The 56,279-nt window shown below is 64.8% G+C and carries 59 protein-coding genes (2 of these 59 cut by a window edge); 33 read left to right on the forward strand and 26 right to left on the reverse strand.

Annotation, left to right across the window (positions count from 1 at the left end; genetic code table 11):
* On the reverse strand, window positions 1-223 hold the 5' end (the start) of the coding sequence (locus CH274_RS02530) for a thiamine pyrophosphate-dependent enzyme (protein WP_094656655.1). It extends 458 nt beyond the left edge of the window; 223 of the gene's 681 nt are visible here — the first part of the coding sequence; the start codon lies at window positions 221-223; its stop codon lies off the left edge, out of view.
* A 149-nt stretch (window positions 224-372) separates the two neighbouring features.
* On the opposite strand from CH274_RS02530, the gene CH274_RS02535 reads away from it, so the two are divergent.
* The 8 genes from CH274_RS02535 (at window position 373) to CH274_RS02570 (ending at window position 5,815) form a co-directional block, all read left to right on the forward strand.
* On the forward strand, window positions 373-744 hold the full coding sequence (locus CH274_RS02535) for a VOC family protein (protein ID WP_094656656.1): 372 nt from the start codon (window positions 373-375) through the stop codon (window positions 742-744).
* 21 nt (window positions 745-765) lie between these two features.
* Entirely contained in the window at window positions 766-1,086 is a 321-nt protein-coding gene (locus CH274_RS02540) for a hypothetical protein (RefSeq protein WP_143546518.1), read from the forward strand.
* Between the two features lies 1 nt (window position 1,087).
* The gene (locus CH274_RS02545) at window positions 1,088-1,597 is read left to right on the forward strand and encodes a putative immunity protein (RefSeq protein ID WP_218829188.1); all 510 of its coding nucleotides are present in this window, start codon (window positions 1,088-1,090) and stop codon (window positions 1,595-1,597) included.
* A 40-nt stretch (window positions 1,598-1,637) separates the two neighbouring features.
* On the forward strand, window positions 1,638-1,973 hold the full coding sequence (locus CH274_RS02550) for a hypothetical protein (protein WP_141214688.1): 336 nt from the start codon (window positions 1,638-1,640) through the stop codon (window positions 1,971-1,973).
* A gap of 14 nt (window positions 1,974-1,987) precedes the next feature.
* The gene (locus CH274_RS02555) at window positions 1,988-2,461 is read left to right on the forward strand and encodes a GNAT family N-acetyltransferase (protein WP_094629061.1); all 474 of its coding nucleotides are present in this window, start codon (window positions 1,988-1,990) and stop codon (window positions 2,459-2,461) included.
* 23 nt (window positions 2,462-2,484) lie between these two features.
* Window positions 2,485-3,240 carry a class I SAM-dependent methyltransferase gene (locus tag CH274_RS02560; protein WP_094656659.1) on the forward strand — a complete coding sequence of 252 codons (756 nt, stop codon included), beginning with the start codon at window positions 2,485-2,487 and terminating at the stop codon, window positions 3,238-3,240.
* 90 nt (window positions 3,241-3,330) lie between these two features.
* Window positions 3,331-3,615 (forward strand): DUF1490 family protein, encoded by a 285-nt coding sequence (locus tag CH274_RS02565; RefSeq protein ID WP_094656660.1) that lies wholly within the window; start codon window positions 3,331-3,333, stop codon window positions 3,613-3,615.
* Window positions 3,616-3,634: 19 nt separating this feature from the next.
* On the forward strand, window positions 3,635-5,815 hold the full coding sequence (locus CH274_RS02570) for a heavy metal translocating P-type ATPase (RefSeq protein ID WP_373453901.1): 2,181 nt from the start codon (window positions 3,635-3,637) through the stop codon (window positions 5,813-5,815).
* A gap of 46 nt (window positions 5,816-5,861) precedes the next feature.
* Here the strand turns inward: CH274_RS02570 and CH274_RS02575 are convergent, their stop codons facing one another.
* The 7 genes from CH274_RS02575 to rpsF form a co-directional block, all read right to left on the reverse strand.
* Window positions 5,862-6,119, reverse strand: a complete 258-nt coding sequence (locus CH274_RS02575; protein WP_032396922.1) for a DUF3297 family protein — start codon at window positions 6,117-6,119, stop codon at window positions 5,862-5,864.
* A 76-nt stretch (window positions 6,120-6,195) separates the two neighbouring features.
* Window positions 6,196-7,590: a replicative DNA helicase gene (gene dnaB, locus CH274_RS02580; RefSeq protein ID WP_032396923.1), complete on the reverse strand. Its 1,395-nt coding sequence runs from the start codon at window positions 7,588-7,590 to the stop codon at window positions 6,196-6,198.
* Window positions 7,591-8,112: 522 nt separating this feature from the next.
* On the reverse strand, window positions 8,113-10,392 hold the full coding sequence (locus CH274_RS02585; protein WP_032396924.1) for a SulP family inorganic anion transporter: 2,280 nt from the start codon (window positions 10,390-10,392) through the stop codon (window positions 8,113-8,115).
* A gap of 233 nt (window positions 10,393-10,625) precedes the next feature.
* Window positions 10,626-11,081: a 50S ribosomal protein L9 gene (gene rplI / locus CH274_RS02590; protein WP_032396925.1), complete on the reverse strand. Its 456-nt coding sequence runs from the start codon at window positions 11,079-11,081 to the stop codon at window positions 10,626-10,628.
* A 15-nt stretch (window positions 11,082-11,096) separates the two neighbouring features.
* Entirely contained in the window at window positions 11,097-11,339 is a 243-nt protein-coding gene (gene rpsR / locus CH274_RS02595) for a 30S ribosomal protein S18 (protein ID WP_032396926.1), read from the reverse strand.
* Window positions 11,340-11,381: 42 nt separating this feature from the next.
* A complete protein-coding gene (locus CH274_RS02600) occupies window positions 11,382-11,933 on the reverse strand; it encodes a single-stranded DNA-binding protein (protein WP_032378699.1) in 552 nt (183 codons plus the stop codon).
* Between the two features lie 57 nt (window positions 11,934-11,990).
* Window positions 11,991-12,278, reverse strand: a complete 288-nt coding sequence (gene rpsF / locus CH274_RS02605; RefSeq protein WP_008711385.1) for a 30S ribosomal protein S6 — start codon at window positions 12,276-12,278, stop codon at window positions 11,991-11,993.
* Window positions 12,279-12,439: 161 nt separating this feature from the next.
* Here rpsF and CH274_RS02610 point away from each other — a divergent pair, with 161 nt between their 5' ends.
* The 4 genes from CH274_RS02610 (at window position 12,440) to CH274_RS02625 (ending at window position 15,451) form a co-directional block, all read left to right on the forward strand.
* Entirely contained in the window at window positions 12,440-13,843 is a 1,404-nt protein-coding gene (locus tag CH274_RS02610) for a glycosyltransferase family 87 protein (RefSeq protein WP_094646217.1), read from the forward strand.
* A 21-nt stretch (window positions 13,844-13,864) separates the two neighbouring features.
* On the forward strand, window positions 13,865-14,563 hold the full coding sequence (locus CH274_RS02615) for a response regulator transcription factor (RefSeq protein WP_094656661.1): 699 nt from the start codon (window positions 13,865-13,867) through the stop codon (window positions 14,561-14,563).
* Entirely contained in the window at window positions 14,563-14,958 is a 396-nt protein-coding gene (locus CH274_RS02620) for a hypothetical protein (protein ID WP_094646218.1), read from the forward strand. Before CH274_RS02615 ends, CH274_RS02620 begins: the two co-directional genes overlap by 1 nt.
* Window positions 14,959-15,085: 127 nt before the next feature.
* A complete protein-coding gene (locus CH274_RS02625; protein WP_032396930.1) occupies window positions 15,086-15,451 on the forward strand; it encodes a helix-turn-helix transcriptional regulator in 366 nt (121 codons plus the stop codon).
* Window positions 15,452-15,474: 23 nt separating this feature from the next.
* Here CH274_RS02625 and CH274_RS02630 read toward each other — a convergent pair whose 3' ends face one another.
* Together CH274_RS02630 and CH274_RS02635 are read right to left on the reverse strand one after the other, a co-directional pair.
* A complete protein-coding gene (locus tag CH274_RS02630; RefSeq protein ID WP_094629055.1) occupies window positions 15,475-16,572 on the reverse strand; it encodes a DUF475 domain-containing protein in 1,098 nt (365 codons plus the stop codon).
* Window positions 16,573-16,663: 91 nt separating this feature from the next.
* Window positions 16,664-17,239, reverse strand: a complete 576-nt coding sequence (locus tag CH274_RS02635; protein ID WP_032396932.1) for a TerD family protein — start codon at window positions 17,237-17,239, stop codon at window positions 16,664-16,666.
* A gap of 220 nt (window positions 17,240-17,459) precedes the next feature.
* Here CH274_RS02635 and CH274_RS02640 point away from each other — a divergent pair, with 220 nt between their 5' ends.
* From CH274_RS02640 to CH274_RS02680, 9 genes are all read left to right on the forward strand, one after another.
* A complete protein-coding gene (locus CH274_RS02640) occupies window positions 17,460-18,545 on the forward strand; it encodes a hypothetical protein (protein WP_032397328.1) in 1,086 nt (361 codons plus the stop codon).
* Between the two features lie 23 nt (window positions 18,546-18,568).
* A complete protein-coding gene (locus tag CH274_RS02645; RefSeq protein WP_094656789.1) occupies window positions 18,569-19,717 on the forward strand; it encodes an HpcH/HpaI aldolase/citrate lyase family protein in 1,149 nt (382 codons plus the stop codon).
* Complete coding sequence (locus CH274_RS02650) at window positions 19,714-22,047, forward strand: phosphoribosyltransferase (RefSeq protein ID WP_094656662.1); 2,334 nt, start codon at window positions 19,714-19,716, stop codon at window positions 22,045-22,047. Before CH274_RS02645 ends, CH274_RS02650 begins: the two co-directional genes overlap by 4 nt.
* Window positions 22,044-22,847, forward strand: coding sequence for an HAD family hydrolase (locus tag CH274_RS02655; protein WP_179275618.1), 804 nt, complete (start codon window positions 22,044-22,046; stop codon window positions 22,845-22,847). The genes CH274_RS02650 and CH274_RS02655 overlap by 4 nt, the downstream gene beginning before the upstream one ends.
* Before the next feature lie 40 nt (window positions 22,848-22,887).
* A complete protein-coding gene (locus CH274_RS02660; protein ID WP_094656663.1) occupies window positions 22,888-24,273 on the forward strand; it encodes a PPE domain-containing protein in 1,386 nt (461 codons plus the stop codon).
* 2 nt (window positions 24,274-24,275) lie between these two features.
* Window positions 24,276-25,022, forward strand: a complete 747-nt coding sequence (locus tag CH274_RS02665; RefSeq protein WP_094656664.1) for an ESX secretion-associated protein EspG — start codon at window positions 24,276-24,278, stop codon at window positions 25,020-25,022.
* Between the two features lie 81 nt (window positions 25,023-25,103).
* Window positions 25,104-25,703: a hypothetical protein gene (locus CH274_RS02670; protein ID WP_235386941.1), complete on the forward strand. Its 600-nt coding sequence runs from the start codon at window positions 25,104-25,106 to the stop codon at window positions 25,701-25,703.
* Window positions 25,703-25,930 carry a helix-turn-helix domain-containing protein gene (locus CH274_RS02675; protein WP_032396935.1) on the forward strand — a complete coding sequence of 76 codons (228 nt, stop codon included), beginning with the start codon at window positions 25,703-25,705 and terminating at the stop codon, window positions 25,928-25,930. Before CH274_RS02670 ends, CH274_RS02675 begins: the two co-directional genes overlap by 1 nt.
* A 90-nt stretch (window positions 25,931-26,020) precedes the next feature.
* Window positions 26,021-27,244, forward strand: coding sequence for a TerD family protein (locus CH274_RS02680; protein ID WP_256993458.1), 1,224 nt, complete (start codon window positions 26,021-26,023; stop codon window positions 27,242-27,244).
* Here CH274_RS02680 and CH274_RS02685 read toward each other — a convergent pair.
* The 3 genes from CH274_RS02685 to CH274_RS02700 form a co-directional block, all read right to left on the reverse strand.
* Window positions 27,219-28,682, reverse strand: coding sequence for a glycosyltransferase family 87 protein (locus tag CH274_RS02685; protein WP_045200639.1), 1,464 nt, complete (start codon window positions 28,680-28,682; stop codon window positions 27,219-27,221). The two genes, CH274_RS02680 and CH274_RS02685, sit on opposite strands and share 26 nt — an antisense overlap.
* 113 nt (window positions 28,683-28,795) lie before the next feature.
* Window positions 28,796-30,904: a transglycosylase domain-containing protein gene (locus CH274_RS02690; protein WP_032397335.1), complete on the reverse strand. Its 2,109-nt coding sequence runs from the start codon at window positions 30,902-30,904 to the stop codon at window positions 28,796-28,798.
* A gap of 678 nt (window positions 30,905-31,582) precedes the next feature.
* Window positions 31,583-32,014 carry a DUF5318 domain-containing protein gene (locus CH274_RS02700; protein ID WP_179273674.1) on the reverse strand — a complete coding sequence of 144 codons (432 nt, stop codon included), beginning with the start codon at window positions 32,012-32,014 and terminating at the stop codon, window positions 31,583-31,585.
* 189 nt (window positions 32,015-32,203) lie between these two features.
* Between CH274_RS02700 and CH274_RS02705 the strand changes: the two genes are divergently transcribed.
* Window positions 32,204-32,734, forward strand: a complete 531-nt coding sequence (locus CH274_RS02705; protein ID WP_094656665.1) for a GNAT family N-acetyltransferase — start codon at window positions 32,204-32,206, stop codon at window positions 32,732-32,734.
* 34 nt (window positions 32,735-32,768) lie between these two features.
* Here CH274_RS02705 and CH274_RS02710 read toward each other — a convergent pair whose 3' ends face one another.
* The gene (locus tag CH274_RS02710) at window positions 32,769-33,176 is read right to left on the reverse strand and encodes a hypothetical protein (RefSeq protein WP_094656666.1); all 408 of its coding nucleotides are present in this window, start codon (window positions 33,174-33,176) and stop codon (window positions 32,769-32,771) included.
* A gap of 121 nt (window positions 33,177-33,297) precedes the next feature.
* Between CH274_RS02710 and CH274_RS02715 the strand changes: the two genes are divergently transcribed.
* Together CH274_RS02715 and CH274_RS02720 are read left to right on the forward strand one after the other, a co-directional pair.
* Window positions 33,298-33,888, forward strand: coding sequence for a PadR family transcriptional regulator (locus tag CH274_RS02715; RefSeq protein WP_032396938.1), 591 nt, complete (start codon window positions 33,298-33,300; stop codon window positions 33,886-33,888).
* The gene (locus CH274_RS02720) at window positions 33,881-34,963 is read left to right on the forward strand and encodes an inositol-3-phosphate synthase (protein ID WP_032396939.1); all 1,083 of its coding nucleotides are present in this window, start codon (window positions 33,881-33,883) and stop codon (window positions 34,961-34,963) included. Before CH274_RS02715 ends, CH274_RS02720 begins: the two co-directional genes overlap by 8 nt.
* 103 nt (window positions 34,964-35,066) lie before the next feature.
* Here the strand turns inward: CH274_RS02720 and CH274_RS02725 are convergent, their stop codons facing one another.
* Window positions 35,067-35,417 carry a nuclear transport factor 2 family protein gene (locus tag CH274_RS02725; protein ID WP_094646224.1) on the reverse strand — a complete coding sequence of 117 codons (351 nt, stop codon included), beginning with the start codon at window positions 35,415-35,417 and terminating at the stop codon, window positions 35,067-35,069.
* 108 nt (window positions 35,418-35,525) lie between these two features.
* Here CH274_RS02725 and CH274_RS02730 point away from each other — a divergent pair, with 108 nt between their 5' ends.
* On the forward strand, window positions 35,526-35,945 hold the full coding sequence (locus CH274_RS02730) for an MmcQ/YjbR family DNA-binding protein (RefSeq protein ID WP_373453902.1): 420 nt from the start codon (window positions 35,526-35,528) through the stop codon (window positions 35,943-35,945).
* A complete protein-coding gene (locus tag CH274_RS02735; protein ID WP_094656667.1) occupies window positions 35,936-36,820 on the forward strand; it encodes a LysR family transcriptional regulator in 885 nt (294 codons plus the stop codon). Before CH274_RS02730 ends, CH274_RS02735 begins: the two co-directional genes overlap by 10 nt.
* Here CH274_RS02735 and CH274_RS29055 read toward each other — a convergent pair.
* Genes CH274_RS29055 through CH274_RS02750 form a run of 4 tightly spaced genes read right to left on the reverse strand, consistent with a single transcriptional unit; the run spans window position 36,804 to window position 40,133 of the window.
* Window positions 36,804-36,977 (reverse strand): hypothetical protein, encoded by a 174-nt coding sequence (locus CH274_RS29055; protein ID WP_176459187.1) that lies wholly within the window; start codon window positions 36,975-36,977, stop codon window positions 36,804-36,806. The genes CH274_RS02735 and CH274_RS29055 overlap by 17 nt on opposite strands.
* Window positions 36,974-37,795 carry a carbohydrate ABC transporter permease gene (locus tag CH274_RS02740; protein ID WP_094646227.1) on the reverse strand — a complete coding sequence of 274 codons (822 nt, stop codon included), beginning with the start codon at window positions 37,793-37,795 and terminating at the stop codon, window positions 36,974-36,976. The genes CH274_RS29055 and CH274_RS02740 overlap by 4 nt, the downstream gene beginning before the upstream one ends.
* Window positions 37,792-38,838: a carbohydrate ABC transporter permease gene (locus CH274_RS02745; RefSeq protein WP_179275619.1), complete on the reverse strand. Its 1,047-nt coding sequence runs from the start codon at window positions 38,836-38,838 to the stop codon at window positions 37,792-37,794. Before CH274_RS02745 ends, CH274_RS02740 begins: the two co-directional genes overlap by 4 nt.
* A 14-nt stretch (window positions 38,839-38,852) precedes the next feature.
* On the reverse strand, window positions 38,853-40,133 hold the full coding sequence (locus CH274_RS02750; RefSeq protein ID WP_032396943.1) for an ABC transporter substrate-binding protein: 1,281 nt from the start codon (window positions 40,131-40,133) through the stop codon (window positions 38,853-38,855).
* 189 nt (window positions 40,134-40,322) lie between these two features.
* Here CH274_RS02750 and CH274_RS02755 point away from each other — a divergent pair, with 189 nt between their 5' ends.
* The gene (locus CH274_RS02755) at window positions 40,323-41,141 is read left to right on the forward strand and encodes a DUF2786 domain-containing protein (RefSeq protein ID WP_094656668.1); all 819 of its coding nucleotides are present in this window, start codon (window positions 40,323-40,325) and stop codon (window positions 41,139-41,141) included.
* Window positions 41,142-41,597: 456 nt separating this feature from the next.
* Here the strand turns inward: CH274_RS02755 and CH274_RS02760 are convergent, their stop codons facing one another.
* Genes CH274_RS02760 through CH274_RS02780 form a run of 5 tightly spaced genes read right to left on the reverse strand, consistent with a single transcriptional unit; the run spans window position 41,598 to window position 47,579 of the window.
* Window positions 41,598-42,863: an MDR family MFS transporter gene (locus CH274_RS02760; protein ID WP_094656669.1), complete on the reverse strand. Its 1,266-nt coding sequence runs from the start codon at window positions 42,861-42,863 to the stop codon at window positions 41,598-41,600.
* Window positions 42,860-44,611, reverse strand: coding sequence for an ABC transporter permease subunit (locus CH274_RS02765; RefSeq protein ID WP_218829189.1), 1,752 nt, complete (start codon window positions 44,609-44,611; stop codon window positions 42,860-42,862). The genes CH274_RS02760 and CH274_RS02765 overlap by 4 nt, the downstream gene beginning before the upstream one ends.
* A gap of 3 nt (window positions 44,612-44,614) precedes the next feature.
* On the reverse strand, window positions 44,615-46,093 hold the full coding sequence (locus CH274_RS02770) for an ABC transporter substrate-binding protein (RefSeq protein WP_256993459.1): 1,479 nt from the start codon (window positions 46,091-46,093) through the stop codon (window positions 44,615-44,617).
* Window positions 46,090-46,857 (reverse strand): ABC transporter ATP-binding protein, encoded by a 768-nt coding sequence (locus tag CH274_RS02775; RefSeq protein ID WP_094656671.1) that lies wholly within the window; start codon window positions 46,855-46,857, stop codon window positions 46,090-46,092. The genes CH274_RS02770 and CH274_RS02775 overlap by 4 nt, the downstream gene beginning before the upstream one ends.
* Window positions 46,854-47,579 (reverse strand): ATP-binding cassette domain-containing protein, encoded by a 726-nt coding sequence (locus tag CH274_RS02780; RefSeq protein ID WP_094656672.1) that lies wholly within the window; start codon window positions 47,577-47,579, stop codon window positions 46,854-46,856. The genes CH274_RS02775 and CH274_RS02780 overlap by 4 nt, the downstream gene beginning before the upstream one ends.
* Window positions 47,580-47,677: 98 nt before the next feature.
* On the opposite strand from CH274_RS02780, the gene CH274_RS02785 reads away from it, so the two are divergent.
* From CH274_RS02785 to CH274_RS02805, 5 genes are all read left to right on the forward strand, one after another.
* On the forward strand, window positions 47,678-48,187 hold the full coding sequence (locus tag CH274_RS02785; protein ID WP_094656673.1) for a TIGR04338 family metallohydrolase: 510 nt from the start codon (window positions 47,678-47,680) through the stop codon (window positions 48,185-48,187).
* A 46-nt stretch (window positions 48,188-48,233) separates the two neighbouring features.
* Complete coding sequence (locus CH274_RS02790) at window positions 48,234-49,004, forward strand: LLM class F420-dependent oxidoreductase (RefSeq protein WP_179275491.1); 771 nt, start codon at window positions 48,234-48,236, stop codon at window positions 49,002-49,004.
* Between the two features lie 86 nt (window positions 49,005-49,090).
* A complete protein-coding gene (locus CH274_RS02795; RefSeq protein ID WP_094656674.1) occupies window positions 49,091-50,899 on the forward strand; it encodes an ABC transporter substrate-binding protein/permease in 1,809 nt (602 codons plus the stop codon).
* A 1-nt stretch (window position 50,900) separates the two neighbouring features.
* Window positions 50,901-51,629, forward strand: coding sequence for an amino acid ABC transporter ATP-binding protein (locus CH274_RS02800; RefSeq protein ID WP_094656675.1), 729 nt, complete (start codon window positions 50,901-50,903; stop codon window positions 51,627-51,629).
* 80 nt (window positions 51,630-51,709) lie between these two features.
* Window positions 51,710-53,767 carry a PhoX family protein gene (locus tag CH274_RS02805; protein WP_094656676.1) on the forward strand — a complete coding sequence of 686 codons (2,058 nt, stop codon included), beginning with the start codon at window positions 51,710-51,712 and terminating at the stop codon, window positions 53,765-53,767.
* 104 nt (window positions 53,768-53,871) lie between these two features.
* On the opposite strand, the gene CH274_RS02810 is transcribed toward CH274_RS02805, so the two are convergent.
* Complete coding sequence (locus CH274_RS02810; protein ID WP_094656677.1) at window positions 53,872-54,582, reverse strand: glycoside hydrolase family 25 protein; 711 nt, start codon at window positions 54,580-54,582, stop codon at window positions 53,872-53,874.
* Window positions 54,583-54,777: 195 nt separating this feature from the next.
* Here CH274_RS02810 and CH274_RS02815 point away from each other — a divergent pair, with 195 nt between their 5' ends.
* Window positions 54,778-55,464, forward strand: coding sequence for a thioesterase domain-containing protein (locus CH274_RS02815; protein WP_032396955.1), 687 nt, complete (start codon window positions 54,778-54,780; stop codon window positions 55,462-55,464).
* Between the two features lie 9 nt (window positions 55,465-55,473).
* Here the strand turns inward: CH274_RS02815 and ggh are convergent, their stop codons facing one another.
* A protein-coding gene (ggh, locus tag CH274_RS02820; protein ID WP_032396956.1) for a glucosylglycerate hydrolase crosses the window boundary here: on the reverse strand, window positions 55,474-56,279 show its 3' portion. It continues 532 nt past the right edge of the window; the window shows 806 of its 1,338 coding nt (coding positions 533-1,338); its start codon lies off the right edge, out of view; it ends in the stop codon at window positions 55,474-55,476.

The following is a 56,279-nucleotide window of genomic DNA, read 5'->3' on the forward strand; positions in this document are numbered from 1 at the left end:
ATCCCCGTGCCGCAAGCACGGCGTAGTACGCCATCGGCCCGTGACCCTTGGACAGGTAGAACCGATCACGGTCCGGGTCGTCAGGATCGGCTGGGTCCAGGCTCAGAATGTCGGAGTACAACACCCACAACACATCGAGTGTCGAAGTGGCGCTGGTGCTGTGCTTTTCGTCGCCCGTCATCAGAGTCATGAGCCGAGGCAACTCGTCGAATGTCATCTGCATGACCCCACCCTGCAACCTCGAGCGCACTCGAGGTCAAGCCCTGCGGGGGAGGTGATGTGAGTGTCCGACATTCCCGGGCGGGACGACGATTTCCGCTTCTCGAGCCGAATTGTGGACACTGACGGCACCACCGACCGTAGTCTCCAGATATGCCGCGAAACCCCCTCGCTATAGCGGGGACGTCCATCGACTGCGCCGATCCGGCGGAACTAGCGCGCTTCTATCTCGCGCTTCTCGGCGGCGAGTTGTTGTGGGAGAACTCCGAGAGCGTTGGGATCCGCACACAATCCGGCCTGAACATCGTTGCGCAGAAAGTCACGAACTACATTCCGCCCCAATGGCCGTCGACATCCATCGTGCACTTCGATCTGGACGCTGGAGCCGACCTGGCCGATTCCGTCGCCTACGCAGTCGAATGCGGGGCCAAGGAGGCAGCAGAGCAGCCGGACCCCCGATGGCGAGTTCTGCTCGACCCCGCCGGGCACCCCTTCTGCATCACCACGGAGGTGTACGACGGTTGACGAGGGCAATAGCCTGAGATGGTGCGCAATCTCGTCATCGTTCTGCTGCTGTTCGGATTCATCGTCGGATTGGTGCCGTTGGGCTGGTACCTGATCGGCGAAATGACGACGGACCCGAGCGACGTCGTTTACTACGGAAGCTACGAGCCGCTGTACGGAGCCACGATGACCGATGAAGCCATGGACAGGTTGAATAGACAGTTCCCCTGCCGGTCGCAAGGAGTGTCTGCCACGTGGCTGTATGTAGTCCCCATTGCTACTGCAGCTCTCGGTGCACTGTCCGGATTCGTTCTCGGCAAGTTCGGATTCGTGCTCACGCGCAGGCGAACTCGAGAGGCATGAGGTGGCTGGGCCTGCCGAAGTGGAGCTGAGCACCGACGACATTCGACGCGTGACGGCCTTTGCGACTACCTGCGCCCGACGGGCATTACCGATCTACGAGATGGCCCACCCCGGGGATGCGCGTCCACGCTCGGCGATCGAGGGTGCCGAGGCATTCGCCGAGACCGGCCACCGGACGGCGGAGTTACGCAGGCTCGCCTGGGACGCGCACAAAGCGGCCCGCGAGGTGCCGACTTCAGCGGCCACGGACGCAGCACTGTCCGCAATGCACGCGGCCGGCTCTGCGTTTCTCCATCCGCTGTACAGCCCCCATCAGATCAAACACATTCTCGGTTCTGCCGTGCACCTGGTGCTCGCCGACCCCGAATCTGCTGCAGAACAGATCGAATGGATCGACGCGCAGTCCGATGCGACTGTGCGAGCGGTTTTGCGTCGGTTTCCGCCACCGATCGCCGGGCGCACGAGGTTCGGCGTGCTCATGGCCCGACTCGATACCGAATTGCGCCGTTGAGCCGTTGCCTCGATTGGAGTGCGGTGACAGCATGGGAAAGATGAAGGCACATGAACGCCCGTGGAAGCGTTATGCAATTGCCGCGTTGCTGGCCTTCCTCGCATTCTCGACAATCAGCGACATCGTGTCCGATCCTTCTGCCTGGAACTGGTCGAAGCTGGCTGTGCTGGCTGTGGCCGCTGTGTTCATCTGGTACGGAGAGCGCCGAACCTGGACGTCTCCGGACAAGATCGGACCCGAAGCCGTACCCGCCGGGGATGTCGAAGCGGTGGTCGCAGAATCCGGCAGAACTGTCCACGCCATCAAAGCGTTACGAGAGATGCATCCCGGTCTCGGTCTGCGTGACGCCAAGAATCTCGTTCGACCGGATCACTGACCGAGGAGAAGGCGATGTCGTCAGTCAGCGGTACACGTGCCGTCCAGGATCCCGCCGGACTGACCGAGGCCGCAATCCTGTTGATCGACTTCAATCGCGAGTACGACTACCCGGTGCCCGAGTCGGATTGGCTTGCAGCTCATCTCGATACTCTGGTGAAATCCGGCGATACCAGCGTGCTGACATTCGGGACTCCCGCCATCGGTGTGGCGATTCTGCGATTTCGGGCCGGCACTCTGAGCGCAGATATCGAGGCCTATCTCGCCGAGTTCTACGTCCGGCCTGGCCTACGCGGGAAGGGCTACGGAACAACCTTTCTCGACGACGTCATCGAGCACGCACGCGGCAGGGGTGCCACCTACATGGACCTCAACACTTCCGAGGACGACGAGGCGGCGCGACACGTGTACGAAAAGCGTGGCTTCGACTGCCACGAAGGCCGTGGCGAGGGACCCAAAGCTCTGTATTACGAACTCGAGCTGAACTGACGCAAGAGATGTAGCCTGGCCATATGGTTAGCCGAGATAACAGCTCTACGTCGTTCGGGACCGTCGCCGACGTGTACGAATCTGCTCGCCCCGACTATCCGTCGGCCGCGGTCGAATGGCTGCTGAAACCCGTACTCGAGTCGAGCGGGCGGCCTCTCGTCGCCGACGTCGGTGCCGGGACCGGCAAGCTCACCCGCATCATCGCCGCCGCCGGGTGCGATGCCGTCGCGGTCGATCCTGATCCCGCCATGCTCGACGCCCTGCGCGACGCAGTGCCAGGAGTTCCCGCCCACGTCGGCACCGCCGAGTCCCTGCCGCTGGAGAACGAGAGTGTCGATGCCGTCCTGCTCGGACAGACGTGGCACTGGGTCGAGCCGGTGGCCGCGTCACGCGAGATCGGCCGGGTTCTCCGCCCGGGCGGCACGCTGGGACTGATCTGGAACATCCGCGACGAGTCGCACTCGTGGGTTCGGCGACTGAACTCGGTGGTCTCGCGCGGTGGAGCGCTGACCATGTTCGACGACGGTCCACCGCCGATCGCAGAACCGTTCCGCCGGCTCGACGAGGAGCGGTGGGCGTGGTCGCGCACGGTGAGCCGGTCCCAGTTGACCGATCTGGTTCGGTCGCGCAGCTTCTACATCACCGCGACCCCCGACGAGCGCAACCGCATCGATCGGGATCTCACTGCACTGTTCGACGAATTGGGTCTCGAGGGATCGAGGACGATCGAACTGCCCTATGTCACAAGGGCTTTCCGCACCACGAAGCCGAGCCGGTGAGACGCCCCAACCCCGGGAGTCGCCACATCCGAGCAAAACGAATATGATTCCCAATAAGTGGGTGCAGGTTCGACTTCGAGGAGCTACAACATGGCGTTTCCGATCATCGTCGCGAAAGCAGTATCGACGGTCGTAACAGGCGCGGTCGGCGTCGCCGCGTACAACGGTGCCAAGAAGCTGTACGACAAGGCTCCCGTCCGCAAGGTCGCGGTATCGGCAACCGAGCTCGGTCTCCGCGCCGCGCGAAGGGCCGAAATCCACGCCGAGTCAGCACGTCTGGCCGTGTCCGATGTTGTTGCAGAGGCGCGCGACCGGCTCGGCGAAGAAGTGCCGCCACCCTCGGCCACCGAAGTCGGCCACGGTCACTCGCACTGATCACGGCAGTCGGCCGAACATGACGATGCTCGTCGAAGATTCCCTCGATGCAGCTCCCGACCGCGCGGATGGCATCGAGATCCTGTCCGATGCCGCCGGCCGCATGCGGCTTCGCGTCGACTGGCTGCGATCGAGTCCGGGTCGCGCGGTCGCCGTCGAAGATCACGTCGACAAGATTCGCGGCGTTCGAGCTGTCCACGCGTACTCCCGCACCGCATCGGTCGTCATCTGGTACTCCCGCTCGCGCATCGACCGGGCCGAGCTGTTCGATGCGGTGAACGCAGGTCGTACCACCGACTGGGGACTTGTGCCCGTCCGAAGCCCACGCTCTGCGGACGTCACCAGCGGTGATGTCCTGCGCATGACCATCGGCGGCGCGGCCCTGGTCCTGCTCGGCTTCCGTCGCTATGCCTTCCGACGGCCGCCCCTCCTCGGACCCACCAGCCGCGTCGTGGCGACCGGAGCCACCATCTTCACCGGCTATCCATTCCTGAAGGGAGCGCTGCGCTCGCTGACCGGAAACCGGTCCGCCGGGACCGACGCACTCGTCAGCGCCGCCACCGTGGCCAGTCTGGTGCTCCGTGAGAACGTTGTTGCCCTGACCGTGCTGTGGCTGCTCAACATCGGTGAATATCTGCAGGAGCTGACGCTCAAGCGCACTCGTCGCGCGATCTCCGATCTCCTGACCGGCACGCAGGACACCGCGTGGATTCGCCTTCCGGACGGTTCCGAGATCTCCGTCGACGTCGATCGGCTGGAGATCGGCGACGACGTCGTCGTGCACGATCACGTCGGCGTGCCCGTTGACGGGACCGTCGTAGACGGCGACGCGGTGGTCGACCAATCCGCCATCACCGGTGAGACATTGCCGGTGTCGATAGCTGCAGGCGACAGGATCCATGCCGGGTCCGTCGTTGTCCGTGGACGCATCGTCGTCCGCGCGTCTGCGGTAGGCCGCGATACGACGATCGGCCGCATCATCTCGCGCGTCGAGGAGGCACAGGAAGACCGCGCCCCGATTCAGACTGTGGGAGAGAACTTCTCACGCCGCTTCGTACCCGCGTCGTTCATCCTGTCGGGCCTCACGCTCCTGGTCACCCGCGATGTCCGACGGGCGATGACCATGCTGCTCGTCGCGTGCCCGTGTGCGGTGGGTCTGTCGACTCCGACGGCCATCAGCGCCGCCATCGGAAACGGTGCTCGCCGGGGGATTCTCATCAAGGGCGGATCGCACCTGGAACAAGCAGGCAGGGTCGATGCCTTCGTGTTCGACAAGACCGGGACCCTCACCGTCGGACGCCCGGTCGTCACCAATGTCGTGTCATTCCAGGACGACTGGGAGCCGGAGCAGGTGCTGGCGTATGCCGCCAGTTCCGAGATCCACTCTCGGCATCCGTTGGCGGAGGCCGTGATTCGCAGCACCGAGGAACGCCATATCGTGATTCCTCCGCACGAGGAATGCGAAGTACTCGTCGGCCTCGGCATGCGTACCGTCGCAGACGGTCGGACTCTGCTGCTGGGCAGCCCGTCACTGCTGCGCAGCGAGAACGTCACCGTCTCCGACCATGCGGCCGAATGGGTTTCGCGCTTGCAGCGTGAGGCCGAGACTCCGCTACTGCTGGCGGTGGACGGCGTACTGGTCGGGTTGATCAGCCTGCGTGACGAGGTCCGATCCAATGCTCTGGACGTATTGAACGCGCTCCGCGCCGACGGTGTGGAACGGATCGTCATGCTCACCGGAGATCACCCGGAGACCGCCGCGGCCGTCGCCGCCGAACTGGGCATCGCCGAGTGGCGAGCCGAGGTGATGCCCGACGACAAACTCGACGCCGTCCGCAAGCTCCAAGAAGAGGGATACGTCGTCGCGATGGTCGGAGACGGCACCAACGACGCTCCCGCGCTCGCCGTCGCGGATATCGGAATCGCAATGGGATTGGCGGGCACCGATGTTGCCGTCGAAACGGCCGATGTAGCTCTGGCCAGCGACGACTTGACACGGTTGCTCGACGTTCGCGATCTCGGACGACACTCGGTATCGGTCATCCGGCAGAACTACGGAATGTCGATCGCCGTGAACGCTCTGGGCCTCCTGGTCAGCGCCGGTGGAGCACTCTCTCCGGTGCTCGCCGCGATTCTGCACAACGCGTCCTCGGTCGCGGTGGTCGGCAACAGCTCCCGTTTGATCCGATACCGAATCTGATCAGTAACGCCCCGACACGAGGGCGATCTGCTTGGTACCCAGTCCGCTATTTCGCGTCGCGGAAGTACGGTTCGACCGTGCCCTTGAGCTTGACGAGCATGGGATTTCCGTAGCGATCCTTCGCGGTGGGGACTTCGACTCGCACCCAACCCTCGGTCACGTTGTATTCGCGAACACTGGTCTTCTCGACGCCGTTGAAGCGAATACCGACGTCCCGGCGAAGAACCTCTTCGTTGTAGAAGGGGCTCCGCGGATCGATCGCGAGGTGATTCGGTGGAACGTCTGTGTGCTGGTCCTCTGACATGAATTACTTTCGTCGAATGCTGAGATAAGGGCGTGGTTGATTCCTGAAGAGAATACGCGACCCAGCGCTGTCGGCCCTAGCCCCGCGCCATGTCCACGAATCTGGACAAGTGAAGTTGGTGCGCCACAGTGATTGTCGCGGTCGGGCCGTTACGGTGCTTACCGAGAATCAGGTCGGCCTCACCGCCGCGGGGGTCGTCGCGCTCGATTGCGTCGGGGCGGTGCAGCAGAATCACCATGTCGGCGTCCTGCTCCAGTGAGCCGGACTCACGGAGGTCCGAGACCATCGGCTTCTTGTCGGTTCGCTGCTCCGGGCCACGGTTGAGCTGGCAGACCGCGACCACCGGGCATTCGAGTTCCTTGGCCAACAGCTTGAGCTGACGGGAGAAGTCCGAGACCTCCTGCTGACGGGATTCGACCTTCTTGCCGGACGACATCAGCTGAAGGTAGTCCACCACAATGAGTTTCAGTCCGTTGCGCTGCTTGAGGCGACGTGCCTTGGCACGGATCTCCATCATCGTCAGGTTCGGGGAGTCGTCGACGAAGAGCGGTGCTTCGCTGATCTCGCTCATGCGCCGGGCCAGCTTGGTCCAGTCGTCGTCGGTCATCTTTCCCGAACGCATGTCGCCGAGCTTGATCTTCGCCTCGGCGGACAACAGTCGCATGACGATCTCGGTGCGACTCATTTCCAGGGAGAAAATGACACTGGGCATGCCGTGCTTGATCGAGCACGAACGCATGAAATCCATACTTAGGGTCGACTTACCCACGCCGGGCCTCGCCGCCACGATGATCATCTGACCCGGGTGCAGGCCGTTGGTGATTTCGTCGAGTTCGGCGAATCCTGTTGGTACACCGAGGGATATGCCACCACGGCTGGCGATGGAGTCGATTTCGTCCATCGTGGGCTGCAGCAGTTCCTCGAGGGGCAGAAAGTCCTCGGAGGTGCGGCGTTCGGTGACCTCGTACACCTCGGCCTGCGCACGGTCGACCACCTCGGCCACGTCCTGGCCGTCGGCTCCGGCGTAGCCGAACTGCACGATGCGGGTACCGGCCTGCACGAGCCGGCGCAGAATCGACTTCTCCGCGACGATCTCGGCGTAGTACCCGGCATTGGCTGCCGTCGGCGTCGTCTGCGTCAGGGTGATCAGGTACGGGGGGCCGCCGATGCGTTTGAGCTCACCGCGACGGTCCAGCTCGGCCGATACGGTGACCGGGTCGGCAGGCTCACCGCGGCTGTAGAGGTCGAGGATCGCGTCGTACACGTTCTGGTGGGCCGGGCGATAGAAGTCGCCGGGACGAAGCACCTCGAGCACGTCGGCAATGGCGTCCTTGCTCAGCAGCATGCCGCCGAGTACGGACTGTTCGGCCGCCATGTCCTGTGGGGGCTGGCGACCGAAATCCTCGCCGGGGCCCTCGCTGGAGGAGGGGCCGGAGTAGTCGGACTGTCCTCGATCGTCCACAACTGCCACGCGAACCGGCCGTCCTCTCCCCATTGTCGTCGGCACCGTCGAATATCACCCGGCGGTGCTATGTAGCAAGTTCTACCCCCGGGCACCGACAGGTCCTGCTCGGCACCGGATACGCACTCTCCGGAGGCCGCTGCACGGCATCGAGAGAGACGCTGCACGGACGTTAAGCGCTATCGGCAGGAGTCACAACATGGCCTGTGGATGGAACTGTGGATGAAATGTGGATGGTGTTGAACAACGGTGTTGACCATCTGTGGACAACCTGGGTATAACTTTCCGGTTTTCAGGTTCTTCGCCAGGTCAAGGGGTGTACATAAAGTTTTCTTCCTGTGCATCGATTCGGGAGCGGCGTGTCGGCCGAATTGACAACTCGGGCGTGTTGAGTAAATACCGGGTGAACCCAGGGGTGAATTGGGTCACACCGACTGGGATCACTCACAGAAACAGACCACTCTCCCGTTTAGACGCGAGAGGCCCGATCCCATTCTTGGAATCGGGCCCCTCGGCACTCGCGCCGAGACGTCAGGAGTCACTCTTCTGCGGGCAGTCCGCCGGGTCGAGGACCGTGATCTCCTGGGTACCTATCTGCAGAACTCGTGCCGACGGAATGTCGAAGAAGAGGCCGGTGATTCGTAGGCGCCCCTCGGCGTTGGCACGACCGACGACTCGATGCCGCGTGAGCGTCTGCAGCTGCACTGCGACGTTCACCATCGCCAGTTGGTCTGCCTCTCCGAAACCGAGCTCCGCCGCCTGACGACCGACCACGTGCCCGCTGCGATACGCGTCGAGGCTTGCCATCCCGTAACCCAACCACTCGGCGACGGAGGCGTCCGCGGCGTTCTCAGGGCCGCTGAGTACCGCTTTCATGGCACCGCAGCCCGAGTGCCCACAGACCACGACCGACGAGGTCCCGAGTTGATCGACACCGAACGCCAGCGCCGCCTCCACCGAGCAGTCCTGCCCCTGAGCGGGAACGAGGTTGCCCATGTTGCGGACGGTGAACAGGTCACCCGGGCCGCTGCTGGTGATCGTGTTCGGCATGACTCGCGAATCCACACAGCACAGAAACAGAGTGTCCGGATCCTGGCTGTCGGTCAGTCCCTCGAGGTGCGGACGGATGTTGGGAGCATGCGTGCGGTGGTACTCCGCAACGCCGCTCAACACCGGCCGCAGCGCCGCGGGCGAGTCCTCCTGCGCGACATCGCTCTTGAGCTGCCAGGCACGCCACGGTGCCAACGAACTGCGTACCGTCGCCGATCCACGCTTGGGTGGGCCTTCGGCAGCCGCCGCCATGGACGCCGTACCCACTTCTTCGACTTTCACTGTGCCGCCGCCGAGTTCGTGCTGACGCATCCACTCGTTCAAGGCGTCGTGCACGGCATGGTCGAGGAAGTCGACGCCGAGGTGGACCGTGACGGCCGTGCCTGCCGGGACAGTGGACAGCACATGCGTCAACCGGGGGAGCGCGAGGAAGCTCAACGACCCCTCGGTGGTGACACGCCAGGTGCCGTCGACGGTTTCCTCAGCCCTGACCTTCGCCCACACCACCCGACGCAGCACGAGGATGATCGACAGTGCCAAACCGATCAACACACCCTCGAGCAGGTTGAGCGCCACCACTCCGACGACAGTGACCGCGTAGACCGCGATGTCTCCGGTCTTGTTCGCAATCTTGATGTCCGCCAGCTTGATCAGCTGCACACCGATCATCACCAGCAACCCGGCCAGAGCTGCGAAGGGAACCAGTTCGACGATCGAGATGAACAGTACCGAGAAGATCAGAATCCACACGCCGTGCAGAATCGCCGATGCCCGAGATTTGGCACCGACCTTGACGTTGGTGGCACTGCGCACGATCACCCCGGTGATCGGCAGACCGCCGATGGCGCCTGAGGCCATGTTGCCGGCACCCTGAGCCATCAATTCACGGTCGAAGTTGGTGCGCTCACCGCTGTGCATCTTGTCGACGGCCACCGCGGAGAGCAGACTCTCGACACTGGCGATCAACGCGATGGTGATGACGCCGGTGACGAACGCACTCCACTGCCCGTCGGGCATGACCGGCAGGCTCAAGGACTCGATCAGGTTGCCGGGCAATTCGATTCGTTCGACATCGAGTGAGAAGAAGATCGAGACCGCGGTGGCGGTGACCACTGCGACCAGGGCGGCCGGCACCTTGGTGACCTTGGCCAGCACGCCGGACAACTCGCTCAACCGTGGCCAGGCGAACATCAGCACGACCACAATTCCGCCGACGACGATCGACGGCCACTGGCCGTTCGCGACGGATGTAGGGATGGCGAGGACGTTCTGGACCGCAGAACTTTCGGATTCCCCGCCGAGAAGCACGTGAATCTGTTGCAGCGCAATGGTTATACCGATTCCGGCGAGCATCGCATGCACCACGACGGGCGAGATGGCCAACGCACTGCGCGCAATCCGGCTCATTCCCAGCAGGATCTGCACAGCACCGGCCAGGACGGTGATGGCGCACGTTACGCCCCACCCGAATTGGTTGACCAACTCGGCAACCACGACGGTCAGGCCTGCCGCGGGGCCACTGACCTGCAGCGGTGATCCGCCGAGTATGCCGGCAAGAATGCCGCCGACCACAGCGGCAATGAGACCGGCCATGATCGGCGCGCCCGATGCGACGGCGATACCGATCGAAAGTGGCACTGCAACAAGGAAAACGACCAACGAGGCCGGTACGTCGTATTTCAGGATCGACCCGACGCGAGACTGCGGCTCGAGTCGGGTCTCGGGACTGGGGTCGGAATCGGGTTCCACGGTCGTGGTCACGGCAGCGTTCCTCCGGGCGTCTAGGCGTCAGGTCGGGTGAATCCAGTTGGTGATGATGTTCGATGTCGCCCCGCCTAAAGAGTACGCAAAGCTTTGCTCACGAACGTCCGAAGAGAGATGCTTCACAAATCGGAACCCATTGCGACAGTTGATCTTTGTGAGAAGACACGAAAAAGCCCCACGAACCGAGGTTCGTGGGGCTTTGTTCGACCGAAACGGGCCGAAAGCTGAAATCAGCTTCCGACGACATCCAGCTTGAACTTGGCGGTCACGTCGGGGTGCAGGTTCACGACGATGTCGTGCTTGCCCGTGCTCTTGACGTGAGCCTTCGGCAGATCGATGCTGCGCTTGTCGACGACCGGGCCACCGGCAGCCTTCAGAGCAGAAGCGACGTCCGACGCGGTGACCGAGCCGAACAGCTTGCCCGAGTCGCCCGCGGTCTTCACGGAGAGCGTGACGGCCTCGAGGCCTTCGATGGCCTGCTTGAGCTCGTTGGCGTGCTCGAGGCCGCGGACGGCACGAGCTTCCTGAGCGCGGCGGATGCCGTCGACCTGCTTCTGAGCTCCACGGGTGGCCTGGATGGCCAATCCGCGGGGCAGCAGGAAGTTACGGCCGTAGCCGTCCTTGACCTCTACGGTGTCGCCAGGCGCACCGAGGTTGTCCACATCAGCGGTGAGGATCAGTTTCATACCAATCGCCCCTTTCTATCGAGCCGTCGCGGCGTAAGGCAGCAGTGCTACCTCACGCGAGTTCTTCACGGCAACGGCCACGTCACGCTGATGCTGGACGCAGTTGCCGGTGACACGGCGAGCACGGATCTTTCCGCGATCGCTGACGTACTTACGCAGCAACGTCGTGTCCTTGTAATCGATCGACGTGTTCTTTTCCTTGCAGAAGGAACACGCTTTCTTCTTGAGCACCTTGTCGCGCAATGGCGGTTTGGGCATGGGTCTTTCTCCGTTACATCTGGTTGTTCTCGATCGAAGGATCTAGAACGGTGGCTCTTCGTCTCCGCCACGTCCGCCGAAGGAGCCCGACGCCGCCGGGGCACTGCCCCAGGGATCGTCTCCGCCGGAACCGGAGTTGGACGAGGAGTTCGAGCGGCCGCCGCTCGATCCGCCGGAGGAACCGGAGCCGGAGCCGGAGTTGAAGCCGCCTCCGCCGCCACCTCCACCGCGGTTGGCCTTGTTGACCTTTGCGGTGGCGTAGCGGAGTGAAGGTCCGATCTCGTCTACCTCGAGCTCGACGACTGTCCGCTTCTCACCCTCACGCGTCTCGTACGAGCGCTGCCGCAGCCGTCCGCTCACGATCACTCGCGAGCCTCGGGTCAAGCTCTCGGCAACGTTCTCCGCTGCCTCGCGCCAGATGTTGCAGCGCATGAAGAGCGCGTCGCCGTCTTTCCACTCGTTCGTCTGACGATCGAATGTGCGCGGGGTGGATGCAACCGTGAAGTTGGCAACCGCCGCGCCGGCGGGGGTGAATCGAAGTTCTGGATCAGCCGTCAAGTTTCCGATGACGGTGATGACGGTCTCGCCTGCCATGGTTCCTCTTTCAGTAGTAAGCGTTGTAGATGCCAGCCTAGAGGCGGGCAACGACAATTACTTGCCCTGTCGCAGGACCTTCGTGCGCAGAACGGACTCGTTGAGTCCGAGCTGACGATCGAGCTCGCTGACGGTGGCAGGCTCGGCGTTGAGGTTCACAACGGCGTAGATGCCCTCGGCATGCTTGAGGATTTCGTAGGCCAGACGACGCTTGCCCCACACATCGACCTTGTCGACGGTGCCGCCATCCTTGCGAACGACGTTGAGGAACGTGTCGAGCGACGGAGCGACAGTGCGCTCGTCCAGATTGGGGTCGAGAATGACCATCAATTCGTAATGACGCATAAGACCTCATCACCTCCTGTGGACTAGTGAAAACGGCCACGGACTGTCCGTGGCAGGAGGGTCGTTGCGTCAGCAACCCCTCGAAGATACACGACAGGGCCCTGACCTGCTAATTCGCGTCGGGCGCACGGTCCGGCCCTCACGCGTCATACTCTTGCACCATGCGATCCGGGGTCCGCGCCAATCCGATGACGGTCGTCGTGGTCGTCGCGATGGCTGCGCTGGGATTGATTCTGGGATATCTGAACAAGGCCCGATGCGCGGTCGCGCCGTTCGACGCCTCCGGACGCAGCACGGTGTTCGACGCCATCAAGGATTCCTCGGTCTGCTACTCCGACATCCAATTCCTGTGGCTCGGCCGAGACATCGACAATCACATCTTTCCCTACATTCACGGAGCCATCACCAGCGACGGGATCCTCACCGGCGGGACGGTGGAGTATCCCGTCCTCAGTGGGTTGCTGATGTGGCTCGGAGCCATCCCGGCCCACACCGATGCACAGTTCCTGCTGACCTCGGCGTTGATTCTGGCACCGTTCGGTCTGCTCACCGCCTGGATGCTCGGGCGGATGGCCGGCTGGTCCGCGTTGCTGTGGTCGATCGGCCCACCTGTGGTGATGTACGCCTTCCACAACTGGGAACTTCCGGTCGTGGCCGCTGCCGTCGGCGCGATCTTCGTCATGACCCTGCCGATGCCGCTGCGGCGCAGAGCGATTCTCGCGTCGGTGCTGTTGGCCGTCGGCTTCTGCCTCAAGCTCTACCCGGGAGCTTTCGTATTGCCCCTGATCGCGTATGTGGTCACCGGCGGCATCGACGGGCGCGAGTCCGCCGACACCATCCGGGGTCGCTGGGACGTCCGTGGCGGTCTGATGGTCGCCGGTGCCGCGATCGGCACGGTGGTTGCAGTCAACCTGCCGTTCGCAGTCCTCGGTTACGAGGGGTGGCGTGCATCCTTCACCTTCCAGTCGCTGCGGCAGGCAGACCTGACGACCAACTCCATCTGGTACTGGGGACTGCGCCACTTCTACATCAGCGACCAGATGACTCCCGATGCCTACGCGGAGGCCGACGCGTCCTTCCAGGATGTGGTCGATGTCGCGTCGCCGCTGCTGGTGTTCGCCGCGTTCGCACTTGCGCTATGGCTCGGCTGGCGTCGGGCAAAGGTTGTCGGAACGTACCCGTGGGTCGCGGTGAGCGGGTCGATGCTGTGCGGATTCATGCTGCTGCACAAGGTGCACTCGCCGCAGTACACGCTGTGGCTGCTGCCGTTCCTGGTATTGCTTCGGGTCCCGTGGGCGCTCGTCGCCGCGTATCTCATCGTCGATCTGTCGATGGGAATCGGCGTGTTCAAGTACTTCGCCGCGTTGGCCTCCGGGGTGGACGCCGAGGACGAGGAGTTCTTCGTTCTGGTAGGGGTGTGGGGACGGGCGCTGCTGCTGGTGGTGCTGTTCGTGCTGTTCATCCGTACGCGCATGCGGATTCCAGTACGCGGCGAAACAGACCAGGAGTCGGTATCATCGCGCCGACCAGCAGCGACATCGCTGACGGGATCACCGGGGCAATAGGGCGCAGAGCGGGGCGGGGACATGACACAGGTGTCGCGATCACAGGAGAGCGCAGAAAATCGGGCCACCGAAGTTCGACGCGTCGGCCTCGTCGAGGACCACGAATCGGTAGCGCTCGGACTCAAGGCCATGCTCGCCGACGAACCCGACCTGGAACTGGTGTCCACCGCCGCCACCGTCGCAGAGTTGCTCGCCCAGCAGCCGACACTCGATCTGGTGGTACTCGATCTTCGGCTCGGTGACGGGTCCTCACCCCGCTCCAACGTGGAGCAACTGCACGCCGCCGGTGCGCGCGTCCTCGTCTACACCGGTGCCGAGAACGCCTTTCTGGTTCGCTCGGCAGCTCGTGCGGGCGTACTGGGCGTAGTTCGCAAGTCGGCACCGGCCGCAGCGATCGTCTCCGCGATCCGGCGCGCCGCGAGCGGGGGACAGGTCGTCACGACGGACTGGGCTGCCGCAATCGACGGCGATCCCCAGCTTCCGGACGTGGGACTCAGTCCACGCCAACGTGAAGTACTCGCCCTCTACGCGTCGGGCGAGAAGGCCGGACGCGTCGCCCGCCTGGCCGGACTGTCCGAGCAGACCGTCAACGACTACCTGGTACGGATCCGCAACAAATACGCCGAGGCGGGACGTCCGGCACCGACGAAGACCGATCTGTACAAGCGTGCGGTCGAGGACGGCTGGCTCCCGATGCCCGAGCTACCTCCACAGGATTGATGCAGGCCCCACTCGAGAAAATCGCGAGCGGGTCCGGTCTCGATACCGCCGAGCGGCAGGCCTGCGGACTTCACGCGGCAACTCTGCCGGATCGACTGCGGGCACCGGGACTGACGACGGACGAGGTCGCCGCGCAAGCGCGGGCTGCCAGGGCACGGAGTGTGCAGGTGATTCCGCTCGACGACGGCGGGCTCACTATGGCTCATCCCACAATTTCGGACCGAGTGAGCACCGCGGTTTCCGACGCGCTCAGCGGTGCGACAGACGGGGTGGTGACCGCTCGGATCCTGCCGCCTGGACGCGCGAAGATCGTATCCATACTGGTCAGCGACTCGAGCGCCGACGTGCGGATCGAACTCGATGCAGTCGGAGAGAAGTCTGTCGTAGCCCCGTGACACTCTGACAGGACGGTTGACGGTTCAATGCCCCAAATAATAAGGGCAGAAAACCTGCGAATTACCTGTGAGAATCGACCGCATTGGTTTAGTCGGTCTCAACTCACTTCGGCGTCCGGGAGATTAGATGTCTGCACTGCTCGAACCCTTGCCCTCCGCGAACGACTCCGGAGTCCCGACGACGCGCCGTTCACGCGGTCCGATCAGCCTCGTTCCACCCCCGATGCAGATACATCCCGTTCCCGCCGCCACGAGCCCCTTCCCGCCGCGACCGGATCTGACCGGCCGCGAGATCGAGGTGCTGCTCTGCTGGATTCGACACGACTCGAAGACCGAAGTGGCGAAGGCACTGTTTCTCTCGCTCGGCACCGTCAACACCCACCTCACCCGGATTCGGGCCAAGTACACCTCCGTCGGACGGCCGGCACCGACCAAGGCGGCCCTCGTCGCGCGCGCCCTGCAGGACGGGCTCGTCGATATCTCGGAGCTGTGAACCAGGGTCGGTGATGCCGTCGGTCAGACGCTGACGGCAGTGTCCACGCCCTCGTTCTCGAGGCGTTTGTTGCGTCGAATACTGCTCAGCAGGGCGGCCCCGATGAACAGGATTCCCACGAAGCCGGTGATCAGCTCGTTGATGTGTACACCGATCGAGACCAGCAGGATGATGGACAGCGCACCGATCGCCCAGTGCGCACCGTGCTCGAGGTACACGTAATCGGACAACGTTCCCTTGCGAACCAGGAAGACCGTGATCGAGCGGACGAACATCGCACCGATGAAGCCCAGGCCGAGCGCGATGATGATCGGGTCTGCGGTGATGGCGAACGCACCGATGACACCGTCGAACGAGAACGATGCGTCGAGCACCTCGAGGTAGAGGAACAGGAAGAACCCGGCCTTACCCGTCGCCTTCGCCAGTTCGCTCGGCCCGCCCGAGGACTCTTCGCCCTCTTCTTCGACGTGGAAGAGTTCACCGAGTCCGTTCACTGCAATGTAGGTGATCATGCCCAGCACGCCGGAGACCATGACGGTGGAGATCTTGTCGTCCTCGGCGAGGAATTCGGCGCTCAGGACCAGCAGCAGGCCTGCGACGACCACGGAGAGCTGATCGAGGCGACCGATGCGGGCGAGCGGCTTTTCGAGCCAGCTCAACCAGGTGATCTCGCGATCCTCGAAGATGAATCCGAGGAAGAGCATCAGCAGGAACATGCCACCGAATGCAGCGATCTGCGGATGCGCGTCGGTGAGGAGCGTCTCGTAGCTGGGTGAACCGTCCGGGAAAGTTGCGGCACCGTCGGCGGGCGGGTTGAGGGCCAGGTCGATCGCGGCGACCGGACCGAGGCCGGACGCAGCCCAGACGATGACCAGCGGGAACAGCAGCCGCATGCCGAACACGGCGATGATGATGCCGATGGTGAGGAAGATCTTCTGCCAGAACTCGCTCATGCGTCGCAACACGGTGGCGTTGATGACGGCATTGTCGAAGGACAGCGACACCTCGAGTACACCGAGGATGAGGACGAGGATCATCGCCTCGATCCCGCCGTACAGAAAAGCCACGATGACGGACACGATGGTGACCGCGATCGACCATCCGAAGATCTTGACAACCACAGTCGTGGCCCTTCTCGAGACAAAGACGGAAAAACCCCCGCCCATCATGGATGACGAGGCGGGGGTACTCCCAATCTTGAGGAGGCCTTTACTACACGTTTACTCCGAAATCGCGAGCGATTCCTGCGAGTCCCGAGGCGTAGCCCTGACCGACCGCGCGGAACTTCCACTCCGCGCCGTTGCGGTACAGCTCACCGAAGACCATGGCGGTCTCGGTGGAGGCGTCCTCGCTGAGGTCGTAGCGTGCGAGCTCGGAGTTGTCGGCCTGGTTGATGACGCGGATGAACGCGTTGCGCACCTGACCGAACGACTGCGAGCGTGCGTCCGCATCGTAGATGGACACGGGGAAGACGATGGTCTCGATCTCCGGCGGTACTGCGGCGAGATCGACCTTGATCTGCTCGTCGTCTCCGTCGCCCTCACCCGTGGTGTTGTCCCCGGTGTGCTCGATGGAGCCGTCGGGAGACTTCAGGTTGTTGAAGAACACGAAGTGCCCGTCGCTCAAGGCCTTCTTCGTCGAGTTCAGAGCGATGGCGCTGGCGTCGAGATCGAAGTCGGTGCCGGTCGTCGTGCGGATGTCCCATCCGAGACCGACCACGACCGCGGTCAGGTTCGGAGCTGCCTTGGTGAGCGAGACATTGCCACCCTTGCTGAGGCTGACGCCCATTGAGAGGTCCTTTCGCAATTGGTTTCCCGTTACGGGGTCAACCGTAGTGGGAATGTCCGGTTCTTGGACGTACTCAGCCAACGACTGCGACATCGCCAGGGTTCCCGTCAGTACTATCGAGCAGGTGACAAGTCGCTGGCCTGGGGTGTTCCGCCGGGGTGCCGAATCGGACGCCGCCGCGCGTCGATCCCAGGACAACGCTGTCGCCGCGTTCCTCGACATGGACAAGCGTCAGTCCATCGCGTCGGCCGGCGTCGAGGCCTCCACCGCACTGCGCCCTCAGGATCGACTCGCAGGCCGATGGTCCGACACCGAGAAGCAATGTTTCGACGCCGGAGCCGCCTACCTCGCCGCCGTCGAGCAGTTCGACGGAATCACCACCCCTGCCGCCAGATCGGCCTTCGACCGAGCAACCGCGCTTCTGCACGATGCCAGCACTGCCGTCGATCGGTTCTACGACGCCCATCGAGGCACGCTCGAGCAGGCATCTGCTCAGTTCGCCGCGACCCCGCGCCTGGTCCAGGACGCGTTGGCCGAGGCAGACGCAGCCCGCTCCACCGTCGACGAGCAGTTCGCCGCCTACCCCTCACTTCGCCAGGCGTGGCGCGAACTCGATTCGGCAACAACACAATTGCAGGCCGATCAGCGCGACCCTCTGCGCGCCCGAGAGCACGCCGCCCAAGTCCGCGACCGTGCGGCCGCGCTGCGTGCTGCCGTGGACTCGGCCCCGGGACGCCTTCAGGAGGCCCGAACCGCGCTGGCCTCCGTGCGCACCCGAATCGAGGCGGTGCGAACCAGATCCGAAGGTATTGCGCCTGCCTTCTCGAGCTTGCTTCGTGAATTCAACGCCAAGAGCTCGGCAGATCTGTCCCGAAACGAACGATCCAGTGCGCGCCACATCGAGCAGGCCGACGAGGACCTGCGCGCGGCGCGTTCGGCGCTCGATTCGGGCAATCCCGAGCAGTCACTGGATCTGGTCACCCAGGCGCGCCAACACCTGAGCGATGCCGAGCAACTGGTCGACGCGGTCACCGACCGAGTTCGACTGCTGCGCGCGGTCAGGGCCGATCCGAAAGAGACCGAGAACAAGGTGCGGTTCAAACTTCGTGACGCTCAACAACTCGCGATCAATCGTGGTCTGGTTGCCGAATGGGGCTCGGTGTTGGATGCTCAGCTCGCCCGGATCGACAGGGCGAGCACGGCGCTGACGGGTACCCACCCGGACTACTGGTCATATCTGCAGGATCTGGATACCATTTCGGACTTCATCGCAGGCGTGATCGACCGCATGCGAACCTCGCACTGACTACATTCACACGAAGGACAGTGGTGCAACACTTTCGCCATCTCGACGCAGACACTCGCCGACGAGTGTTCTTCATGCAACCGGAAGACATCGAGACGAGCGACGGAAACGACCTCGTGGCAACGGCTCTCGGCGCAACGCTGTACATCCCGGCCACGCGTCGGGACCTGACGGCAACGGTGAACAAACGCACCGACGAGGGTGTTCGGTCCATGGTCATCGATCTCGAAGACGCTGTCGCAGATCACGATCTGGACGAAGCGTTGGCCAACACCGTGCGAACTCTCAACGAACTCTCGGGTTCGGGATCGCTGGTGTTCGTTCGGGCTCGTACCGCCGCCCACATCCGCAGCATCTGCGACGGCCTCGACCACGGTGCCGCAGGGCTGGCCGGATTCGTCGTACCGAAGTTCACGGCAGCACGCGGAGCCGAGTTCCTCGACGAGATCGTCGCTGCGTCGAAGACACACGGCACCCGTCTGTTCGCCATGCCGGTCCTCGAATCACCGGAGGTGGTGCACCGGGAGACCCGCGACGCGGAACTGGTTGCCATTCGCGAACTGCTCGGTGAGTACCGCGACGTCGTACTGGCGGTGCGAATCGGTGCCACCGACATGTGCGGCACGTTCGGCATCCGCCGCGACCGGGACCTGACGATCTACGACGTCCGCGTCGTCGCCGACGTCATCAGCGCGATCGTCAATCACCTGGGCCGCTACGACGGTTCGGGCTTCGTCATCACCGGACCGGTGTGGGAGTACTTCGCAGACCACGAACGCATGTTCCGTCCCCTGCTGCGTCAGACGCCGTTCGTCGATCAACAGGCCGTACGCTTCCGCCAGCAACTGGTCAGCAGCGACCTCGACGCCCTGCTGCGCGAGGTGGCACTCGACCGCGCGAACGGCATTCAGGGCAAGACCGTCATCCACCCCTCGCACGTACCTGCCGTGCACGCACTGTCCGCGGTGACGCACGAGGAATACCACGATGCACTCGACATTCTCTCCTCCGACCAGGGCGGCGTCCAGGCGTCCGGCTACCGCAACAAGATGAACGAGCTCGGCCCGCACCGCAACTGGGCGAAGCAGACGGTGGTGCGGGCCAGGGCGTTCGGCGTCACCAACGAGGGAATCACGTTCGTGGATCTACTGACCGCACTGGCACAGCGATGAACGCGAACCCCGCCGACGGAATCGCGCTCACCGACACCGGTTCGTCGTCGTCCTGGTCGGCCACGCAGTTGGTGCGGCCAGGTCTGCGTCGCAATCCCCGCCGCGCCCATCTGTTGGTCTCGACGGTGCTCGGCAAACACATCCCTGTGGATCCGGACGTCGTGATCGCCGCAGGCACCGAACTGGCCGCCCTGGTCCACGCCGCGGTGGACGGTTCCGATGTCGATGTTCTCGGATTCGCCGAGACCGCAACGGGATTGGGCCACACTGTCGCAACGGCTCTGGGCGCGCACTGCTACCTGCACTCGACGCGCCGCGGTGTTCCCGGCATGACGGTGCACGGCGAGTTCGAGGAGGGTCACTCGCACGCCACCGACCACCTGCTGATGCCCACTTCGGCCGACCTTCTTGCCGGCGACCTGCCGTTGATACTCGTCGACGACGAGATCTCGACCGGAGCGACCGCATTGGATGCGGTGCGACAGATTCACTCCACGGCCGGGCGCGCGCACTACGTCATCGCATCCCTGGTGGACATGCGCACCGCCGAGCATCTCGCTGCGGCTGCCGCGGTGGCAACACAACTCGGCGTTCGGATCGACAACGTGAGCCTTGCACAGGGATCCGTCGAGCTGGAGCCGGGACTGACACAGACGGTGCTGGACCTGCCGGATCCGGTATTCAATCCCACTGCTGCACAGCCTGGTTCGGTTCATCGAGTCGACGCCCACTGGCCGGCCACCCTGCCCGACGGCGGACGCCACGGATTCCTCCGATCCGATTCGGCAGGTTTCGACTCCGCGATCGACGCCCTCGCAGCCACCGTGGATGCGTCGCTCTCCGAATCGACACCGGTGGTCGTCATCGGCCACGAGGAGCTCATGTATCTGCCGCTCCGGCTCGCGGCGGCCCTGCAGAAACTGGGGCACCGTGCGCTGTTCCAGACCACGACCCGGTCACCGGCGTACGTGCTGGACGTGCCCGACTACCCCCTGCGCCGTGGTTTCGAATTCGCTGCACCCGAGGACGAATCGGGACTGCGCTACCTCTACAACGCGTCCGCCCCGCACGAGACCACACTGGTGCTCGTCGCCGACGCCCCCGCCGACACCGACGCCCTTGCCGCCGCGGCGGAGACACTGGCAGCCTCGGGCACCGACGTACTCCTGGTGGTCGTGACGGGAGCCGACCCGGTGGCGCTCGAGGTTTCCCGGCGCGCACGCCCGCTCCGCGGACCCGAATTCGGCTCCTACGCGGCGGACGAAGTCACGTGGCTGCTCAAAGACCTCTCGTCGGTCTCCCTCGAAGCAGGAATCGAGGAGCGGGAGCAGCGTATTCAAGCCGGCGAGGCCCATTACGCCGAATCGCTTCCGGTCGAGTATCAGCCGGATCTGGCCTACCGCGAACTGTTCGAGAAGGTGCTACAGGAAAGCGCGTCACGGCTGGCGGTCGCGGTCGGAACCGTCACCGAGGTCGTGCTGGCCGAGCGCGGACACGACATCGCACTCGCGTCATTGGCTCGGGCGGGTACACCCGTCGGAATTCTGATGCGCCGCTGGGCATTCGCGGCCCACGGCATCGAGCTTCCCCACTACGCCGTCTCGATCGTGCGTGATCGAGGCATCGACGCCGTGGCACTGCGCTACCTCGCCGAACACCACGACTCGCGCTCGGTGGTGTTCGTCGACGGCTGGACCGGCAAGGGTGCGATCGCCCGCGAACTCACCGCCGCCCTCCGCGACTTTCCCGGTGCCGAGTTCGACGACGACCTCGCCGTGCTCGCCGATCCTGGCAACTGCGCGCGCACGTACGGCACCCGCGACGACTTCCTCATCGCGTCCGCCTGTCTCAATTCGACGGTCTCGGGCCTGGTTTCACGAACCGTGCTCAACGACAGTCTGATTCGTCCCGGGGACTTCCACGGCGCGAAGTACTACGCCGATCTCGCCCCCGACGACGTCTCGCGGCACCTGCTCGACACCGTCGCTGCGCGGTTCGACGATGTCCGCGGTGAGGTCGAAGCCTCGGTGGCTGCGGTGTTGGGCTCCGACCGAACCCCCACCTGGACCGGATGGGCATCGGTGGAGAAGGTGCGTGAAGAATACGGAATCTCGCACGTCAACTTCGTCAAACCGGGCGTCGGCGAGACCACCCGGGTGTTGCTGCGTCGTGTCCCGTGGCGGGTACTGGTGCGGGACGCCGATGCGCCCGAGCACGAACACATTCGGATGCTCGCCGCAGCCAGGGGCGTGCCGGTGGACGTGGTGCCCGACCTCGCCTATTCGTGCATGGGGCTGATCAAGAACGTCTCGAACGGGGACCCGTCGTGAGCGCTCTGGTCGCGGTGGATCTCGACCGTACGATGATCTTCTCCGAGGGCGCACTCGGGGTTCCCCTGGACGATTCGTTCGAGTGCGTCGAGATGTACGAGGGAAAACCACTGTCCTACATGAGCTCTCGCGCGGTGTCTTTGCTTCGGGAGTTGAGCGAGACCACGGTCGTGGTGCCGACCACCACGCGAACCATCGAGCAGTTTCGGCGGATCGCGTTGCCCGGGGCACCCTGGCGATATGCCATCACCAGCAACGGGGGCAACATCCTCGTCGACGGTGTGCCGGATATGCAGTGGCGCAGCAGGTTCGAGTTGGATCTGGTGGGTATCGGCGCAGAGTTGAGATCACGGGTCTCCGAGGACTGGGTCCTCAAGTACCGCGAGGCGGACGGGCTGTTCTGCTACCTGGTGGTGAACACGTCCGCCGTGCCCGAGGGCTTCGTCGCGCAGTGGTCGCAGTGGTGCGCCGCTCGGGACTGGAACGTCTCGCAGCAGGGTCGAAAGATCTACACGATGCCCAACGCGGTGTGCAAGAGCTCTGCGGTGGCCGAGGTACGGTCTCGGCTGATCCAGGACGGCACGCTGGAGGCCGACGCTCGACTCTTCGCCGCCGGTGACGGCGCACTCGATGCGGAGATGCTCATGGCCGCCGACTCGGCCGTTCGACCACGGCACGGCGAACTCGAGCTGCTCGGATTCGCCCGGCCGGGCTTGACCGTCACCGACTCCTCCGGCGTCCGGGCCAGCGAGGAGATTCTCGAGTGGCTGCGGAACCGAAGTGCCGTGCGCCGCGTCTAACTGTTCGTCGGGGAGACAGGCAGTGGGGCAAGGGGTGGGCATGACGGATCCGTACGAGGAACTCGCAGCGACGATCGACAACATCGTCACCAGTGCGTTCGTGACGCCGGTCGGCCCCGAATTTCTCGGCTCCGTTCTGCAAGCGGCATTCGAGAAGGCGAACGTGGCCCTCGACTACCGCGGCGAGTTCGAGCCGACCGAAGTGGTCATCACCGAGGCGTTCGAGGTGATGCCGCACGAGGAGATCGTGGCCATGGTCGGATCGCTGGGAACCGACACCATCGGGAACTCGTCCAAGAACTGGAACGACTTGTCCGCTGCCGCTACCACCGGATCCGACGCCTTCCGGTCCGGCATCGAGGCGGCCATGACGTCGGGCTGGTCGGGACCGACAGCCGACGCCGTCCGTGGCGGCGTGGCCGACTACGTGTCGTCTGCGACCGCGCTGTCCACCTCGATGAGCCTGATCAGCAACAAATTACTCGAGGCGCACTCCGGATTCACGCAGACGCAATCGAGGATGCCGCCGGTGGTTGCGGCGCCCGTGAGCAGCATGATCGATTCCCTTCTGCCCATTCCCTTCGCCGCGAAGGACGCAGCGTCCGCCCGCGAGGAGCAGCAGGAAGAAGCTCGTCGAATCATGCGCTCGGTCTACGTACCAGGGGTGTTGCAGTCCGATTCCGAGGTGCCGGTGCTACCGGCAGCGCACAACCCGGTCGCAGACAGTGCCCCCTCCAACGGAGGCTGGGGACTCGGGAACTCCGCGGGGGACGGCAGCCTCGGTTCGAGTTCCGGAAACCGGAGCGCGAACGGAACAGATTCGGCGGCCCCGACGGCTGCAGGACAGGCACCACCCGGCGGCACCGAAGGTGCCGATACGGGTCGGACCGGTACGCCGTCGAAACAGGCGGGGGCCGGCGGTTCGGGTTCCTTGCCTCCTGCCGACAACTCCGGTGACACTCGGGCCGCATCGGCCACCGGGCCCGGCACTTCCGGTGGTGCGGGTTCCGGGCTGGGCGCAGGTCCCGGCGGCGGCTACGGCGGAACAGGACCGGGCAGTGGCGGCTTCGCAGGATCCAATGGTTCGGGCTACGGCGGCGCGGGATACGCGGGTGGATCCGGAAACGGTTCCGGTGCCGGATCAGGTTATGGCAGCTCGGTTCTCGGCCCTCCGATCGGCGGCGGGACGGGCGGCGGCGGGGCAGGCAGCAATGGGGCGGGCGGCGGACTCGGCAGCGCAGCAGCGGCCGGCCGCGCGGGAGCGCACGGTATGCCGGGAATGGGTGCCGTGGGCGCACCGGGCACACGGGGAGCGGGCGACAACGACGGCGAGCACGCGACTCCCGGTTACCTGGTGGACGTGAGCAACGGCAGCGAACTGATCGGCGATCTGCCCCTCGTCGCACCTCCGGTACTCGGCGGCTGACGATGACGACCTGGACCATGCCCGGCATCGATTTCATGATGCTGTGCAGTCGATTCGGACGCGACCGACTGCCGTACCCCCTGGCGGTCACCATCGACGTCGATACCGTGGACGAACTGCGACAACTGCGGCTCGAGGCGTCGGCAAGGATCGACGCGATGATGGACGAGGAGCTCGGCGCAGCTGTTCGGAGCGTCGTCGACCCGATGGTTCGTATCGAATGTCGCGGCGAGACAACCGATTCCCCCTATGCAATCGTGCGCAGCCACGCAGCGATTCGCCACGACACGGCCGCGGTGCTGACTCAGCAACCGGGGCCCGACGCCTCCTCCGGTGGTGCCGTGACCATCGAACTGACCGGCCCGGCCCGTGCCCCCGCCCTGATTCTCGGGCCCGTGCCGAGTATCACGGCCGGCCACCGACCGGCCGAGCGACTCGAACGTGCCACTGCCGCAGCGACATCGGGTGGCACGCATCTGTCCACCGCAACGCGAGGCGCGACGGCGGACGAGCAGTTCCGGTCGTTCTTCGACCGCCCACGGTCGGCAGTCGGCGAGATCATCGTCGCGCGCGGCAAGACCTACGACAACCGCCGCGACACCGACGCCGTCTCGTTCTTCTGGATGGACTTCGATCGGGACGGCCGGTACATCGTGCACTCCGGAGAGTCGATCGAGATAGCGCCCATCGATACCGCCGGCTTGGCGTCGGAGATCGAAGGGCACCTGGCGGTCGCGCTGAGGCAATGACTGCGCGCCCTTGACACCGTATCGATTTTCGATAGGTTATCGATACTCGTTGTTATCGACTATCGATATGGAGGCGGCGGGATGGCATACGGACTGGGCTCGGCACGAGCCAACAAATGGGCGATGGCGTTCTACGCGGCTGCGGCTGTGGTGTGGTCGGGCTGGAGGTTGTGGCAATACCACTCATCGGACTACGTCAGCGCTACGGTCACTCCGCGGGACAACTCTCCGACTCTCGACCTGTTCGGCGGACAGATACAGCCGGGGAACGTCATCGAGCTCAGTGTCGCGAAGAGTGACGTCCAGCGTCTCATCGGAATGATCGACGTCATGAGGTACGGCGAGATCGTGACCGGCGGAATTGTGATCCTGGTGGGAATCTTCTTCGCATACCGATTCTTCGACAACGTCATCGCAAAAACCCCCTTCAGCTCCGGTGCCGGCATCGACCTGGCCGTGGTCGCCGTCTGCGTGGTGCTGTACCCGGTCGTCACCGGCGGTCTTCGGGTCATGAGCACCAATGCCGTTCAGAGCGCGCTGGAGACGACAGAACTCACCGATACCGCACGTGGCCTCGGCGCGTTCTGGCTGGCCGTGATCACCGCCGTCGTTCTGCAGTTCGTCTACGCGGTTCTCCGCCAGGGGTCCGAGCTCGCCCGCGACACCGATGGCCTGGTCTGATGGTGGAGGAGTTCGTCGACCATCTGGTCGTCTGCCATCTGGGCGAGATTCTCGACGCCCGCGGGATGACGCTCGCCGAGCTCTCGCGTCTGGCCGGAGTCAGCGTCGTCAATCTGTCGGTGCTCAAGAACGACCGCGCCAAGGCGATCCGGTTCTCGACCCTCACCGCCGTGTGCCGCGCCCTCGACTGCACACCCGGCGACCTGTTCACCCTGCGGCAGATCTGACGGCCGCCGAATCCCAGTGACGCCAGTCGGACAAATCGAACAAGTACATTGGATGGCGGTAACCAGCACTACGAGAGAGAGTCCATCACATTGTCTGCTCCGGCCGGTCAACCGTTGTCCAAGGGTCAGAACGGCCCACTCACCGTCGGTGACGTCGTCGTCTCCATCTCGCTGGCCGTACCCGCGGACCTGTCCGCGCTACTGGTCACCGACGCCGGAAAAGTGCGCACCGACGCCGATTTCGTGTTTTTCAACCAGCCCACCGGCCCCGGTGTACGCCTCGAGCCCGGCCAGGGCGGACCGGCCCGGCTCGCCGTATCGCTCGCCGCAGTTCCCGCCGACATCGAGCAGATCCGCGCTGTCATCACCCTCGACGACGCGTCGAGCAACTTCGGTCGATCCGCCGCTCCCGTCGCCCGAGTGAGCGACGCGGCCGGAAATGTGTTGTACGAGTACACGATCGACGGCTTGAGCTCGGAGTCGATCGTGATCGCACTGGAGATCTACCGACGTCAGGGAAGTTGGAAGGTGCGAGCCGTCGGGCAGGGTTACGCAGGTGGCTTCGCCGCACTGGTGACCGACCACGGTGTGTCCGTGGACGACGCCCCCGCACCCGCACCGACGCCTGCTCCCGCACCCGCGACTCCACCGCCGCCTGCTGCGCCTCCCGCACCACCCGCCGCCCCGGTCCGTTCCGAGGCTCCGGAAGTCAGCCTCACCAAGTCCAAGCCCGTCAGCCTCACCAAGGGTCAGAAAGTCACCCTGCGCAAGGACGGCGGGGTGGCTCTGACGGTCATCCGCATGGGCCTCGGCTGGGATCCGGTGACCACTCCGAAGAAGGGCGGACTGTTCGGTGGCGGAGGCCGAGCCGCGAACATCGACCTGGACGCGTCAGCGATCATGCTCGCCGACCGCAACGTCAACGATGTCGTCTACTACGGGCAGCTCAAGGCCAAGGACGGCTCGATCGTGCACCAGGGCGACAACCTCACCGGCGAAGGCGAGGGCGATGACGAGGTGATCGTGGTCGACCTGACGCGGGTACCCAAGCACGTGACCGGCATCGTCTTCACCGTCACCTCGTACCGCGGTCAGACGTTCGAGCAGGTGGCGAACGCATTCTGCCGTCTGGTCGACAACACCACCAACACCGAACTCGCCCGCTTCACCCTGCAGGGCGGCATGCCGTTCACCGGTCTGGTGATGGCCAAGGTGTATCGCCAGGGCAGTGAGTGGAAGCTCCAGGCGATCGGCGACGGCATCCAGGCCAAGCACGCCGGTGAAGCCGTCAAACAGCTCGGCCGCTATATGTGACCTTTCGGGCCCCGGTCCGATCCGAGATGGTCCGATCTGCAGCGCCGTCGAGCACGCCACCGAGCGGGTCGACGGCGCTGCCGTTTCTGATGAGGTCTTCGGACGGTCGGTAGATCTGCCGAACGATCAACGCGCACAATCCGATCACGGCGACATCGCGCACCACGACGGTCGCGGTGAACCACTGTTCGGGTAGGCCCTTGTTCTCCACACCCAGGTAGTAGTACATCCGCGGGAACCAGACGAATGCGTCGATCGTCATCCACGCCAACAGAATTCGCCGATGCGGCAGCGCCAGCACGGCCAACGGAACCAGCCACAGCGAATACTGCGGGCTCCATACCTTGTTGGTGAGCAGGAACCCGGCCACCACCAGGAACACCAGTTGCGCGAGACGCGGCCGCGTCGGTGCCGTCGTACCGATGTATGCGATCAGCGCGCACACGATGGCGAACAACACCAGTGTCACGGCGTTGAGGACCAACGGTTTGTCGCCCGGGTAGAGGGGGCCGTCGAAACCGGTCCAGCCGGTGAACGAGGTGACGACGTTGTACAGCGAATCCGGGTCGGCACCGCGCTCGGAATTGAGCCGGAAGAATTCGTACCATCCCGACGGATACAGCAGCGCGAGAGGGAGATTGACCGCCAGCCAGGCACCGAGCGCCGCGCAGGCGGTGATGCCCCACTCGCGCATCTTTCCGGTGCGCCAGCACAGCACCAGCAGGGGTCCGAGGAACAGCAGGGGATAGAGCTTGGTGGCACCGCCGAGACCGATCAGAACTCCGGCCAGAACCGGCCGTTTCTTGGCCCACGCCAGCAATCCGGTGAGAGCGAAAGCCGTTGCGAGAGCGTCGAAATTGGTGAATCCGTGCACGATCACCAGCGGCGAGGCCGCCACGAGCGCGGCATCCCAGATGCGGCGTCCGGCGGCTATCGCGGTGGCCCACACGGTGACCAGCCAGGCGACCGCCAATCCCAGGGCAACCACGTTGAAGTAGACCACGACCGGTAGCGCCTGCGGCAGGAAACTCAGTGAGTTCCAGGCTTTTCCGACGACCATCGAGCCGTACTGGTATAACCCCGCGAGCACCGGGTACTCCATGTACCTGATCTGACTGGACCCGTCGGCCTTGGTTTCTTCCCAGGACTTCTTGTACGGGAAAGCACCTTGATCGAGTCGCTCCGCCCCGTAGAGCGGCACGGTGTCGGAATAGCACATCGCCACGTACTGACGACTGCCACTCCAGTCGAGTCCGAGCTCGCCGCCCGGTCCCACCGGTGCCTGCTGGATACAGGCTGCCTTGGCGAACCAACCGAAGCACAGGAAGACCACCGCCAGCAGCAGAATCACCCGTAGTGCGGTGAACCAGCGCTGCCGACCGATCAGCGCGTGCTTGCCGACCGGCCCGCCGATGACCGAGGACAGTTCCTCGGTCATCGGATCGGTACGACTGGGCAGATCGCGGTCTGCTGCGCTCGCGGGGTCGAGCCGACCGGGGCTGGCCACTGCTCGACCCTTGCGCTCGGGTTCGGTCGTCACCGCTGGAGTCGTTACTGCCCGGGTGCCACTGGTTCGGGCGCGGCGGGTTCGGGTGCCGCCGGTTCGGGTTCCGCGGGCTGCGCCGGTGCCAGCCCTGGCAGCGGGATGGTGACGCCGGGCAGAATCTCGACCTGCCGCGGAGTGATGACCACCGGCGGCGAGATCTCCGTCGGAATCGGCAAGGTCACCTGCGGCGGAGCTGTCGACGGTGCCACCGTCGCCGTCGGGGCCGGTGCCGAGTACTGCGGCACCCCGGCCTGACCTGCGATGGCCTCCGGCGTCGGGAAGGTCTCGTTCGAGGTGCCCTCCAACGTGCCGTCCATCGTGTCTTTCCAGATGTCCGACGGTATGCCCGATCCGTAGATCGGTCCGCCGTAACTGTTCTCGAGCGGCAGACCCTGCTCGGTGCCGACCCACACGGCCGTGGACAGTGACGGCGTGTAACCGACCATCCAGGCGTCCTTGTTCTGCCCGGTGTCTCCGAGCTGAGCGGTACCGGTCTTGGCCGCCGACTGACGACCGCCGGCGAGGTTGTGACCGTTGGAGTAGCCGGCGATCGGACGCATCGCCGAGGTCACGTTGTCCGCGACCGCGGCCGAGACGACCTGCTGGCCCGCTTCGGGAGCGCGGTCGAGAAGGACTGTGCCGTCGGCCGTGACGACCTTCTGCACGAAGTGCGGGGTGTGATAAACGCCCGACGCAGCCAAGGTCGCGTAGGCCGAAGCCATGTCGATGACGCGAGACTGGTACTGGCCGAGCACGACTCCGTAGTTGGGGCCTGCGTTGTCGGGCTCGGTGAGGGTGGGTCCGACGCCGTCGATCTCCTGCGGGATGCCGAGCTTGTGCGCCATGTCCGCGATGGCCTGCGGACCGTTGTCCATGCCGAGCATCATGCGATAGAAGCTCGTGTTGAGCGACCGCTTGAGCGCTTCGGCGATGGTGCACGTTCCACAGGAGGCACCCTCGACGTTGCTGATCTCGATGCCGTTGACGTCGAGCGGCGAGCTGTCGTACATCTTCGAGAGCGGAATGCCCTGATCCAGCGCAGCGGCCAGACCGAACACCTTGAACGAGGACCCGGTCTGCAAGCCGGACTGCGCGAAGTCGAATCCTCGTCCGTCCGCGCCGCCGTAGTACGAGCGGACCGCACCGGTACGGGGATCGATCGACACCGAAGCCGTGCGCAGCTCGGACGGTTCGTTCTCGAGATTGCTGTTCACGGCATCGACCGCAGCCGCCTGGGCTTTCGGATCGATGGTCGTCGTGATCTGCAGTCCCTCGGTGTTGAGGTCCTGCTCACTGACCCCGGCAGCGGACAGCTCGCGCAGCACCTGGGCCTTGATCAGACCGTTCGGACCGGCGTCGTCGGCGTCACCGGAGTCCACCTGTGACGTAGGGACCACCACTGGGAACATCATCGCGGCCCGCTGGGTCGCGTCGAGCTGACCCTGCGAGACCATGCCGTCGAGCACGTAGTCCCAACGAGCTTGCGCGCCGGTGGGGTTGGTTTCGGGATCGAGATTGGAAGGCTGCTGAATGACCGCCGCGAGGACGGCACCCTCCTCGACGGAGAGCTGATCGACGGACTTACCGAAGTACGCCGTCGACGCGGCAGCGATACCGTACGCACCACGGCCGAAGTAGATGGTGTTGAGATACGCAGCGAGGATGTCGTCCTTCGACCACTGACGCGCCATCTTCGAGGAGATGACGAGCTCACGCATCTTGCGGGTCAGCGTCCGATCGTTTCCGACCAACGCGTTCTTCACGTACTGCTGGGTGATGGTCGAACCGCCGCCTGCGCTGTCGCGTCCGAGCACGTTGTCACGGAGCGCTCGACCGAAGCCGGTCACCGAGAATCCGGGATTGGAGTAGAAATCGCGATCCTCGGCCGAGAGCACGGCATTGCGTACATGCTCCGGAATCTGGTCGATCGTCACGTCGGTGCGGTTGCCCTCGGGCGGCACCACCTTGCCGAGCACACTCGCGCCGTCCGCGGCGAAGATCGTGGCGACCTGGTTGGTCCTGATGTCGCCGGGACGCGGCACGTCCTCGACGGTGTACGCCACCATGAAGGCCAGGATCGGCACGATCAGACCCAGGGCGATCAACGCGTACATCGTGCGTCGAACGACCCGCCACTTGGACTTCTTCTTCGTTTTCGCGGCGGGACCTCTTTCGGGCGGCTCGGGCGGTTCGCTACCCGAGGAGAGAACTGATGGATCGTTCGGTTCGTAGGGCGGTGGCACGGAGCCGGACCGAGTGACGGCCGTCGGGGCAGCAGACCGAACAGGAGGCGCGATGGGCGGCTCTCCGTAGCGACGTTCTCCGTAAGGACGCTCACCTGCGGGACGTCCACTGACCGGATCGACCGGCGGCCTGCCCTGAAAGGGTCGGCTCTGCGGCGGCATCGGTCGCTGGCCCGGAGGGGGTCCGGGTCGCTGCCCGGGAGGAGGTCCAGGACGTTGGCCGGGAGGAGGCATCGGGGGACGACCCTGCGGCGGCATCGGACGCTGCCCGGGAGGAGGTACCGGACGCTGACCGGCAGGGGGCATCGGGGGACGACCCTGCGGCGGCATCGGACGCGGGCCGGGAGGAGGCACCGGGCGACGACCGGGAGGATCGGAATGTCGACTGCCGCGCGGCGGCCCGGGCACGTCGGGACGCCGTCCGGAGTCGCTACGGCCCGGTTCGTTGCTACCCGGGTTGTTGTCGTAGGGGGAACTCACGTACGAATCTCCAGTAATTTCGGCGGCCGCGTCGAACTCTCGGTGGATGGGATCAGCGGAGCGATTGTGTCACTCACTCGCTGTTCGACGGTTCGGTTGTCGGGAACCCGATCGCGGACGACGGGGTTGTTTGGGCGCGGGAACGGCCCCGAGGACATAGGACTGGACGAGGTGGTTCCAACTGCACGACCTACACACCTCGACCACATGGACCGAGAACTCCTCCTGGGTCGCCGCGAGGCGGACGAGTTCGTCCGCAGTTCTCGCCGACCCGGACAGCGCCCCGAGCTTCTCGCCGAACACCCAGGACACCAGCGTGAGCTGCTCCTTGCGGCAGATGGGGCACACCACGTCGCTGCCGCGCCCGTGGAACTTGGCAGCGCGCAGCAGGTACGGATCTGCATCACAGACCGCTGCGACACCCGTCTTACCGGAGTAGACCTCGGCCAGCAGCGACCGACGCTGAAGGGCGTAGTCCACCACCTGTCGCTGAAGTCGCACGAGGACCAGAGTACGTGCGGCCCCTCCGATGCGGACCTGCGAACCCCGCCTCGGCGACGAGCAGGTCCCATTTCGGCCTCGAGACACAGTGCTCCACCTGTTGCGACGCGATGATCCGTCGTTGGTGATCATGGACACTGTGCCGATCCTCGCCGTGGGCATCACCGTCCGGTCCCTACACTCGCCCACATGTTCGCCACATCGGGAATACACGTGCGGCCCCGACGGGACGGCGACCTGAGCACCCTCCTACCCATCCTGCAACGTACGCACGAAACACAGCGCTATCCCATGCGCGCAGCGGCGGTGCGAGCCGACTGGCTTGCCGCACCCAACGAACTCGCAGCCTGGGTCGCCGAGCACGAGGGCACCGTCGTCGGACACATAGCGCTGCATCCGACGGCGTCACCGGAACAGGATCCCGGTGCGGACGATGCGAGCGCGCAGTGGCAGCGAGCAACCGGGGTGGCTGCCGATCGACTCGCCGTCGTGTCGCGGTTGATGACCGACGGCTCCGTGCCGGGCAGCGGAACGGCGTTGCTCGCACACGCAGTGAATGCGGCACGGAGCGAGGGACGGGCACCGGTGCTGCTCGTCGATCCGAGTAGCGCCGCTCTCGGCTTCTACCGCCGGCGAGGCTGGCACCGAATCGGGACGGCTGCGCAGCAGTGGGGCGAGTACCGAGTCGACGCGGTGCTGATGGTCGCACCGGTTCACTGAACCGATAAGCCACTCCACGTTCACCCGCGCTCGGTCACGCCAACAGAGCAAACAGGGCACACACCACTGCACCGCAGAGACGTACGCGGTCTGCTGATCGCAGTCGACTCATCAAGTGTCCGTTGCGTCCCGCACGCCCTAGTTCGCCATGGACTGGAGCAGCCACGAATGCAGTCGCGAGCGCGGAGATCACTGCGCCGGCAACGCTGATCAGGGCAGCAGGGTGGGTCGAACCGGACACCAACACCCACAGACACGCAGCAGCGAGTAGTCCGTAGACCAGCCCGACTACGAGGGTGATGCGCCGCGTGTGAGCGTCATGGGCACGCTGCCAGTCGTCGTCCGGCACCTCCGCCAACGCCGGGTAGACGACGGCGGTCACCACCAACTGAAAGCCCAGGTGGAGGGCGGCAGCGGCGGCGAGCGCGTCGACCGGGGTCATAAGTCGCAGGATACGTTCACGGCCGAGTTGTCAGAATATGTATCGGCGCGATACATTCTTCGATAGTGCGGTCAATCGCATCGCCATGATGTGATCGTTGGATTCGAGAAGGGGGAGTTGCATGCTCGAGCTCGCAATTCTCGGACTGCTTCTCGAATCACCCATGCACGGTTACGAGCTCCGCAAGCGGCTGACCGGCCTGCTCGGAGCTTTTCGAGCGTTTTCGTACGGATCGCTGTACCCGGCACTCCGTCGACTTCAAACCGACGGACTCATCGCCGAGGACGCCGGTCCCGACTTGCTCGTGAAGAGACGAGCGAAACGGGTGTATCAGCTCACCCCGCTCGGCAGGGAACGATTTGCCGAACTGGTGGCCGACACCGGACCGCAGAACTACACCGACGACGGTTTCGGCGTACATCTTGCCTTCTTCAGTCGGACTCCCGCGGAAGCTCGAGTCCGCATTCTCGAAGGCAGACGTCGCCAGGTCGAGGAGCGCCGAGAAGGGCTCCGCGACGCTGTGGCCAAGGCGAACGGGACACTCGACCGCTACACCAGGCAGCTACACCAGCTCGGACTCGAATCGAGCGAACGCGAGGTGCGCTGGCTCAACGAAGTCATCGCAGCCGAGCAGGCCGACCCCAACCCAGCACCGTCCCACACAGCACCAAACAGGACAGTCAAGACAGAAGGAGAACCCGACCATGGGTGAGAACAACAACGCAATCCGCGTGGCCATTGTGGGTGTGGGCAACTGCGCCTCATCCCTGGTCCAGGGTGTCGAGTACTACAAGGACGCGGACGAGAACGCCACCGTCCCCGGCCTCATGCACGTCATGTTCGGCAAGTACCACGTCCGCGACGTCGAATTCGTCGCCGCGTTCGACGTGGACGCCAAGAAGGTCGGCTTCGACCTCTCCGAAGCCATCTTCTCCAGCGAGAACAACACCATCAAGATCGCCGACGTACCCCCGAAGGACGTCCACGTCCTGCGCGGACCGACGCTCGACGGCCTCGGCAAGTACTACCGCGAGACCATCACCGAGGCCGACGGCGACGCCGTCGACGTAGCGCAGGCCCTGCGCGACGCCAAGGTGGACGTGCTCGTGTCCTACCTCCCCGTCGGATCCGAAGAAGCCGACAAGTTCTACGCACAGGCCGCCATCGACGCAGGCGTCGCCTTCGTCAACGCACTGCCCGTCTTCATCGCCAGCGATCCCGTCTGGGCCAAGAAGTTCGAGGACGCAGGCGTCCCCATCGTCGGCGACGACATCAAGAGCCAGGTCGGTGCCACCATCACCCACCGCGTCATGGCGAAGCTCTTCGAAGACCGCGGCGTGCAGCTCGACCGCACCATGCAGCTCAACGTCGGCGGCAACATGGACTTCCTCAACATGCTCGAGCGCACCCGCCTCGAGTCGAAGAAGATCTCCAAGACCCAGGCCGTCACGTCGAACCTGCAGAAGGAATTCAACGCCAAGGACGTCCACATCGGACCGTCCGACCACGTCGGCTGGCTCGACGACCGCAAGTGGGCCTACGTCCGCCTCGAAGGCCGCGCCTTCGGTGACGTTCCCCTGAGCCTCGAGTACAAGCTCGAAGTGTGGGACTCGCCCAACTCCGCAGGCGTCATCATCGACGCAGTCCGCGCTGCGAAAATCGCCAAGGACCGCGGCATCGGTGGACCCGTCATCCCCGCTTCGGCCTACCTGATGAAGAGCCCGCCGAAGCAACTCGCCGACGACGTCGCTCGCGAACAACTCGAAGCGTTCATCATCGACGCGTAGGGCCCGCAGCTAGACGCGAACTTCCGCCCGCCGGTCCACTCGATGTGACATTGACCCCCGAAAAGGCCACTGAATGTCACATTGAGTACCAGCGGGCGTTCGTCTATCCGGCCGCGGTGATTTCTCGTGGATCGAAGGTCACCTTGATATCCATGATTTTTCCGTTCTCGATTCGCTGCCAATTGGCGGTGCTCGCCGGAGATGCGATGGACGTATGCAGGTCGAACCACGTCAGGACGTTCGGGCCGTCCACGAAGACGTGGGCGATGTCGATATCGGTGACGATTTCCGACATTCCTTTCAATCCGGCCACACATTCCGCACCGTTGTCTGCTGTGCCGAGTGGTCCCCGGAACGTCGCGTCCTCGTGCAGGATCGACGCCAGCGTGTCGAAATCCTTCGCCTTCCAGGCCTCGAAGTAGGTTGCTGCAACTTCTTTCGGTGTCCGCGTCATGACAACGAGTCTCGAACGCACCGGACCAGAAGTCCAACAGTTGATAGCGATGATCGTCAGAAGTTCTACTCATAGCCGCAGCTGGAGTTCGCGCGCTATCGTGTGCTCGTGGCCATCGACCCCACTTCGAAGCATCCGGTCCTCGAACGTGTTCGCACGATGGCGTTCGCCTATCCCGAGGTGTCCGAGAAGATCTCCCATGGCCGGCCGACCTTCCGCACCGCCTCGGTGTTCGTCTACTTCGGCGGCGGTGTCAAAGGCGGCGACCAATACGACCTCTCGATCCTGGTCAAATGCGAGAGTGCCGAGGAGCAGCGCGCCTGCGAACTCGAACCCCGCTACTTCCACCCCGCGTACCTCGGCCCGGCCGGCTGGGTGGGCTTCGACCTGAGCGACGCCGACGACGACGTCTGGGCCGAGGCAGCCGAATTGATCGACTGCAGCTACCGCGTCACGGCCCCGAAGCGGAATATCGCCAGACTCGACGCCGGTGAGGGCCCGAATCTGGGAGTGCAGCAGTGGAATTGAGACAGTTGGAGTACTTCGTCGCAGTGGCCGAGGAAGCGAACTTCACTCGCGCCGCAGCCAGAGTGCACATCAGCCAATCAGGCGTCAGCGCACAGATCCGCGCGCTCGAACGCGAACTCGGTGCCGAATTGATCGACAGATCCGGTGGCACAGCAACATTGACCACCGCAGGTCAGGCCGCGCTGACACAAGCCCGCGCGACGCTGGCCGCCGCCGGCTCGGTCAGACAATCCGTCGACGACATCGCCGGACTCCTGCGTGGTTCGCTTCGCGTCGGGATGGTCACCGCCTGCACCGTCCCACAACTGTTCGACGCGTTGGCCCGCTTCCATTCGGCGCACCCCGGCGTCGAACTTGCTCTGCAGGAGGGTAATTCCGATCGTCTGGTGGCCGATGTGCGCGCAGGAGAACTCGACATCGCACTCGTAGGAATTGCAGCTCGGGCCCCGGACGGATTGGAATCGATGGTGGTGATCGACGAACGTATCGTCGCAGCCGTTCCACCGCAGCATCCTCTGGCAGCACAGGGCGAGGCGACGTTGGCGCAGGTGTGCGAGCACCCGATCATCGCCCTTCCTCCCGGCACCGGAATCCGTGCGGTCTTCGACCGGGACTGTGCCGGAGTAGGACTCGCGCCGACGATCGCGTTGCAGGCCACCGCCCCCGACGCCGTGGCCGACCTCGCTGCCCGCGGCCTGGGGGTGGCGATCCTCAGCGCATCGATGACGACGTCCTACGACGACACACTCGTTGCCGTGGAGCTCACGGACTCGCACACCGCCGCACTCCTGGCCCTGGTCTGGCGGCCCAGGACGAATGCGGCACTGACCGAATTGGTTTCGGTGGCAACGCGCAGCTTCAACGAATCTTTTTGACGCAGAACCACAGTGCGATCAACAGACCCAGCAGGGCCACCGACGGCAGCACGCCGGGATTGCCCCCGATGATCCCGGCTACCGCAAAGATCAGCGCCACGAGTGCGAAGAATCCCAGAATGCCCGCCAGCAACTGAAGATGGTCCTGAGCGGTCACGATTTGACGCCGCCCGCCGTCAGTCCGGAGATGATGCGACGCTGGAACAGCAGCACCATGATCACCAGTGGAATCGCCACGATGGTGCCCGCGGCCATGATCGCGGCATACGGCACCACCAACGGATCGTTGCCGGTGAACCGCGCGATGGCCACGGTGACCGGTTCGGTCCTGTCACTCGAGAGCTGACTGGCCAGCAGGTACTCGTTCACGGCTGCGATGAACGCGAGGATCGCGGTGGTGAACAGGGCAGGTGCGGCAAGTGGGAGCATCACCAGGCGGAATGCTTGGAAACGCCCGGCACCGTCGATCCGCGCGGCTTCTTCGAGCTCCCAGGGCAATTCGGCGAAGAACGCGGCCAAGGTGTAGATCGTCAACGGCAGCACGAACGAGATGTTGGGGATGACCATCGCCTGGTAGCTGCCGATCCACCCGATATTGGTGAAGAATTGGAACAGCGGGGTCACCAATGCGACGACGGGAAACATCGACGCACCCAGGATGATGCCAGTCACCACGTACTTGAAGCGGAAGTCGATGCGGGACAGCGCGTATGCCGTGAAGACGCCGATGACCAACGCGATCAGCGTGGTCGCGCCGCCCACGATCAGACTGTTCCCTACCGCACGCAGGAAATTGTTGCCGTTCGCCGTCGACAACGCGTTCTCGAAATTCTCCCACGTGACGTGCGTCGGCCACGGCGTCGTATCGAAGGTGTAACGCGGGTCGCGGAATGCGGTGACGACCATCCAATAGAACGGTGCCAGTCCCCAGACGAGGATGACGACGACACCGATATAGATGCGGGCCTGTTTCATCGCCCGGCCCCCTTGCGCTGATTCTCCTGGGTGGCAACGGCATTCGCACCGAGAAACTTCACCAGGATGAAGGCCACGATGAAGATCATGACGAACGAGATGGTCGACAGCGACGCAGCGCTGTTGAACCCCTGCCGGATCTGCTCCACCACCAGGATGGAGATGGTTCGCGTGGCGGGGTTGCCCTCGGTGAGGATGGCCGGCAAATCGTACATGCGCAGTGCGTCCATCGTGCGGAACAGAATTGCCACCATGAGCGCCGGCTTGACCAGCGGCAGTGTGATCTTGGTGAACCGCTGCCACGCCGACGCCCCGTCGACGCGAGCAGCCTCGTAGACGTCGGCGGGAATCATCTGCAGCCCGGCCAGAATCAACAGCGCCATGAACGGCGTCGTCTTCCACACGTCGGCGATGATCACTGCAAAACGAGCGGGCCAGGCGTCGCCGGTCCACAGAATGTTCGTTCCCAGAATGCGATTGGCGATGCCGTCGTACGCGAAGATGAAGTACCAGAGCTTGGCGGTGACAGCCGTCGGGATCGCCCAGGGGATCAGGATCGCGGCGCGGAGCAGGGCGCGTCCGGCGAAGGTCTTGCCCATGATCACGGCCATCGCGAAGCCGATGACGACCTCGATGGACACCGTCACGACGGTGAAGAACGCCGTGTTACCGACCGCGCCCCAGAACTGAGACCCGAGCGTCCCCGGCGGGCAGGGCACCGACGTGCCCGAGGCCGAGGTGCACTGCTGCAGAATCCAATGCGTGTAGTTGTCGAAGCCGGCAGATCCACCGGTGACGAACATACCGGTGGCGGGATCGAGACCTGGGTCCTTGGAGAAGGACATCACCAGGGCTCGGATCACCGGGTAGACGATGACGATCGCGAGGATCACCATCGTCGGTGCGATCAGCAGCCAGGCCCGACCCTGCGTCAGGCCGAAGCGCTTGTTCTTGGACCGCACATGCCGACCGCGGCCGGGGGACGAGCCCCCGGCCGCGGTGGTTGCGCCGGCCCCACTGGTCACACCAGCAGGTACAGCCATTGGTTCTCCCGAAATCAGTTGGCGCCGGCGGTTTCGATACCGGCCTGCATGTCGGTGATCGCCTGGTCCACGCTCTTCTCGCCCTTGATGGCGGCAGACACGTTGTCCTGCACGGCCTTCGAGACGGCCGGGTAGAACGGGGTGACAGGGCGCGGGACGGCATTCTCGATGGATGCCTTCAATGCGGGAAGGTACGGCATCGCGGCGATCAGTGCGGGATCGTCGTACAGCGACGAGAGCACGGGCGGCAGAGCGCCCTCGGCGATGATGCGCTGCGCCTTCTCGCCCTGCATGAAGCGCAGGAAGTCGGCAGCCGTGGCCTTGTTCTCGGAGTACGCGCTGATCGCGGCGTTGTATCCACCGAGCGTCGACGTGCCGACGCCGGTGACCCCGGGAAGCGGTGCGACCGCGTACTTGCCGGCCACAGCCGAACCCTCCTCTGCGGCGGTGCCGTAAACGTACGGCCAGTTGCGCAGGAACAGTGTCTTTCCGTCCTGGAACGCCTGCTGGCTCTCGGACTCCTTGAATGTGGTGTCCTGGGCCGGGATGACGCCGGTCTCGAACGCGGTGACCAGGGTCTGCAGTCCGGCCTTGGCCTCCGGGCTGTCGACGGTGGGGGTCTTGCCGTCTTCGCCGACAATCGATCCGCCGTGCGCGTTGATGATCTCCGACGCGTTGGCCGTCAGACCCTCGTAGGGGGCGAATTGCCCTGCGTAGCAGTCGATGTTGTTGTCGCGCGCGACCTGGCAATCCTCGGTGAGCTCGGCCCAGGTGGTGGGTGCCTCGGGGAGCAGATCACTGCGGTAGTAGAGCAGTCCGCCGTTGGTGTTCTTCGGTGCGGCGTACTGCTTGCCGTTGTAGGTCGCGCTCGCGACGGTCGCGGGCAGAACGCCTGCGTTGTCGAGTGCGAATTCACCCTCGAGCGGCACGAGCCAGCCCTTGGCTGCGAACTCGGCGGTCCAGACGACGTCGAGTGCCATCACGTCGTAGTCGCTCTGCTGGGCCTGGAGCTGTTGAACGAAGTCGTCGTGGGCCTGATCGGCGTCGGCGGACTGTTCCTTGAAGGTGACCTGCTCATCGGGGTTGGCGGCGTTCCACTCCGAGATGATCTGCTGGACGACACCGGTCTCGGTGGTGTCCTGTCCCTCTACATAGGTGATAGGTCCACGGCCGTCGGCATTTTCGGACGCAGCGCCCGAATCGCCGCTCGATCCGCTGTCGCTCGAACATCCGGTGAGCGTCAGCAGCGTAGCTGCTGTCGCAACCACTGCCACCTTCGTGATCAAAGACGCCATTGTTCTCTCCACTTACTTCTACGCGGTGGTATGTGCCCGGAGTTGGGCACGCAGAATCTCGCTGTGATGCTCCCCCTGACACATATGTCGATGGGTACTGTGGCACACATCGCACCGCGCAGTGGTCATTTTTGCCTTCCTGAATCGGTCAACCCGGGGGTGTCGGAGAGGGCCGGTAGCCTCTCGCTCATGAGTTCGGACAAGATGCTGACGCGGATCGGTGGGCTGCTTCGCCAAGCCGAGTCCACCGACAACCCACACGAGGCCGAGGCCTTCATGGAGGCCGCTCAGCGTTTGGCGACGTCGGCATCGGTCGATCTGGCGGTGGCGCGCTCGCACAGTGCGTCCAGGGAGCGACAGGCGACGCCGAGCCAGAAGGTCATCCCCATCGGAGAACCGGGCAAGCGTGGACTCAAGACCTACGTGCATCTGTTCGTGGCCATCGCGCACGCCAACGATGTTCAGTGCGATGTGTCTCGATCGTCGACGCAGGTGTTCGCCTACGGTTTCGACTCCGACATCGAGACCACCGAGGCGCTGTATTCCTCACTGTTGATCCAGATGGTGCGAGCATCGGACGCGTACATCAAATCCGGCGCGTACCGGTCGGAGACGGCCATCCGCACCGTCACCGAGATCAAGAATCGCCGACGCTACACCCGACGCGAGGAAGTGCCGGTCGCTGCGGTGACGGCTCGGCTGAACTTCCAGACCGCATTCGCGTCGCGCATCGGTCAACGGCTCGGCGACGTGAAGAAGGAGACCGAGGCCAAAGCCATCGAACAAGAACGACAGGGCGCGGGCACAGCACTGGTGTTGCGCAACAAGGAGATCGAGCTCCGGGACTACTACCGGCAGACCTCGACTGCTCGGGGACACTGGCGCGGCCAGAGCGCGAACGCCGGGTACTCCGAGGGCGCACGAAAGGCCGGCGACCGCGCGGGGCGAAACGCAAAGATCGGCGGTCATGCCGAAATAGACGCAGCAAGCAGGCAGCTGGGACGCTGACCACTGCGTTCGCGGTGAAGCACCGAGCAGTACCTTGCCCGGCGGTCCGGTGGTGTCGGTAACGGTCGCATCGATCTCGGCTATCGACGTACCGAACAATCGGAGCACCGCGGCTGTATCGACCGGTTCGGAAACCGCTACGACCGAACCATGTTCGGTGAGTACAGCAGCACAGTCGAGTTCTGCGCGTCCCCAGCTTCCGCCCCGCTGCCACCGAGCTTCGGGTCTCGCGGGTCGCCGGTCGTTCGCGCAAACGCGCGCGCATTCGCCAGGTGCGCACGGATTCGCGTCGCATTGAGGGCGAATCTGCTCGCGGATGACAAACGCGCGCGTTTGCGGGAAACCGGGGGCGCGGCGGGAAATTGGGGGCGAATCTGCGCGCGGATGACAAACGCGCGCGCGTTTGCGGGAGACTGGGGGCGCGGCGCGCGGCGGAACTCGGGCGGAGCGGCGGGGTCAGTCGAGGCGGGAGAGCACCACGCGCAGGCCGATGACACTGGCGATGGGGAACAGGGCCGCGACCAGCCACGGGATGGCTGCGCCCCAACCGGTGGCGGGGGATGCGTCGATCACCACGCCGAGTGCGGTCGATCCGATGAGCACTCCGATGCCCCCGAGCGAGGCCATGAAACCGTAGTATGAACCGAGTCGACGTTCGGCGGCCATGCGCGGCACCAGATCTCGCGCTTGGGGCATGGCGATCATCTGCCCCAGCGCGAGCAGCAGGACGAAGAGCGCAGCCGGGATCAGCCCGAGCAGGCCTTTCAACTCCAGAGGACTGAATACCGCCACGAGCGCGAACGATGCTGCCATGACGGCGAATCCGATCGGCAGCGTGATTCGCGGTGATACCCCGGCGACGCGTCGGGTGATGGGCAGTTGTGCCGCCACCACGAGAACTGCCGAGATCGCGAAGAACCAGCCCAGCACGGTCTGCGAGTCCCAGGCGCGTTCGACCTCGAGTGGCAACAGCAGGTACAGCTGGTTGTAGGCCACCAACTGCGCGCTCATCGCCACCGCGAACAGCACGAAGGTCCGGTTGCGCACCACGTCGGTCCAACCCGAGAGCCATGGGTCGTCGCGATGTTCGCCGCGCTCACGCGGCAGCCACCGCACGTGAGCGGCGATGACCAGAACGAAGATGGCCGCAGCCACGAGGCACGCGATCCTGAAATCGACGAGCAACAGTACCGATCCGACGAGCGGGCCGGTGAAGGAGCCGATCTGGCTGCACACCGACATCAGCGCGAAGCTCTCGACGCGCGTGGCTCCGCCGTCGCGTTCGCTCTTGCCCGCTTCGATCGCCACTGCGGATTCGACTGCAGGGGAGAACAATGCGGCTGCGAATCCCACCAGCACCGTGGCGATCAGCACAGCAGGCAGCGAATCGGCGAAGGCGAGACCGACGAATCCCAGCACCCGCAACACACACCCGACGAGTACGACCGGCTTGATGCCCCACCGATCGGCGAGGGTGCCACCGACGAAGAACAGTCCCTGTTGCGAGAAGGTCCTGATCCCGAGGACCACACCGACGAGCGCGGCCCCGAGCCCGAGATCGGCCGTCAGATGCACCGACAGATACGGCAACACCATGAAAAAGCCGATGTTGAAGGTCATTTGAGTCAGGACGAGCAAGCGGACGGTAGGCGTGGCTCGCCGCAGATCGACCAGAAACGACCACCGCCACCGCGTCGGAGATCCGTCGGTCCTCGTGCTCACGTACTGCGTCCTCCTGCGTCGACTTTCTCGATGACGCTACCGGTCTTGCGCACCCGCCCCGAGGTGGCACCGGCGAGCGAGACTGCGAGAACGGCGAGTGCGATCAAGGACGCGAGTGGAGCAGCAGTGACCCACGGTGCCCGCTCGACGGCGGCGACCCCGTCGGACAGTATCAATCCCCAATCCGCAGTGGGGGGTTGCGGACCGAGGCCGAGGAATCCGAGAGCGGCCAGAGCGAGGGCGACACCGGGGAGCCGAATCATGGCGTGTCGCAGCACTACCGGAACGACGCTGGGCACGATGGACCCGAACAGGATTCGCGCAGTGCCTGCCCCGAGCGTCGGCAGGATGGAAATGTAGGGCCGAGCGCGGGTCTCCTCGACGAGAGCGGCTGTGTGCGCGGCCAGCGGAGCCCACGTGACGATGAGAACGGCAACGGCCGCCCCGCCTGCACTCGGACCCCAGATCGCTGCGATCAGAATGCCGGTGACGACGGGTGGTGCCGCATTGGTCACCTCGACCAGCCCACGGGAGGCCCGCGGAACCAGTCCCATCAGCACCCCGACCACCAGCGCCGCGAGCGTCACGGCAAGCGAGAGACCGATGGAACGCAGTGCGCCGTCGGCGACACGGGCCAACAGATCTCGACCCGAGGCGTCAGTTCCGAACGGGTGGGCCGGCGATGGAGCCGCGAACTTCTCCCGCGTCGTCGCCTGGCCGTCGCGGGGGAGTCCGGCAAGCACCATGACCAGCAGGACCGACGCCGCAGCTATCGGCACCAGCCACCGTCGCGGCGACGGGTGGAAGACGCCGGACGGGATGGGCATCGCCTTCTCGTGCAGTGCGCTACCGAGCAGCAACCGTCGGGCCAGTTCGGCGGAAATCCCCAGAACGGCACTGACGGCCAGCAGTAACAGGATGTCGATCTGCAGGGCGGGAAGATCCTGCGATTGTGCATCGCCGAGGGTGGTGCGACCCAATCCCGGTATGGCGAAGACCTTTTCGACGGCCACAGCCCCGCCGGTCATCGCGACCATGATCAGACCGATCTGCGATGCGAGGCCGGGAAGGGCCCGTCGCAGAACCGCACCGGCGATCTGTGGCCGCGAGAAGCCTGCCACCGTCCACGTGATGACCCATCCCTCGGTGAAGGTGACGGCGATCGCGTCGGCCAGCAGTCGCCCGATCAGCCCGCCCGCAGGCAAACCGAGTGCGAGCGCGGGCAGCACCGCGTACTCGGGACCGTTCCAGCCGTAGGCCGGAAACGACAACCACACGGCACCGAGAACGACGAGTACCGACGCGAGCAGAAACTCCGGCATCGACGTGAGTGCGGCCGCGACGCCGCCCCCGGTCCGTCTCGGTGTACCGCGGAGCCCGGCCCGAACGCTGGGAACGACCACGAGGGCGGCGGCTGCGATCGCGACGACCATCGCGAACCCCATCAGGGTCAGCGACACCAGCAGCGCATCGAGGGCCCCCGGTAGCACCGGTTCACCTGTGTTCCAGGATGTTCCGGGATTGCCCGACGCGATGCCGGTGAGCCAGTCCCAGAACATTCGCAGCGGTCCGGCATCGAGGCCGAGGTCGCGGCGAATGGCTGCCAGGGCCTCGGGGGTTGGTTCCTGCTCGGCCGAGCGGGCCCGCAGAATGCTCAGTGCCGGATCGCGATCGGACAGCCACGGCAGCATTCCGACGAGGAGGACGACACCGGCGACGGCAACCAGCCGCGAGGCGGTTGTTCTCACTGCTTACCCGAAGGCGGTCTGGTTGGTGATGAGCGTGCGTTCCCTCGGATCGCGGGCGACGCCGGTGATGCCTTCGGATTCGCCCTGGATGACGCGTTCGTGCAGCATCGGCACGGCCGCATCCTTCTCCAGGATCAGCTTCTCGGCGTCCAGGATCGCGGCGCGGCGGTAGTCTCCGGGTTCGGTGGCCGAGGCGTCTGCCAACGCCGCGTCGACCTGCAGGTCGCAGAACTGGGAGATGTTGAACGATCCCTCACAAGCGAAGTCGGAGAACATGTATGCCACGGGGTCACCGGAATCGAGCACGGTGGCGCGGGAGAGAATGAAGGCGTCGAATGCGCCACTGAGCGCGTCGGTTTCGATGAACTGGTATTCGCGCACCACCTGCTCGACGACGAAGCCCTTCGCCTCGAGTTCCTGCTGCAGCAGCACGGCGACCTCGGGAAGTTCGGCACGGTCGGTGAACGTGGCGAGCGTGATCTTCTTGTCGGTGGCATCACCCGCCGGTGTGTCGGTGCGGGCGGGACGGCCCGCCGCCCACGGCAGCGCGGGGCCGAGCAGCCCGTTCGCGGCGTCCGCGCGGCCCTCGTAGACCTGCTCGACCAGACGATCCTTGTCCACCGACTCCCGTGCGGCGGCGCGCATGGCCGGATCGGCGAACACGCCGGACGACGTGTTCAGGTACAGGGTGTTGGTACGCGGCATCGGAACCTCGTGCACCAGCGACGGGTCGATGTTGGCGGCCTGCGATACCGGAATCGCCTCCACCACATCGGCGGTGCCGTTGCGGAGCGCCGCTGCGCGGGCCGTACCGTCGGGCACGAAGTCGACGTCGATGCCGGCGAGCGTCGCGGTCTCACCCCAGTAGTTCTCGTTGCGATCCAGCGTGGCACTGGATGTGCCGTTCACAGCGGTCAACACGAACGGTCCGGTGCCGGTTCCGACGGGGTCGCTGCCGCCTGCGGAGTACGCCGCGGGTGCCAGGATGGCGAGCTGAGGGCTCGAGAGTCGTTGCGGCACCAGTGGATCGACGTCCTCGGTGGTCACCTCCACCGAATCGTCGTCGGTGGCGGTCACCGTCAGCTCGACGCCGTCGAGGATGCGCGGTTTCGGCGCGGCGGTGGTGGCAGCGGTCAGTGCGGTGACGACGGCGGCGGAGTCGAGCGGCGCACCGTTGTGGAACCTCACGTCGGGTCGGAGGTCGAAACTCCAGGTGCGCTCGTCGACGCGGTTCCAGGCGGTGGCCAGAGCCGGCTGCGCGTCACCGAGATCATCGAGCGTGACCAGGGTTTCGGCGGTGGACCAGCGCGAGAGTTTGAAGGCATCGTCGCTGAACTGCGAGAGCCCCGAGCGTGGCGGCTGCAGCATTGCAACGCGGGCCCTGTCCGTGGTGCCGTCGGAAGGGGCCGAAGAAAAGCAGCCGGTCAGCGTGAGGGTTCCTACCGCTGCCAGGGTGCCGAGGCGGAAGGCTTTGGTGGTCAATGGATCTCCTGTGGTGGTGCGAGCCGGGGTACGGCGTCGATCAGGTCTCGGGTGTACGGGTGCTGTGGGTCGGTGAGAAGGTCTCGTACACTGCCGGTTTCGACGATCCGGCCGTCGTGCATCACCGATACCTCGCGGCAGAGTCGTACGACCGCAGACAGGTCGTGGCTCACGATCAGCAGGGCGCTCGGTAGGCCGGCCAGCACTGAGAGGACCTGCTCACGCAGTTCGGGGTCCAGTCCGCTGACCGGCTCGTCCGCCAGCAGGTACCGCGGTTCGCATGCCACCGCACGCGCAATGGCGACGCGTTGATTCTGGCCACCGGACAGTTCCGTCGGGCGGCGCTGCAGATAACGCTGGTCCAGCCCGACGGCAGCGAGTGCGGCACCTGCCTTGGCTCGATGATCGCCGTCGATGCCGAGCAGTCGCAGCGGCGTAGCCACCAGATCCAGGACACTGCGGCGTGGGTCGAGACTGGTGGCGGGGTCCTGGGGTACGTACTGCACCAATCGGCGAAACCACCGCAGCGATCTCGCGGAACCCGGACGGACGTTGCGCCCCTCCAGTTCCACGGTGCCCGCATCAGGGGAGTCCAGTGCCAGCAGCATGCGCAGCACAGTGGTTTTCCCCGAACCGGATTCGCCGACAACGGCGACGCGACCGGCAGGCGGTAGCGAAAGCGAGACAGCGTCCAGCGCGGTACGAGACGATCCGTGCCGAACGTAGGTGCGCGTGATGTTCGTCGCCGCCAATCCCGCAGTCATCGCGCTACCAGCTGACGAAACGGATCGGCGGCGCGAGCTCGATCGAGCATGCGCACCACGAGATCGGACCTGGGACTGTCGAGAATCTCTGCCGTGGAACCTGATTCGACGATGCGTCCCGAGTCGAGAACCATCAGGTGATCGCACAGCTGTGCGGCGACGGCGATGTCGTGCGTGATCAGCAGCAGCGAGGCCACCTCACGAAGAGCGTCGAGTACCCGCGCCTGGCTGACCACATCGAGGGCCGTCGTCGGTTCGTCCGCGATCACCAGCGGGCTCTCGCGCGCCAATGCGACTGCGATACAGACGCGTTGACGCTGACCACCGGACAGCTCGAGCGGGTGCGCGGCCAGGATGCGTTCGGTGTCGCGCAGACCCACACGCTCGAGCAGCGCGGAGGCGTCGCGCGCGCGGAGTTGCCTGCCGACGGTGACCATCGGGTTCAGCGCGGTGGCCGAATCCTGGAACACCATCGCCGGACGGGCGGTGCGCGGTCGCCGGGGCGTCGGAACCCCGGTGACGTCGTGGCCGTCGACGAGAATGCTGCCGCTGCAGGTGATGCCCGGCGGCAGCGCTCCGACCAACGCCGAAGCGATCATCGACTTTCCCGATCCCGACGCACCCAGAAGGCCGAGGCGTCGACCGGCGGGGATCTCGAAGGACACGTGCCGGACGATGCGCGAGTGTCCGGCGTCGATGCAGAGGTCATCGACGGCGAGCACGGTTTCTCCTGGGCTTGAAGGTGTTTATGAATGCGACAATCGTTGTCGATAGAGGACTGTAGGCGAATCGGGAAGGCGACACAAATTAGGCTGATCCGATGAGCAGGGCGAGGGACGCGCAGCGAGCGGCCGTCTACGACGCCGAGCAACTGGTCCGCACCATGTTCGATCGCGCCGAGGAGCGAGGTCTTCGCATGGTGGAGGTGATGGGTTCACAGATCACGCTGCCGATCGAGCGCAAATTCGCCTCCATCGAGTCGGTGCAGGCGTACGTCGATGCGGTGCTCGGGCTGGATTGGGTCGCCGCCACCTGGCCCGAGGCCGGTCTTGTGATCACCGTCCGGGCCCGTTCGGGTTCGGCTGCGGCGCATTACGAATCGGACACCGCCACCATTGCCGTGCCCCTGCATCGGGGCAACAGGGCCTGGGCGCTGCGGGAGCTGGTGGTGTTGCACGAGCTCGCGCACCATTTCGCTGAGGAGAACGAGCAGCAACACGGCGGCGCATTCGTCGACCGCTACATCACCCTCGTCGGCGAGATCGTCGGCTCCGAGGCCGGGTTCGTACTGCGCGCGATGATGGCCGAGAGCGGCGTCCGCATCGGCTGATCGCATTCGGGTGCATCATGGGAGACGCAGCCCACACGACGAGGAGATGTACATGACCGTCAAGATCGGTGTTCAGCTTCAGCCCCAGCACGCTCCCGACTATCAGTTGATCCGCGACGCGGTGTTGCGATCGGAGGATGCGGGCGTCGACATCGTCTTCAACTGGGATCACTTCTATCCGCTGTACGGCGACCTCGACGGCGCGCACTTCGAGTGCTGGACGATGCTCGGTGCCTGGGCCGAGCAGACGTCGAACGTCGAGATCGGCGCGCTCGTCACCGGCGGCGGCTACCGCAATCCGGACCTGTTGGCCGACATGGCGCGCACCGTCGACCACATCAGCGGCGGCCGGCTGATTCTCGGCATCGGCGCCGGGTGGAACGAGAAGGACTACGACAACTTCGGCTACGAATTCGGCACGGCCGGTTCGCGTCTGGCCTTGCTGAAGGAGAGCCTGGCCAGAATCCGACACCGACTCGACGTCGGAAACCCGGCTCCCACCCGCGACATTCCGATTCTCATCGGCGGTGGTGGTGAGAAGAAGACCCTGAAGATGGTCGCCGAGTACGCGCACATCTGGCACAGCTTCGCCGACCTCGAGGCGTTGAAGCGCAAGTCCGAGATCCTCGCCGAGCACGGCACCACCGTCGGGCGCGACGTCTCGGGCATCACTCGATCGGTCTCGTGGCCGGGCGCGGACACCGCTCAGGACTTCGTCGACGCCGGAGCCACCCTGTTCACCGTGGGTACCGGAGGCCCCGAATACGACCTCACGGAACTGGGCGAAGCCATCGCGTGGCGGGACGCGCACCGGTAGTCACACGTCACGGCAGTTCGTTGAGCGAAACCCTTGCGCGTCGGCCGTTTGGGTGAGTGGGCCCTGGTCCGCTTAGGGTTTTGTCCATGGTTGCCGTACGCGCTTCACGCGCGCTCGTGGTTCTCGTTCTCGGACTGTTGATGGCCCTCACGCTCGCCGCGTGTGGAACCTCGAACTCCGATGATCAGGCGGCCGCAGGTCCCACCGACCTGTGCGCCCCTCCCGGAGTCGACAGTGCGTCGTCCACGCCGACGAACTTCGACGCTGCCGCAGCGGCCGCGACAGAGGACAGATACACGACGGACAACGTCACCCCGCTGGACCGCATCGACACGAATGCCCTGGGATTGGCGACGCCGGGAGTGTTGACCGTCGGCACTCTCTCCGACGCCCCGCCGAGCATCTGCCTCGACTCGGCCGGCCAGTACACCGGCTACGACAACGAACTGCTGAAGGCCGTCGCGGACAAGCTCGGGCTGCAGATCAACTTCTCGGGCACCGAGTTCTCGGGCCTGCTCGCCCAGGTTGCGGGCCGCCGCTTCGACGTCGGGTCGTCCTCGATCACGACGACGGACGAGCGACGCAACACCGTCGGATTCACCAACGGATACGACTTCGGCTACTTCTCCCTCGTCGCTCAGACCGGCGGTCCGATCAGCCGCTTCGAGGACCTGAACGCGAGCACCAGGATCGGCGTGGTGCAGGGCACCGTGCAGGACGACTACGTGATGAACACGCTCGGCCTCGATCCGGTGAAGTTCCCGGACTACAACACCGCCTACGCGAACCTGCGGACCGGTCAGATCGACGCCTGGGTGGCCCCGTCGCAGCAGGCCGAGGGCTTGGTCAAGCCCGAGGACGGCACCGCGATCACACAGAACACGTTCTCGCTGAACAACTTCGTCGGCTGGGCCGTCGCCCGTGACAATCAACCACTGATCGATGCGCTGAACTCCGGGCTCGACGCGGTGATCGCCGACGGCACCTGGGCCACGCTCTACTCCGACTGGGTTCCTCGCGAGCTGCCCGACGGCTTCAAGCCCGGCAGCAAGGCAGCACCGGAGCCGGAGCTACCCGACTTCGCCGCCATCGCCGCGCAGAACGACGCGAACGCTCCCGAAGCGGTTGCGGTCCAGCCGAAGTCCACGCTGGCGCAGTTGGGCGACACGTTCTTCGACTGGTCGCTGTACAAGTCCGCCATCCCCGACTTGTTCAAGGTGGGCCTGCCCAACACGCTGATTCTGGCATTGGCGTCGGGCATCATCGGTACGGTCCTGGGCATGTTGCTGGCTCTGGCCGGCCTCTCCCGCACGCGCTGGTTGCGCTGGCCCGCCCGCGTCTACACCGACATCTTCCGCGGACTGCCCGCCGTGGTCATCATTCTGATCATCGGACTGGGCATCGGACCGGTGGTGCAAGGTGTGACCGGCGGCAATCCGTACTGGCTCGGCGCTGCCGCCCTCTCGCTGCTCGCCGCCGCGTACATCGGCGAGATCTTCCGATCCGGCATCCAGAGCGTCGAAGCCGGTCAGATGGAAGCAGCCCGGGCACTCGGATTCAGCCGTCGTCGTTCGATGAACCTGGTGGTCGTCCCGCAGGGTGTCCGACGCGTCCTGCCGGCGCTGATGAATCAGTTCATCTCGCTGATCAAGGACTCGTCGCTGATCTACTTCCTCGGACTGCTCGCCACCCAACGTGAGCTGTTCGCGGTCGGTCGAGATCTCAACGCACAGACCGGAAATCTGTCTCCGCTCGTCGCGGCCGGATTGTTCTACCTGGTGCTGACCGTGCCGCTCACCCATCTCGTGAACTACATCGACAAGCGACTGCGCACCGGCAAGGCCGAGCAGACGCTGGACCCGGTCGAGCAGGCCGTCGTCGTGGAAAGAGGCTGACATGACTTCTGTTTCGCTCGTAGGCAAGGACATCCACCTGTCCTTCGGCACCAACAAGGTGCTGCGCGGGGTGAGCATCGACGTCCCGGCCGGCACGACCACCACGGTCATCGGCCCGTCGGGCTCGGGCAAGTCGACGCTGCTGCGTGCTCTCAATCGACTGCACGAACCCGAACAGGGCGACATCCTGCTCGACGGCAAGTCGGTGCTGAACGACAACCCCGACCAGTTGCGTCAACGTATCGGCATGGTGTTCCAGCAGTTCAACCTGTTCCCGCACAAGAGCGTTGCCGACAACATCGCGCTCGGCCCGCAGAAGCTGCTCGGCCTGTCCAAGGAGGCTGCTCGCGCGGCCGCGATGGATCAGCTCGAGTTGGTCGGCCTGGCCAACAAGGCGGATTCGCGTCCGGGCAATCTCTCCGGCGGACAGCAGCAGCGCGTCGCCATCGCGCGAGCACTGGCCATGAAGCCGGAGGTGATGTTCTTCGACGAGGCCACCTCCGCTCTCGACCCCGAGTTGGTCAAGGGCGTGCTGGCGCTGATGGCAGACCTCGCGAAGGGCGGCATGACGATGGTGGTGGTGACCCACGAGATGGGCTTCGCGCGATCGGTGTCCAACAGGGTGCTGTTCATGGATCACGGCAGCGCCGTCGAAACCGGAACGCCGGAGCAGTTGTTCGACGATCCGCACACCGATCGACTGAAAGCGTTTCTGTCGCAGGTGCTGTAGCACGTTAGGGCAACCTCGTTGTCCGCGACTTCACCTGAACGTTCCTTTACTTTCGCTTTTGGGTGACAGCGTGCCCACTCATGAAGCCACTACCCTTGTTCGCGGTTCACGACGGAAGCTCCAAGCGATCGGCATTGACGTGCAAATACAAGTGCGGCGATGCGTGTTTCCACGAGGTTCCCAACACCTCGAAGGGTGAATACTTCGGCGACATCGTCAAGACCGCGATGTCGCGGCGCGGAGTGATCAAGGGCGGTGCCATGGCGGTGCTCGCCGTCGGCGCCGGTAGCGCTCTCGCCGCGTGCTCGACCGACGAGCCCGCCACCACCGGAAGCGGAACCTTGAGCACGTCGGGTGCTGACACCCCGCCAGTCGACGGCGTGGATTTCGTAGCGGTGGAACCGAACACCGAGGACGCCGTCGTGATACCCGAGGGCCACGAGCAGGCTGTCGTGATCCGCTGGGGCGATCCGGTCGTCGAGGGCGCTCCCGCGTTCGACTTCGACAACCAGACCGCTGCCGCGCAGGCGATGCAGTTCGGCTTCAACAACGACTTCGCCGGTCTGCTTCCGGTGGAGGGCACACCGAACGCGTTCCTGCTGGCGGTCAATCACGAGTACACCACCGAGCCGGCGATGTTCAAGGGCTACGACGCGGGGAAGCCGACGCGCGAGCAGTTCGACATTGCACTCGCCGCACACGGCCTGACGGTGGTTCAGGTTCAGGGCGAGGCTGATTCGGGCAAGCTGACGCCGACGATGGGCCGATACAACCGTCGCATCACCGGGACGACGGAGTTCGTCGTCACCGGCCCGGCCGCGGGCAGTGACTTCCTCAAGACCAGCGCCGACCCGACGGGTACCCGCGTGCTCGGCACGTTCAACAACTGCTCGGGCGGTCTGACGCCGTGGGGCACGGTGCTTTCCGGTGAGGAGAACTTCAACCAGTACTTCGGCAACGCGGAGTCGGTCACCGAGACCGTCGCCGCCGATCGCCTCGCCCGCTACGGCATCGAGGGCGCCGCCAGCGATCGCAAGTGGGAAACCTTCGACAAGCGCTTCGATCTCGCTCAGGAGCCCAACGAGGCCAACCGATTCGGGTACATCGTCGAGGTCAACCCGTGGGATCCGCAATCGGCTCCGATCAAGCACACCGCGCTGGGACGCTTCAAGCACGAGGCCGCCACCATCCACGTCACCGACGACGGCACCGTCGTCGCCTACAGCGGTGACGACGAGCGCTTCGACTACATGTACAAGTTCGTCTCGAGCCGCACGATGATGCCCGGCACCGGTGCGGCCGCGATGCGCAACAACCTGACGCTGCTGGACGCGGGCACGCTGTACGTCGCGACCCTCACCGGCGACACTCCCGACGAGATCGACGGCTCGGGCACCCTGCCCGCCAACGGCGAGTTCCGCGGCACCGGAACGTGGATCCCTCTGCTCGAGACCGGCGAGGACGGCCGCGGCACGTCACTCGTCGACGGCATGTCGGCCGAGGAGGTCGCGGTGTTCACCCGCCAGGCGGGCGACAAGGTGGGCGCAACCAAGATGGACCGTCCGGAGGACTTCGAGCCCAACCCGGTGACCGGCAAGGTCTACGTCGCGCTGACCAACAACACCAACCGAGGCACCGAGGGCAAGGCCGCGGCCGACGAGGCCAACCCTCGCAACGCCAACAAGAACGGCCAGGTGCTCGAGCTCGACGACGACCACGCGGGCACGTCGTTCACCTGGAACCTGTTGCTGGTGTGCGGTGACCCGAACGAGGCCGACACGTACTTCGGCGGCTTCGACAAGAGTCAGGTCAGCCCCATCTCGTGCCCCGACAACCTCGCGTTCGACTCGAAGGGCAACCTGTGGGTCTCCACCGACGGCAACGCTCTCGACTCCAACGACGGCCTGTTCGCCGTGGTGCTCGACGGCCCACGTCGTGGTGAGACTCGCCAGTTCCTGACGGTTCCCGCGGGCGGCGAGACCTGTGGTCCCATCGTCTCCGACGAGCGGGTCGTGGTGTGCGTGCAGCACCCGGGCGAAAGCGACGACGCCACCGCCGACGCACCGATCTCGCATTGGCCCGACGGCGGCGACACCCAGCCGCGGCCCTCCGTCGTCGCAGTGTGGAAGTCGGCGTAGCAGTTCGGATCGACAGTGAACCGAAGGGGCCCGCAGTCGAGACAATCGACTGCGGGCTCTTTCGCACTACCGGTGTGGTTGCGAAGCCGACAGGTGGACGGGCGTCACCACCGAGCGAGTGCCCGCAGCGATTCCGGTGTGCCCGCGTAGTGATTGATGTCGGTACGTCCGTCGATTCCGGGAATGGTGCCGCGGTCGGTGAACTGCCAGAACAGCCAGTTCGTCCAGCCGCCGGGCAGCGGCCCCAGCTCGTCGTTGTAGTCGGCGATCCACAGCGGATAGTCGGCGAACTCGTGGGTGTCGGCCATCGCCGTCCGCCAGAAGTTCGGATACGTGTAGATGATCGGCTGACGGCCGGTCAGCGTCTGGACGGTATCGAGGTACCGGTGCGTCCAGTCGATGACCTCGGCAGGCGACCTCCCCTTCGCGTCTTCGAGGTCGAGCACCGGCGGCAGATCACCCGGGCCGTTGATGCCCAGCACCAGTGCCGAGTAGTACGCGCCCTGCAACTCGGGTGAGAGCGTCACATCGGCGTAGTGGTATGCCCCGCGCGCCACGTTCGCCGTGCGCATGACGATGGAATCCTCGACGAAGTACGGGTTGACGTAGTCCAGACCCTCGGTGGCCTTGACCATCGCGAATCCGTGGCCCGCCGCCTTGACGGCATGCCAATCGATCGCGGTGCCGTCGATGTGTTGCCACGACGAGACGTCCAGGCCCTGCGGAACGGCCGACGCGATCCCGGGAGCAGCACAGGCGATGACACCGGCCGAGAACAATCCGAACAGAGCACGTGAGGTGCGAGAGAAGACCACCCGGGTGAGATTAGGGGGCCGGGACCTGGGCACTCAATGGTGAACAGTCACTAATGCGATCGGTCCACAGACATGGTTGAGTCCTCGGTAATGAGACGTGGGTAACACTCACGCCGCCGACAGCGACATACCCAGAGTCGGCACGAACAAACCAATGCAAACACGAACTACATCTCTTGGCTCGGAGGCGCACCCATGACTGTCGTGAACGATCTATCGCATCTGGCTCTCACGGATCTCGACCCGTCCGACTATGCGGTGCCGACCATCGCGCCGATCCGAACCACCGGACACCTCGACCCTGTGTTCTGCATCCACCCGCTGGTGGGTCTGGTCGATTGCTACGCAGGCCTGGCACCTCACGTCGACGACGACCGCCCCATCTACGGCGTCCAGGTACCAGCGTCCGGTGAGCGCGCCGAATCCCTCGCGGCACTGGCGGCGCAGTACGCCGACGACATCGTTCGCATCCAGACCGACGGCACCGTCCACCTCCTCGGCATGTCGTTCGGTGGCGTTCTCGCCCACGCCATCGCCGTCGAACTGCAGAACCGGGGCGTCACCGTCGGCGCACTGACGCTGCTGGACAGCGACCCTGTCCGGGCCCGCGCCGAGGGCGCAGATCTGCTCGGAGCCATGGGTGACGAGATCGATCGCAGCCACGTCGAGGAACTGCTCGCCGTCGCGTCGCACAACGACGAACTCGTCCAGCGCCACCTGCCCGGCATCTACTTCGGCAACGTCCTGGCCGTCTCGTCCCTCGGTACCGACTCCGGTTCCGCGTGGCACCCCTTCGTCTGCGGCACCGTCGCCAAGTACCTCGTGCCCGACGCCACCTCGTTCGACGTCGTCGGCCCTCTCGTCGACAGCTACCTCGGCTGATCCTTCTCGCTACCCCAGCCAGTCCAGCACGGCCGCCGCCGTCCAGGATTGCTGCATGCTGCCGAGCGGCTTGCCGGTGAACGGCTCGTAGTACTCGGCGAAGCTGCCGTCGCTGGCCTGACGCAACCCTTCGTCTCGCAACGACAGTGACCGCTCCGACCAACCACGACGCGCGAACGCCCACGAGAACAGCCACGTCATCACCGGCCACACCGGTCCGCGCCAGTACTCACGGGCACGGAAATCCTTCGACACCGGGGACGTGGACGGTGGAACGGCATAGCGCAGATCCGGATGTCCGCAGAACCGCGTGCCCTCGAAGATGCGGATCAAGTTTCGTTCCTGTTCGCGGGGCAGTCCGCCGCACAGCAACGGGGCGAACATCGCGATCGTCTCGGTACCGATCCACTGGCCCGTTCGCAGATCGAAGTCACGGGCCCCACCGGAGCGCGCATCCGTCGTCGCGATGACTCCCTTGCGGAACTTCTCTGCCCACGACCGCAACTCCCGAACATCGGAGTGGGGACGTGAATGGTCCTCGCCGATGGTCGCGAGCACATCGCATGCCACTGCGAAGATGGCGCTGACGAACACGTCCTCGACGGCGAAGCTCATCTTCGTCTTCAATGCATCGTCGTCGTACCCGACCTGCTTCATCTCCTCCACCAGCCAGATGTAGCGGTCGTACTCGAGATTGCTCGGCCGCTGGGAGGCGTCGGAGATCACCGCCTTGTCCTCTCGGAAGTACGGATCCATCTCTCCGGGAACCACATTCGCATAGGCCGAATCCCAACGAGGCGAATTGTCCATCCCCG

Source organism: Rhodococcus sp. 06-418-5 (genome assembly GCF_002258285.1).
Lineage (GTDB): Bacteria > Actinomycetota > Actinomycetes > Mycobacteriales > Mycobacteriaceae > Rhodococcoides.

What these genes read in the sequence shown, in the direction of transcription:
- CH274_RS02535 (WP_094656656.1), top strand. Translation starts at nt 373, where the DNA reads ATGCCGCGAAACCCCCTCGCTATAGCGGGGACGTCCATCGACTGCGCC.
- CH274_RS02550 (WP_141214688.1), top strand. Translation starts at nt 1,638, where the DNA reads ATGAAGGCACATGAACGCCCGTGGAAGCGTTATGCAATTGCCGCGTTG.
- CH274_RS02555 (WP_094629061.1), top strand. Translation starts at nt 1,988, where the DNA reads ATGTCGTCAGTCAGCGGTACACGTGCCGTCCAGGATCCCGCCGGACTG.
- CH274_RS02560 (WP_094656659.1), top strand. Translation starts at nt 2,485, where the DNA reads ATGGTTAGCCGAGATAACAGCTCTACGTCGTTCGGGACCGTCGCCGAC.
- CH274_RS02565 (WP_094656660.1), top strand. Translation starts at nt 3,331, where the DNA reads ATGGCGTTTCCGATCATCGTCGCGAAAGCAGTATCGACGGTCGTAACA.
- CH274_RS02570 (WP_373453901.1), top strand. Translation starts at nt 3,635, where the DNA reads ATGACGATGCTCGTCGAAGATTCCCTCGATGCAGCTCCCGACCGCGCG.
- CH274_RS02575 (WP_032396922.1), bottom strand. Translation starts at nt 6,119, where the DNA reads ATGTCAGAGGACCAGCACACAGACGTTCCACCGAATCACCTCGCGATC.
- rplI (WP_032396925.1), bottom strand. Translation starts at nt 11,081, where the DNA reads ATGAAACTGATCCTCACCGCTGATGTGGACAACCTCGGTGCGCCTGGC.
- rpsR (WP_032396926.1), bottom strand. Translation starts at nt 11,339, where the DNA reads ATGCCCAAACCGCCATTGCGCGACAAGGTGCTCAAGAAGAAAGCGTGT.
- CH274_RS02600 (WP_032378699.1), bottom strand. Translation starts at nt 11,933, where the DNA reads ATGGCAGGCGAGACCGTCATCACCGTCATCGGAAACTTGACGGCTGAT.
- rpsF (WP_008711385.1), bottom strand. Translation starts at nt 12,278, where the DNA reads ATGCGTCATTACGAATTGATGGTCATTCTCGACCCCAATCTGGACGAG.
- CH274_RS02610 (WP_094646217.1), top strand. Translation starts at nt 12,440, where the DNA reads ATGCGATCCGGGGTCCGCGCCAATCCGATGACGGTCGTCGTGGTCGTC.
- CH274_RS02615 (WP_094656661.1), top strand. Translation starts at nt 13,865, where the DNA reads ATGACACAGGTGTCGCGATCACAGGAGAGCGCAGAAAATCGGGCCACC.
- CH274_RS02620 (WP_094646218.1), top strand. Translation starts at nt 14,563, where the DNA reads ATGCAGGCCCCACTCGAGAAAATCGCGAGCGGGTCCGGTCTCGATACC.
- CH274_RS02625 (WP_032396930.1), top strand. Translation starts at nt 15,086, where the DNA reads ATGTCTGCACTGCTCGAACCCTTGCCCTCCGCGAACGACTCCGGAGTC.
- CH274_RS02635 (WP_032396932.1), bottom strand. Translation starts at nt 17,239, where the DNA reads ATGGGCGTCAGCCTCAGCAAGGGTGGCAATGTCTCGCTCACCAAGGCA.
- CH274_RS02640 (WP_032397328.1), top strand. Translation starts at nt 17,460, where the DNA reads ATGGACAAGCGTCAGTCCATCGCGTCGGCCGGCGTCGAGGCCTCCACC.
- CH274_RS02650 (WP_094656662.1), top strand. Translation starts at nt 19,714, where the DNA reads ATGAACGCGAACCCCGCCGACGGAATCGCGCTCACCGACACCGGTTCG.
- CH274_RS02660 (WP_094656663.1), top strand. Translation starts at nt 22,888, where the DNA reads ATGACGGATCCGTACGAGGAACTCGCAGCGACGATCGACAACATCGTC.
- CH274_RS02665 (WP_094656664.1), top strand. Translation starts at nt 24,276, where the DNA reads ATGACGACCTGGACCATGCCCGGCATCGATTTCATGATGCTGTGCAGT.
- CH274_RS02670 (WP_235386941.1), top strand. Translation starts at nt 25,104, where the DNA reads ATGGCATACGGACTGGGCTCGGCACGAGCCAACAAATGGGCGATGGCG.
- CH274_RS02675 (WP_032396935.1), top strand. Translation starts at nt 25,703, where the DNA reads ATGGTGGAGGAGTTCGTCGACCATCTGGTCGTCTGCCATCTGGGCGAG.
- CH274_RS02685 (WP_045200639.1), bottom strand. Translation starts at nt 28,682, where the DNA reads ATGACCGAGGAACTGTCCTCGGTCATCGGCGGGCCGGTCGGCAAGCAC.
- CH274_RS02690 (WP_032397335.1), bottom strand. Translation starts at nt 30,904, where the DNA reads ATGTACGCGTTGATCGCCCTGGGTCTGATCGTGCCGATCCTGGCCTTC.
- CH274_RS02705 (WP_094656665.1), top strand. Translation starts at nt 32,204, where the DNA reads ATGTTCGCCACATCGGGAATACACGTGCGGCCCCGACGGGACGGCGAC.
- CH274_RS02710 (WP_094656666.1), bottom strand. Translation starts at nt 33,176, where the DNA reads ATGACCCCGGTCGACGCGCTCGCCGCCGCTGCCGCCCTCCACCTGGGC.
- CH274_RS02715 (WP_032396938.1), top strand. Translation starts at nt 33,298, where the DNA reads ATGCTCGAGCTCGCAATTCTCGGACTGCTTCTCGAATCACCCATGCAC.
- CH274_RS02720 (WP_032396939.1), top strand. Translation starts at nt 33,881, where the DNA reads ATGGGTGAGAACAACAACGCAATCCGCGTGGCCATTGTGGGTGTGGGC.
- CH274_RS02725 (WP_094646224.1), bottom strand. Translation starts at nt 35,417, where the DNA reads ATGACGCGGACACCGAAAGAAGTTGCAGCAACCTACTTCGAGGCCTGG.
- CH274_RS02740 (WP_094646227.1), bottom strand. Translation starts at nt 37,795, where the DNA reads ATGAAACAGGCCCGCATCTATATCGGTGTCGTCGTCATCCTCGTCTGG.
- CH274_RS02745 (WP_179275619.1), bottom strand. Translation starts at nt 38,838, where the DNA reads ATGGCTGTACCTGCTGGTGTGACCAGTGGGGCCGGCGCAACCACCGCG.
- CH274_RS02750 (WP_032396943.1), bottom strand. Translation starts at nt 40,133, where the DNA reads ATGGCGTCTTTGATCACGAAGGTGGCAGTGGTTGCGACAGCAGCTACG.
- CH274_RS02755 (WP_094656668.1), top strand. Translation starts at nt 40,323, where the DNA reads ATGAGTTCGGACAAGATGCTGACGCGGATCGGTGGGCTGCTTCGCCAA.
- CH274_RS02775 (WP_094656671.1), bottom strand. Translation starts at nt 46,857, where the DNA reads ATGACTGCGGGATTGGCGGCGACGAACATCACGCGCACCTACGTTCGG.
- CH274_RS02785 (WP_094656673.1), top strand. Translation starts at nt 47,678, where the DNA reads ATGAGCAGGGCGAGGGACGCGCAGCGAGCGGCCGTCTACGACGCCGAG.
- CH274_RS02790 (WP_179275491.1), top strand. Translation starts at nt 48,234, where the DNA reads ATGTACATGACCGTCAAGATCGGTGTTCAGCTTCAGCCCCAGCACGCT.
- CH274_RS02795 (WP_094656674.1), top strand. Translation starts at nt 49,091, where the DNA reads ATGGTTGCCGTACGCGCTTCACGCGCGCTCGTGGTTCTCGTTCTCGGA.
- CH274_RS02800 (WP_094656675.1), top strand. Translation starts at nt 50,901, where the DNA reads ATGACTTCTGTTTCGCTCGTAGGCAAGGACATCCACCTGTCCTTCGGC.
- CH274_RS02805 (WP_094656676.1), top strand. Translation starts at nt 51,710, where the DNA reads ATGAAGCCACTACCCTTGTTCGCGGTTCACGACGGAAGCTCCAAGCGA.
- CH274_RS02815 (WP_032396955.1), top strand. Translation starts at nt 54,778, where the DNA reads ATGACTGTCGTGAACGATCTATCGCATCTGGCTCTCACGGATCTCGAC.